The 57,072-nt window shown below is 71.6% G+C and carries 48 protein-coding genes, 1 pseudogene and 1 riboswitch (2 of these 50 only partly in view); of the genes and pseudogenes, 11 read left to right on the top strand and 38 right to left on the bottom strand.

The features are described 5' to 3' along the window. A protein-coding gene (locus OHA30_RS29860; protein ID WP_328916981.1) for a siderophore-interacting protein crosses the window boundary here: on the top strand, positions 1-210 show its 3' portion. 630 nt of this gene lie to the left of the window's left edge; the window shows 210 of its 840 coding nt (coding positions 631-840); its start codon lies off the left edge, out of view; it ends in the stop codon at positions 208-210. A gap of 175 nt (positions 211-385) precedes the next feature. Here the strand turns inward: OHA30_RS29860 and OHA30_RS29855 are convergent, their stop codons facing one another. From OHA30_RS29855 to OHA30_RS29840, 4 genes and pseudogenes are all read right to left on the bottom strand, one after another. After that, positions 386-1,132, bottom strand: a complete 747-nt coding sequence (locus tag OHA30_RS29855; protein WP_405786034.1) for an ABC transporter permease — start codon at positions 1,130-1,132, stop codon at positions 386-388. Between the two features lie 308 nt (positions 1,133-1,440). Next, positions 1,441-2,409: pseudogene (locus tag OHA30_RS29850) on the bottom strand (ATP-binding cassette domain-containing protein); the annotation flags it as partial. A gap of 267 nt (positions 2,410-2,676) precedes the next feature. Then, the gene (locus OHA30_RS29845; protein WP_328918048.1) at positions 2,677-3,348 is read right to left on the bottom strand and encodes a PadR family transcriptional regulator; all 672 of its coding nucleotides are present in this window, start codon (positions 3,346-3,348) and stop codon (positions 2,677-2,679) included. A gap of 155 nt (positions 3,349-3,503) precedes the next feature. Then, a complete protein-coding gene (locus OHA30_RS29840; RefSeq protein ID WP_328916980.1) occupies positions 3,504-4,400 on the bottom strand; it encodes a DMT family transporter in 897 nt (298 codons plus the stop codon). On the opposite strand from OHA30_RS29840, the gene OHA30_RS29835 reads away from it, so the two are divergent. Then, positions 4,399-5,850: an aminotransferase-like domain-containing protein gene (locus tag OHA30_RS29835; RefSeq protein WP_328916979.1), complete on the top strand. Its 1,452-nt coding sequence runs from the start codon at positions 4,399-4,401 to the stop codon at positions 5,848-5,850. The two genes, OHA30_RS29840 and OHA30_RS29835, sit on opposite strands and share 2 nt — an antisense overlap. Before the next feature lie 878 nt (positions 5,851-6,728). Here OHA30_RS29835 and OHA30_RS29830 read toward each other — a convergent pair. The 18 genes from OHA30_RS29830 to OHA30_RS29745 all read right to left on the bottom strand — a co-directional run bounded on the left by OHA30_RS29830 (position 6,729) and on the right by OHA30_RS29745 (position 28,536). Further along, entirely contained in the window at positions 6,729-7,997 is a 1,269-nt protein-coding gene (locus tag OHA30_RS29830; protein WP_328916978.1) for a dipeptidase, read from the bottom strand. After that, the gene (locus tag OHA30_RS29825; RefSeq protein WP_328916977.1) at positions 7,994-9,763 is read right to left on the bottom strand and encodes an ABC transporter ATP-binding protein; all 1,770 of its coding nucleotides are present in this window, start codon (positions 9,761-9,763) and stop codon (positions 7,994-7,996) included. The genes OHA30_RS29830 and OHA30_RS29825 overlap by 4 nt, the downstream gene beginning before the upstream one ends. Beyond that, positions 9,756-11,048 (bottom strand): ABC transporter permease, encoded by a 1,293-nt coding sequence (locus OHA30_RS29820; protein ID WP_328916976.1) that lies wholly within the window; start codon positions 11,046-11,048, stop codon positions 9,756-9,758. The genes OHA30_RS29825 and OHA30_RS29820 overlap by 8 nt, the downstream gene beginning before the upstream one ends. Next, complete coding sequence (locus OHA30_RS29815) at positions 11,048-12,151, bottom strand: ABC transporter permease (protein WP_328916975.1); 1,104 nt, start codon at positions 12,149-12,151, stop codon at positions 11,048-11,050. Before OHA30_RS29815 ends, OHA30_RS29820 begins: the two co-directional genes overlap by 1 nt. A gap of 85 nt (positions 12,152-12,236) precedes the next feature. Beyond that, positions 12,237-13,922 (bottom strand): ABC transporter substrate-binding protein, encoded by a 1,686-nt coding sequence (locus tag OHA30_RS29810; protein WP_328916974.1) that lies wholly within the window; start codon positions 13,920-13,922, stop codon positions 12,237-12,239. Between the two features lie 374 nt (positions 13,923-14,296). Further along, positions 14,297-14,407, bottom strand: a riboswitch (SAM riboswitch). Between the two features lie 237 nt (positions 14,408-14,644). Continuing rightward, complete coding sequence (locus OHA30_RS29805) at positions 14,645-15,868, bottom strand: acyltransferase family protein (protein WP_328916973.1); 1,224 nt, start codon at positions 15,866-15,868, stop codon at positions 14,645-14,647. Positions 15,869-16,121: 253 nt separating this feature from the next. Then, on the bottom strand, positions 16,122-18,944 hold the full coding sequence (locus OHA30_RS29800; RefSeq protein WP_328916972.1) for a DEAD/DEAH box helicase: 2,823 nt from the start codon (positions 18,942-18,944) through the stop codon (positions 16,122-16,124). Between the two features lie 107 nt (positions 18,945-19,051). Beyond that, entirely contained in the window at positions 19,052-19,948 is an 897-nt protein-coding gene (locus tag OHA30_RS29795) for a diacylglycerol kinase (protein ID WP_328916971.1), read from the bottom strand. 86 nt (positions 19,949-20,034) lie between these two features. Then, positions 20,035-20,967, bottom strand: a complete 933-nt coding sequence (tatC, locus tag OHA30_RS29790) for a twin-arginine translocase subunit TatC (protein WP_328916970.1) — start codon at positions 20,965-20,967, stop codon at positions 20,035-20,037. Between the two features lie 107 nt (positions 20,968-21,074). Beyond that, positions 21,075-21,356, bottom strand: coding sequence for a Sec-independent protein translocase subunit TatA (tatA, locus tag OHA30_RS29785; RefSeq protein ID WP_328916969.1), 282 nt, complete (start codon positions 21,354-21,356; stop codon positions 21,075-21,077). A 217-nt stretch (positions 21,357-21,573) separates the two neighbouring features. Continuing rightward, entirely contained in the window at positions 21,574-21,777 is a 204-nt protein-coding gene (locus OHA30_RS29780; RefSeq protein ID WP_328916968.1) for a hypothetical protein, read from the bottom strand. A gap of 129 nt (positions 21,778-21,906) precedes the next feature. After that, complete coding sequence (locus tag OHA30_RS29775; protein ID WP_328916967.1) at positions 21,907-22,164, bottom strand: hypothetical protein; 258 nt, start codon at positions 22,162-22,164, stop codon at positions 21,907-21,909. Positions 22,165-22,205: 41 nt separating this feature from the next. After that, positions 22,206-23,162, bottom strand: a complete 957-nt coding sequence (locus OHA30_RS29770) for a helix-turn-helix transcriptional regulator (RefSeq protein ID WP_328916966.1) — start codon at positions 23,160-23,162, stop codon at positions 22,206-22,208. Positions 23,163-23,238: 76 nt separating this feature from the next. Next, a complete protein-coding gene (locus OHA30_RS29765; protein WP_328916965.1) occupies positions 23,239-24,180 on the bottom strand; it encodes a helix-turn-helix transcriptional regulator in 942 nt (313 codons plus the stop codon). Between the two features lie 104 nt (positions 24,181-24,284). Beyond that, positions 24,285-24,656, bottom strand: a complete 372-nt coding sequence (locus OHA30_RS29760) for an FKBP-type peptidyl-prolyl cis-trans isomerase (protein WP_328916964.1) — start codon at positions 24,654-24,656, stop codon at positions 24,285-24,287. A gap of 40 nt (positions 24,657-24,696) precedes the next feature. Next, positions 24,697-25,689, bottom strand: a complete 993-nt coding sequence (locus tag OHA30_RS29755) for an FKBP-type peptidyl-prolyl cis-trans isomerase (protein ID WP_328916963.1) — start codon at positions 25,687-25,689, stop codon at positions 24,697-24,699. Between the two features lie 228 nt (positions 25,690-25,917). Next, positions 25,918-27,279 (bottom strand): Pup--protein ligase, encoded by a 1,362-nt coding sequence (gene pafA / locus OHA30_RS29750; RefSeq protein WP_328916962.1) that lies wholly within the window; start codon positions 27,277-27,279, stop codon positions 25,918-25,920. Positions 27,280-27,288: 9 nt separating this feature from the next. After that, positions 27,289-28,536 carry an MFS transporter gene (locus tag OHA30_RS29745; protein WP_328916961.1) on the bottom strand — a complete coding sequence of 416 codons (1,248 nt, stop codon included), beginning with the start codon at positions 28,534-28,536 and terminating at the stop codon, positions 27,289-27,291. A gap of 209 nt (positions 28,537-28,745) precedes the next feature. Here OHA30_RS29745 and OHA30_RS29740 point away from each other — a divergent pair, with 209 nt between their 5' ends. Next, positions 28,746-29,786: a LacI family DNA-binding transcriptional regulator gene (locus OHA30_RS29740; protein WP_328916960.1), complete on the top strand. Its 1,041-nt coding sequence runs from the start codon at positions 28,746-28,748 to the stop codon at positions 29,784-29,786. A 163-nt stretch (positions 29,787-29,949) separates the two neighbouring features. On the opposite strand, the gene prcA is transcribed toward OHA30_RS29740, so the two are convergent. The 6 genes from prcA to arc form a co-directional block, all read right to left on the bottom strand. Next, entirely contained in the window at positions 29,950-30,696 is a 747-nt protein-coding gene (prcA, locus tag OHA30_RS29735) for a proteasome subunit alpha (protein WP_328916959.1), read from the bottom strand. Between the two features lie 86 nt (positions 30,697-30,782). After that, the gene (prcB, locus tag OHA30_RS29730) at positions 30,783-31,628 is read right to left on the bottom strand and encodes a proteasome subunit beta (protein WP_328916958.1); all 846 of its coding nucleotides are present in this window, start codon (positions 31,626-31,628) and stop codon (positions 30,783-30,785) included. Beyond that, positions 31,580-31,888 carry an endonuclease domain-containing protein gene (locus OHA30_RS34110; protein WP_405785047.1) on the bottom strand — a complete coding sequence of 103 codons (309 nt, stop codon included), beginning with the start codon at positions 31,886-31,888 and terminating at the stop codon, positions 31,580-31,582. Before OHA30_RS34110 ends, prcB begins: the two co-directional genes overlap by 49 nt. Before the next feature lie 41 nt (positions 31,889-31,929). After that, positions 31,930-32,148: a ubiquitin-like protein Pup gene (locus OHA30_RS29725; protein ID WP_328916957.1), complete on the bottom strand. Its 219-nt coding sequence runs from the start codon at positions 32,146-32,148 to the stop codon at positions 31,930-31,932. A gap of 123 nt (positions 32,149-32,271) precedes the next feature. Then, positions 32,272-33,783 carry a depupylase/deamidase Dop gene (gene dop / locus OHA30_RS29720; RefSeq protein ID WP_328916956.1) on the bottom strand — a complete coding sequence of 504 codons (1,512 nt, stop codon included), beginning with the start codon at positions 33,781-33,783 and terminating at the stop codon, positions 32,272-32,274. A 94-nt stretch (positions 33,784-33,877) separates the two neighbouring features. After that, the gene (arc, locus tag OHA30_RS29715) at positions 33,878-35,644 is read right to left on the bottom strand and encodes a proteasome ATPase (RefSeq protein ID WP_328916955.1); all 1,767 of its coding nucleotides are present in this window, start codon (positions 35,642-35,644) and stop codon (positions 33,878-33,880) included. Between the two features lie 273 nt (positions 35,645-35,917). On the opposite strand from arc, the gene OHA30_RS29710 reads away from it, so the two are divergent. Further along, complete coding sequence (locus OHA30_RS29710; protein WP_328916954.1) at positions 35,918-36,232, top strand: ferredoxin; 315 nt, start codon at positions 35,918-35,920, stop codon at positions 36,230-36,232. Positions 36,233-36,305: 73 nt separating this feature from the next. Here OHA30_RS29710 and OHA30_RS29705 read toward each other — a convergent pair whose 3' ends face one another. From OHA30_RS29705 to OHA30_RS29695, 3 genes are all read right to left on the bottom strand, one after another. Then, positions 36,306-36,878: a hypothetical protein gene (locus tag OHA30_RS29705; protein WP_328916953.1), complete on the bottom strand. Its 573-nt coding sequence runs from the start codon at positions 36,876-36,878 to the stop codon at positions 36,306-36,308. 187 nt (positions 36,879-37,065) lie between these two features. Continuing rightward, the gene (locus OHA30_RS29700) at positions 37,066-37,977 is read right to left on the bottom strand and encodes a tRNA (adenine-N1)-methyltransferase (RefSeq protein ID WP_328916952.1); all 912 of its coding nucleotides are present in this window, start codon (positions 37,975-37,977) and stop codon (positions 37,066-37,068) included. Between the two features lie 204 nt (positions 37,978-38,181). Further along, positions 38,182-39,429 (bottom strand): site-2 protease family protein, encoded by a 1,248-nt coding sequence (locus OHA30_RS29695; RefSeq protein WP_328916951.1) that lies wholly within the window; start codon positions 39,427-39,429, stop codon positions 38,182-38,184. Positions 39,430-39,571: 142 nt separating this feature from the next. On the opposite strand from OHA30_RS29695, the gene OHA30_RS29690 reads away from it, so the two are divergent. Beyond that, a complete protein-coding gene (locus OHA30_RS29690) occupies positions 39,572-40,501 on the top strand; it encodes a RecB family exonuclease (protein ID WP_328916950.1) in 930 nt (309 codons plus the stop codon). A 31-nt stretch (positions 40,502-40,532) separates the two neighbouring features. After that, the gene (locus OHA30_RS29685; protein ID WP_328916949.1) at positions 40,533-41,204 is read left to right on the top strand and encodes a response regulator transcription factor; all 672 of its coding nucleotides are present in this window, start codon (positions 40,533-40,535) and stop codon (positions 41,202-41,204) included. An 18-nt stretch (positions 41,205-41,222) separates the two neighbouring features. Here OHA30_RS29685 and OHA30_RS29680 read toward each other — a convergent pair whose 3' ends face one another. The 4 genes from OHA30_RS29680 to metH form a co-directional block, all read right to left on the bottom strand. Further along, positions 41,223-42,812: an ABC transporter substrate-binding protein gene (locus OHA30_RS29680; RefSeq protein WP_328916948.1), complete on the bottom strand. Its 1,590-nt coding sequence runs from the start codon at positions 42,810-42,812 to the stop codon at positions 41,223-41,225. A gap of 33 nt (positions 42,813-42,845) precedes the next feature. Next, positions 42,846-44,444, bottom strand: coding sequence for an ABC transporter substrate-binding protein (locus OHA30_RS29675; protein ID WP_328916947.1), 1,599 nt, complete (start codon positions 44,442-44,444; stop codon positions 42,846-42,848). Between the two features lie 302 nt (positions 44,445-44,746). Continuing rightward, positions 44,747-45,448, bottom strand: coding sequence for an HAD family hydrolase (locus OHA30_RS29670; RefSeq protein ID WP_328916946.1), 702 nt, complete (start codon positions 45,446-45,448; stop codon positions 44,747-44,749). Between the two features lie 328 nt (positions 45,449-45,776). Beyond that, positions 45,777-49,298, bottom strand: coding sequence for a methionine synthase (gene metH / locus OHA30_RS29665; RefSeq protein WP_328916945.1), 3,522 nt, complete (start codon positions 49,296-49,298; stop codon positions 45,777-45,779). Positions 49,299-49,551: 253 nt separating this feature from the next. Here metH and OHA30_RS29660 point away from each other — a divergent pair, with 253 nt between their 5' ends. The 3 genes from OHA30_RS29660 to glpK all read left to right on the top strand — a co-directional run bounded on the left by OHA30_RS29660 (position 49,552) and on the right by glpK (position 52,994). After that, the gene (locus tag OHA30_RS29660) at positions 49,552-50,313 is read left to right on the top strand and encodes an IclR family transcriptional regulator (RefSeq protein WP_328916944.1); all 762 of its coding nucleotides are present in this window, start codon (positions 49,552-49,554) and stop codon (positions 50,311-50,313) included. A gap of 279 nt (positions 50,314-50,592) precedes the next feature. Further along, complete coding sequence (locus OHA30_RS29655) at positions 50,593-51,381, top strand: MIP/aquaporin family protein (RefSeq protein WP_328916943.1); 789 nt, start codon at positions 50,593-50,595, stop codon at positions 51,379-51,381. Positions 51,382-51,443: 62 nt separating this feature from the next. Then, positions 51,444-52,994 carry a glycerol kinase GlpK gene (gene glpK, locus OHA30_RS29650; protein WP_328916942.1) on the top strand — a complete coding sequence of 517 codons (1,551 nt, stop codon included), beginning with the start codon at positions 51,444-51,446 and terminating at the stop codon, positions 52,992-52,994. 74 nt (positions 52,995-53,068) lie between these two features. Here the strand turns inward: glpK and OHA30_RS29645 are convergent, their stop codons facing one another. Both OHA30_RS29645 and OHA30_RS29640 read right to left on the bottom strand, forming a co-directional pair. Beyond that, positions 53,069-53,833 (bottom strand): hypothetical protein, encoded by a 765-nt coding sequence (locus OHA30_RS29645; protein WP_328916941.1) that lies wholly within the window; start codon positions 53,831-53,833, stop codon positions 53,069-53,071. Further along, on the bottom strand, positions 53,830-54,405 hold the full coding sequence (locus OHA30_RS29640; RefSeq protein ID WP_328916940.1) for a TIGR03086 family metal-binding protein: 576 nt from the start codon (positions 54,403-54,405) through the stop codon (positions 53,830-53,832). Before OHA30_RS29640 ends, OHA30_RS29645 begins: the two co-directional genes overlap by 4 nt. Before the next feature lie 65 nt (positions 54,406-54,470). On the opposite strand from OHA30_RS29640, the gene OHA30_RS29635 reads away from it, so the two are divergent. Together OHA30_RS29635 and OHA30_RS29630 are read left to right on the top strand one after the other, a co-directional pair. Next, complete coding sequence (locus tag OHA30_RS29635; RefSeq protein WP_328916939.1) at positions 54,471-55,388, top strand: helix-turn-helix domain-containing protein; 918 nt, start codon at positions 54,471-54,473, stop codon at positions 55,386-55,388. 20 nt (positions 55,389-55,408) lie between these two features. After that, positions 55,409-56,080 carry a FadR/GntR family transcriptional regulator gene (locus OHA30_RS29630; protein WP_328916938.1) on the top strand — a complete coding sequence of 224 codons (672 nt, stop codon included), beginning with the start codon at positions 55,409-55,411 and terminating at the stop codon, positions 56,078-56,080. Positions 56,081-56,461: 381 nt separating this feature from the next. Here the strand turns inward: OHA30_RS29630 and OHA30_RS29625 are convergent, their stop codons facing one another. After that, positions 56,462-57,072 carry the 3' portion of an amidohydrolase family protein gene (locus tag OHA30_RS29625; RefSeq protein ID WP_328916937.1) on the bottom strand. The gene runs 238 nt beyond the window's last position, so only the last 611 of its 849 coding nucleotides appear in the window; its start codon lies beyond the right edge, outside the window; the stop codon is at positions 56,462-56,464.

Below are 57,072 nucleotides of genomic sequence, written 5' to 3'. Positions count from 1 at the left end.
GAGTTCCCGCCGGGCGACCCGCAGGCGTTCGTGCACGGCGAGGCGCACTTCGTGAAGGAGCTGCGCCGGCTGCTGAGGGTGGACCACCAGGTCCCGCGCGAGCGGCTGTCCGTCTCCGGCTACTGGCGGCGCGGCGCCGACGAGGACGGCTGGCAGTCCTCGAAGCGCGAGTGGAACGCCCAGGTGGAACGCGAGCAGGAGTCCGCCTGACCGACGGGCCCGTACGTCCGCGTGGAACGTACGGGCCCGGTCATCGGGTCACCGGCCCGGTCATCGGGTCGATCGCCCGCCCGACGACCGCCGTACGCGTACGGGTCCTGCCGCCGGATGGTGACGCTGAGTCAGCTCATGAACAGGGGTCGGACGTCAGGGACTTGACGCCGCGTCAGACCGACTTCTGATAAGAGCGGAACGTACGGGTGGACAGCCACACCGCCGCCAGCGCGAGGGCGAGCAGCGCGCCGCCCCGGCCGAGCACCTCGCCCCAGTGCGGGTCGGCGGACATCGCCGAACGGCCCGCGACCAGTGCCCAGTTGACGGGATTGAAGGCGGAGACGTGCCGCATCCAGCTCGGCATCAGGCCGGGGGCCATGAAAGCCGAGGAAAGAAAGGTCAGCGGCAGCAGCAGGAAGCTGTTGATGCCGATGATGCTTTCGCGCCGCCGGACCAGCATGCCGAGCGCGTTGGAGAAGGCACCGAAGACCGTACCGAGCAGAACCGATCCGACCAGCAGAATCAGCAGGCCGGCCGCGCCGCCGGGGTAGTCCGCGCCGCCGAGTTCGCCGAGCAGGATGATGACCACGGACTGCACGGCCGTGCTGATGCCCTGCTGGATGACATTGGCGTTCATCAGGGCCGCACGGCTGACCGGGGTGGTCAGAAAACGGTTAAGAGTTCCGCGTTCGATTTCTTCCAGCGTGCCCATGCCCGCCCACATGCTGGAGGACAGCGCGCTCATCACGACCACGCCGGGCACCAGGTAGTCCAGATAGGAGCCGGCGCCGAAGCCGGGCAGTTCGACCACCTTGCGGAAGAGCGAGCCGAAGAGGTAGAGCCAGATCACCGGCTGGACGAGGGTGATGGCCAGAAAGGCGGGCTGGCGCAGGATCGCCATCAGCTGACGCTGGGTCATGTACCAGGTCTGGCTGAGGGTTTCGGTCACCGGATGCGGGGTGCGGGCCGGAGCGGTAGTGGCGGCGGCGGAGGTGGCGGTCATCGGACGTCTCCAGCGGTGTGCGCGGGCTCGGCGGGCGAGGAGGTGCCCACGGCGGGCGCGGGGGTCTGCGCGGAAGCGGCGGACTCGGCGGACGTACCGGACACGCCGGCCCCGGTGGACGTACCGGACGCGGTGGACCTGCCCCCGCCCGCCGTACCGCTGTCGCCCGCTCCCCCGCCGCCCGGGCCTCCGCCGCCGGGTCCCGCGTCAACCGGTCCCACGACGTCCGCCTCCGAGAAACGGCGGCCCGCGTACCGCAGATACACGTCGTCGAGCGACGGCCGGGCCACGGTCACCGAGGCCACTACCGCGCCCTCCCGTTCCAGCGCGGCCAGCACCCTCGGTACGGCGGCGGGCCCGTCGTCGGCGCGGGCACTGAGCCTGCGGCCGTCGACCACCACCTCGCGCACGCCCGCGAACGCGTCCAGCGCCGCCCGCAGCAGTTGGGCGTCGACCTGCCCGGGCGTCTCGCGCAGCTCCACATGGACGGCGTCGCCGTGCAGTTCGCCCTTGAGTTCGTCCGGGGTGCCCTCGGCGACGACCCGGCCCCGGTCGACGATCGCGATCCGCTCGGCGAGGCGGTCGGCTTCTTCCAGATAGTGGGTCGTGAGCAGGATCGTCAGGCCCTCGTCCCCGGTCAGCCGGGAGATCTCCTCCCACATCGCGCTGCGCGCCTCCGGGTCGAGGCCGGTGGTCGGCTCGTCGAGGAAGAGCACCTGCGGGCGGTGGACCAGGCCGAGCGCCACGTCCAGCCGCCGCTGCATACCGCCGGAGTACGTCCTGACCATGCGGCCGCCGGCCTCGGACAGGTCGAAACGGGCCAGCAGTTCGTCGGCGCGCGCTCCGAGCGCGGCGCCGCGCATGCCGTACAACCTCCCCTGGAGCAGCAGGTTCTCGCGGCCGGTGGCGACCGGGTCGGCGCCGGACTTCTGGGCGACGACGCCGATCGCGCGGCGGACCCGGTCGGGGTGGCGCAGCGCGTCGTGCCCGGCGACCAGGGCGGTGCCGGAGTCCGGGCGGGCCAGGGTGGTGAGGATCTTGACGGTGGTCGACTTGCCGGCGCCGTTGGGTCCGAGCAGGCCGAAGACGGTGCCGGGGGCGACGGTGACGCCCAGACCGTCCAGGGCTTTCACCCCGCCGGGGTAGGTCTTGATCAGGTCGCGCGCCTCCACGGCGTGCGCGTGGGTGGTCATGGTGGGGAGTCCTCCGCGTCAGGGGTTGCCTGTTCGCCGGAGCGGCCCTCGGGAGGAGCCGGGATATCGTGGGTGTGCCGCACCTCGATCGCCTGGCGTCCGCTGTCCGCGGGTGTCCGGGTTCGGTGGTTCGTGTACCGGCGTCCGCTGTTGCCGCAGCGGGCGCCGGGGGTTTCGGTCTCTTCGTCTTCTTCGGTGCGCCGGGCCTTCAATGGCTCCGGTGCTCCGGAGTCCCTGCTACGGGTGCCCGGCCGCCGGGCCCAACGCTCAGTGGTTCTTTCCGCGCGCCTCCGGGGACGTCCCCGCCGGCCCCCCGGCGCCGGCCGCTTCCCCGGCCGGGTCGGGGCCGCGGAACTCCCCCTCCAGCTCCGCCCACCGCTCGGGTACGCCACCGGTCTCGTACCAACTGCGCCACTCGGCGGTGCCGGTCACCGTGCCGGCCGCGAACTCCTTGATCATCCCGCGCAGCCAGCCGATCTGCGCTTCGAGCATGTGCCGCTGATACTCGGTCTCCACCAGGAAGATCCGCGGCAACTCGCCCTCCAGCCGGGCCAGTACACCCTGCGTGCCGGCCAGTTGCAGCTCCAGCGCGGAGAGGCGTTCGGCGAGCAGTTCGGCCGCTTCGTCCGGGTGCAGGGCCATGATCAGCGAGAGCGCCGACTCGAACGCCGGGTACTCCCTGACCGGTACGGCCACGAGGTCGGCCAGCCAGTCGTGCGTCTCGGTGCGGCCGTCCTCGGTGAGCCCGTAGAGCGTCCGCTCGGGCCGGTTGCCCAGCCGCTGCACACCGGCGACCTCGACGAAGCCGTACTTCTCCAGGTTCTGGACGACGGTGTAGAGGGAGCCGTAGTTGATCTTGATGCTGTGTTCCTTGCCGCGCTGCCGCAGCATCCGGGCGATCTCGTACGGGTGCATCGGGCGTTCGCCGAGGAACACCATGACCGCGAGGGCCAGCGGGTTGGAGAGCTTGCGCCGCTTCGCCGCCGGACTCACCTCCAAGCTCCGCTCGTCTCCGTATATCCGTGGCCGAGCATATCGCGTGTACGACGCGACATCAACCGCGATGTATCGCGAATTTACCCCGGCCGCCGACCTCAGTCGCGGGCGCGCTGGGTGGCCGCGACGCAGGCGAGGACGACCACGGCGGTGACGGCGGCGAGGGGCGGGAGCCGTTCGCCCATGAGCAGCACCGACCACACCAGGGTGATCAGCGGCTGCGCGAGCTGGATCTGACTCGCCCTGGGCACCCCGATCGCGGCCATTCCCCGGTACCAGACGACGAAGCCGCCGAACTGGGACACCGCGGCGACGTAGACCATGCCGACGACCGCCTTCGCGGTCGGATGCACCGGCTCCCAGGGCAGGGACAGGGCCGTGACCAGGACGGACACCGGCAGCGCGGCGACGACTCCCCAGGCGATGACCTGCCAGCCGGGCAGGTGGGAGGCGAGGCGGCCGCCCTGGGCGTATCCGGCGGCGCACACCAGCAGGGCGCCGAGGAGGTACGCGTCGCCGAGCGTCGGCCGACCGTGGCTCTGCTGGAGGGTGAAGGCGGCGACGGCGAGGGCGCCGAGGACTGCGGCCGTCCAGAACATACGCGAGGGGCGCCGGCCGGTCAGGGCGGCCGAGACGGTGGCGGTGGCCAGCGGCAGTACGCCGATGACGACGGCCGAGTGCGCGGTGGTCGAGGTCCGCAGGGCGAGCGTGGTCAGCAGCGGGAAGCCGACGACGCAGCCGCCGGCGACCGTGAGCAGGCCGGGCCAGTGCCGGCGCCCGGGCACCGGCACCCGGGCCCCCAACAGGCAGGCAGCGGCGAGCAGTCCGGCCAGCAGACCGCGTACGCCGGTCGCCGTCCACGGGCCGAAGCCGTCCAGGGCCCACACGGTGGCCGGGAAGCTGAAGGAGAAGGCCACGACGCCGAGGGCGGCCAGGGCGGTGCCGCTGCCGACCGCTATCGCCGAAGTGGGAGTATTGCTATCGTGTGTCGTCATGAATGACGGTAGCAGTGTGGCTCAACTGGCCGCGAGCTTGCGGAATGAGCTGAGCCGCTACTCCAATGGTGAGAAGCTGCCCTCCAGCAGGGTGCTGGTGACGCGGTACCAGGTCAGTCCCGTGACGGTCTCCCGGGCGATCGCGACCCTCACCGCCGAAGGGCTCGTCACCTCCCGCCCCGGCGCCGGGGTCTTCAAGGCCGGCGCGCGTCGGGCGGCGGGCGCGGTCGGCGACGTCTCCTGGCAGGAGGTAGCCCTGAGCGCCGGGTCGCCGCGCGGCAGTGTCGGTGGGGGCGCCGCGGCGGTGCTGGCCGCGCTCACCACACCGCCGCCCGAGGTCATCGACCTCAACGGCGGCTATCCGCACGCGGGTCTCCGGCCGGAACGGGCGCTGGCCGCCGCGCTGGCCCGGGCCGGGCGCAGGCCCGGCACCTGGTCCCGTCCCCCGGTGGAGGGGCTGACCGAGCTGCGGGACTGGTTCGCCCGCGACATCGGCGGGCCGGGTGGCTCGCTCAGCGCCTCGGACGTCCTGGTCACCGCCGGGGGTCAGAGCGCCCTCACCACCGCGCTGCGGGCGCTGGCCGCCCCGGGCTCGCCGGTCCTGGTCGAGTCCCCCACCTACCCCGGCCTGCTCGCCGCCGCCCGCGCCGCCGGGTTGCGGCCCGTCCCGGTGCCGGTCGACGCCGACGGGGTGCGTACCGATCTGCTGGCCGAGGCGTTCGAGGCCACCCGGGCCCGGGTGTTCGTCTGCCAGCCGCTCTTCCACAACCCCACGGGGACGGTGCTGTCGCCGCAGCGGCGTACGGCCGTGCTCGGGATCGCCCGGGCGGCGGGCGCCTTCGTGGTCGAGGACGACTTCGCCCGCCGGCTCGCGCACGCCGACGCCCCGCCCCTGCCGCTCCCGCTGGCCGCCGACGATCCGGACGGCGTCGTCGTCCATGTCCGCTCGCTGACCAAGGCGGCCTCGCCGAGCCTGCGGGTCGGAGCGCTGTCCGCGCGCGGCCCGGTGCTGGAACGGTTGCGGGCGATCCAGGTCGTCGACAGCTTCTTCGTCCCCCGCCCGCTCCAGGAGACCACGCTCGAACTGGTCGGCTCGCCCGCCTGGGCGAGCCATCTGCGGGCGCTCGCGGGAGCGCTGCGGGACCGCAGGACCGCCCTGCTCGCCGCGCTGGGCGGCACGCTGCCGACGCTCCTCCCGCGTCGGCCGCCACTCGGCGGGTACCACGTGTGGCTACGGCTGCCCGACGGCACGGACGAGCCCGCCGTCGTCGCGAACGCCCTGAGCCGGGGCGTGGCGGTCACGGCCGGCGCCCCCTACTTCCCCGCCGAGCCCCCGGCCCCCCACCTCCGCCTGAGCTATGCCGCGACGCCGGGCACGACCCAGTTGGAGGAGGCCGTACACCGCCTCGCCGAAGCACTCCCGTCCCTACGGACCCCCGCGGGCTCCTAGCCACCCGCCGGCAGGCACCAGCGCGCCCCCACGACGCTCGGCGACATCCCCGGACAGCCCGGCCATCAAGCGGCGGCCGCCCGCACCGATCCCGCCCCCGAACTCCCCCGCCCGCACGCCTCGACCGAAAGCGGCGGACAACCAACCCGGACCGAAGACACGCGCGCGGCACGCGGGGCCTGACGTCAACGAACTTGGCCGTTCCGTACGCTGCCTGGCCATCCCGCCCGAACCGACCGTGTGCCCGACCCGGGCCGACGCGCAGCGAGCGGTGAACCAGACTCGGCCGACATCCCGGGCCGCAGGGCCGACGCACTCGGCCGACCCGGGCCGGGACGTCACCTGGGCTCAACAGTCATCCGCGCCGCCCGTCAGCCCCATGGGCCGCCATGCCTGCGCTCACCTCGAACCCGGCGGGGGCGCGCGGCGCACTCGGGCGGGAGATCAACGAGTTCGGCCTTCATGGGCAGCGCCCGTCCCCCGGCTCAGGCCGCAATACCCACGCACGCGGCCGACCCGGGCCGACACGGCCCCGAATCGCGCGCGGCGAAGCCGGCCGTCATGCGCACCGGTCACCGGCGCGGCGCGCCCGCAACCCGGCGCCGTGCGCGGCCAATCCGAGAAACCGTTCTGCGCCTCGGCTGCCGAGCCACCGGCCCGCTCAGGCGACCGAGCGGGCGGGCGCCTGGAATCAGGCGCGAACGGACGGCCGACCAAGCGGCCGTCATTGGCCCTGACCCCGGGCCGGCACGCCCAGCGAACCCGGCGGCGCGGCGCGCGACAAGGCCGGGGCCGGCCGTCAACTGGCAGCAGTCGTCGGGCCGTCCGGGCCCTCGAACACGGTCCGCCGCCAGGGGACTTGGGCGCCCCGACCGGGCTCAGCGCAGTGGCGTCGTGGGCCACAGGGGCGAGGGGGCCGTGTGGTCGGCGGTGCGGAGGACGCGGAGGACGTTGCGGCCGGTCAGCTTGGCGAGTTCCGCCGCGGACCAGCCGCGCGAGGCCAACTCACCGAGCAGGTAGGGGTATCCCGTTACGTCGGACAGGCCCGTGGGCTGGCGGTCGATGCCGTCGTAGTCGCCGCCGAGGCCGATGTGGTCGACGCCCGCGACCTCGCGGGCGTGCTCGATGTGGTCGGCGACCTGCGCGAGCGTGGCCTCCGGGCGCGGGTGCGCGTCGAGCCAGCGGCGCAGCCGGGCGTCCTGCGGCCCGGCCCGCAGCGCGGCGATCTTCGGCGCGAACTCCGCGGCCACGTCCTCCGCCCGCTCCCCCGCCCCCGGCGACCGCGGCCATGTCCAGGCGGTGGCCGGCAGTTCCAGCCGGGCCCGCTCCGCGGCGAGCGCCGCTCCCCACTCGGCGACCTCCGCGGAGACGAAGGCCGGGACGAAGGTGAGTTGGAGCACGCCCCCGTTGTCCCGGAGCAGTTCGAGCACGACGTCGGAGACATTGCGCGGATGGTCGGCCACCGCCCGCGTGGAGGAGTGACTGAAAATGACCGGCGCCGTGGACACCGCGAGCGCGTCGAGCTGAGTGGACTCGGCGACGTGCGAGAGGTCCACCAGGACGCCGAGCCGGTTGAGTTCGGCGACGAACGCCCGCCCGGTGTCGTTGAGGCCGCCGACCGCCGGAGCGTCCGTGGCGGAGTCCGCCCAGCCGGTGTTGTCGTTGTGGGTGAGCGTGACGTAACGGACGCCCAGCCGCGCGAAGGCCCGCAGTACGGCGGGCGAACCGGCCAGGCTGTGCCCTCCCTCGATCCCCAGCAGCGAGGCGATCCGGCCGTCGGCGAAGGCGCGTTCGACGTCGTCGGCGGTGTAGGCGATCCGCAGGTCGTCGGGGTAGCGGGCGACGAGCCGGTAGACCGCGTCGATCTGTTCCAGCGTGGCGACGGCCGCCGCGGGCTCCGGCAGGCTCGACGCCACGTACACCGACCAGAACTGCGCCCCGACCCCGCCGGCCCGCAGCCGCGGGATGTCGGTGTGCAGGTCGGGCCGGCCCTCGTCCAGTCCCTTGACGCTGGAGCCGTAGCGGGCCCGCAGCGCGACCGGCAGGTCGTTGTGCCCGTCGAACACCGGCGTGTCCCGCAGGACCTCCGCCACCAGCTCGGCGTGTGCGTGTCCGTGTGCGTGTGCGTGAACGGTCTCGGTCGTCATCGCGGTGTCTCCCCGGTCGGCTGAAGCGTGATGGTCCCGGGCGGCGTCGGTCCGCCGGAAGCCGCGGAGACCCCCGGCATCACGGTCGGCTCCGCCCGTCTGCGGGCCTGCCGTACGGGATCGGGTACGGGCAGCGAGGCGATCAGCCGCCGCGTGTACTCCTCCCTCGGCTCCCCCAGCACCTGCGCCGCCGTACCGGACTCGACCAGCCGCCCCCGGTGCAGTACGGCCACCCGGTCCGCGACCTGCTCGACGACCGCGAGGTCATGGCTGACGAAGAGCGCGGCGAACCCCAACTCCGCCTGGAGTTCGGCGAAAAGGTCCAGCACGGTGGCCTGTACGGAGACATCGAGCGCGGAGGTCGGCTCGTCGGCGATCAGCAGCCGGGGCCGCAGGGCGAGCGCGCGGGCCAGGCTCGCCCGCTGCCGCTGGCCGCCGCTGAGTTCGTGCGGGTAGCGGTCGGCGTACGCGCGCGGGAGATGGACGGACTCCAGCAGCGCGCCGACCCGCTCGCGGATCTCCTGGCGGCCCAGCTCCGCGCGGTGGACATGGAAGGGCTCGGCGACGCAATCGCCCACCGTCATCAGCGGGTTGAAGCTCGTCGCCGGGTCCTGGAAGACGAAGCCGATCTGCCCGGCCCGGCTGCCGAGCGTGGCCCGGCGCCCGCCCCGGCGTACCGGCAGCCGCTCGCCGAGCACGGTCAGCGTGCCGCCGCTGACCGCCGTGAGCCCGGCCACCGCCCGGCTGATCGTGGTCTTCCCCGAACCGCTCTCGCCGACCAGGCCCAGCACCTCGCCCGCCGCGATCGTGAAGCTCACCCCGTCCACGGCCCGGAACGGCCGGCTCCCCAGCCGCCCGGGAAAGTCCACGACCAGCCCCTCCGCGGCCACGACCGGCTCGCGCCCGGCAGCGGCCGGCTCCCCCGTCCGCTCCCCGGCCGGCCCCGCTCCCCTCGTCCGTCCGGACCCGAAGTCCGGTACGGCGGCGAGCAGTTCGCGGGTGTACGGGTGCTCGGGCGCGGCGAAGAGCGTACGGACCGGCGCCTCTTCCACGATCCGGCCGGACCGCATGACCGCCACCCGGTCGGCGAGGTCGGCGACGACCCCCATGTTGTGGGTGATCAGCAGGATCGCGGTGCCGAAGTCGGTACGGCAGCGGTGCAGCAGGTCGAGGATCTCGGCCTGCACGGTGACGTCCAGCGCGGTCGTCGGCTCGTCCGCGACGATCAGCCGGGTGCCGAGCGCCAGCGCCATCGCGATGACGGCCCGCTGCTTCTGCCCGCCGGAGAGCTGGTGCGGATAGTGGTCGACCCGGGTGGCCGGGTCGGGGATGCCGACCTTGCCGAGCAGGTCGACCGCCGCGGCCCGCCGGGAGGCCCGGGTGCCCTGGGCGTGCGCCCGCAGTCCCTCGGCGAGCTGCCAGCCGATGGTGAAGACGGGGTTCAGGGCGGTGGACGGCTCCTGGAAGACCATGGCGGCGTGCGAACCGCGCAGCGCGCGCAGCCGGGCCGGTGTCGCGGTCAGTACGTCCTCGGGCGGTACGCCGTCGGCGCCGCCGAGCAGGACCCGTCCGGTGGCGGTCGCGGTGGAGGGCAGCAGCCCGAGTACGGCCCTGGCCGTCACCGTCTTGCCGCTGCCGCTCTCGCCGACCAGCGCGAGCACTTCGCCCTCGGCCACCGTGAGGTCGACCCCGCTGACGGCGCTCGCCCGGCCCGCGTCGGTGGCGAACGAGACCCGCAGGTCCTCGATCCGCAGCAGCTCACTCATCGGACGTGCCTCCCTTGCTCGGCAGATCGGTCGACGGCAGGGCACCGGGCGTTGCCCCCGCGTCGGCACCAGACAGCACGTCCCCCGAAGGCCCGCCCGCCGCGCCGGTCGGCCCGGCCGCACCGGATTCCCCGCCCGCGGCGCCCGCGCCCGGCGGCCCTGCCACGACAGAAACCGTGGTGGAGAACCCGGCCGGTGCGTCCCCGCCGCGGACCCCGACCCCGACGGCGTCCGCGGTCCCGCCCGCCGGCCCCTCACCGGCCGCGGCCCGCTCCCCGGCGGACGCCTCGTCCCCACCGGCGTCCCCACCGGCGTCCCCTCCGGCGTCCGCCCCCGCGTCCCGCCGTCTGCGCAGCCTCGGGTCCGCCAGATCGTTCAGGCTCTCGCCCAGCAGCGTGATCCCCAGCACGGTCAGCACCATCGCGATGCCCGGTGCCAGCGCCGTCCACCAGATCCCCGACGTGACGTCGGCGACCGACCGGTTGAGGTCGTAGCCCCACTCCGCCGCCGAGTTGGGCTCGATGCCGAAGCCGAGGAAGCCGAGCCCGGCCAGGGTCAGGATCGACTCGGAGGCGTTGATGGTGAGGATCAGCGGCAGCGTCCGCACCGAGTTGCGCAGTACGTGCCGGACCATGATCCGCCACCGCCCGGCGCCGATGACCCGGGCGGCCTCCACGAACGGCTCGGCCTTCACCCGGATCACCTCGGAGCGCACCACCCGGAAGTACTGGGGTACGAACGCCACGGCCACCGAACAGGCCGCCGCGCCCAGCCCGCCGTACAGACTGGACTGGCCGCCGCTGATGACGATCGACATGATGATCGCCAGCAGCAGGGAGGGGAACGCGTACATGGCGTCGGCCAGCCCGACCAGCAGCCGGTCCGGCCAGCCGCCGAAGTAGCCGGAGACCAGGCCGAGCAGCACCCCGGCGAAGACCGACAGGACCAGCGCGGCCACGATGATGCCCAGCGCGGTCCTGGTCCCCCACAGCGTGCGCGACAGGACGTCGTAACCGGCGATGGTGGTGCCCAGCGGATGGCCGTGGCCGGGACCCTGCTGCGAGCCGAAGAGCACACCGCCTGACTGCAACTGGGCGTATCCGTAAGGCGCGAGCAGGGGGGCGAACAGCGCGGCGAGCAGAAAGAGCGCGGTCAGCGCGGCGCCGGTGAGCAGCATGCCCCGCTGGAGTCCGACGCTGCCGCGCAGCCGCCCGGGCAGCGCGATCCGGAACGGGTGGCGGCGGGTGTCACGGCGTGGGCCGCGGGTCGGGAGCGTGGCGGCCATCAGTACCTCACCCGGGGGTCGAGCAGCGCGGCGACGACGTCGACCAGGAAGTTGGTGACCGCGACGACGACCGCGAAGAGGGCGACGATGCCCTGCACGGCGGCGAAGTCCCGTACGGTCAGATAGTGGGCCAGCTCCCAGCCGAGTCCCTTCCACTCGAAGGTGGTCTCGGTGAGCACCGCCCCGCCGAGCAGCCCGGCGATCTGGAGGCCGAGCACGGTGACGATCGGGATCAGCGCCGGTTTGAGCGCGTGCCGGCTGATCAGCCGGAAGGGCCGTACTCCCCGGGAGCGGGCGGCGTCGACGTAGTCCGCGGAGAGCGTGCCGGTGAGGTTGGCGCGGACCAGGCGCAGCAGCACCCCGGCGACCAGCAGCCCGAGGGCCAGGCCGGGCAGCACGGCGTGCCGCAGCACGTCGGCGACCGCCGAGCCGTCACCGCTGCGCAGGGCGTCGACCAGGTAGATGCCGGTGGTGCTGATCTGGTTCTGGAGTTCGAGCTGCACCTCGGTCCCGGCCCGGCCGGAGACGGGCAGCCAGCCGAGCCAGATCGCGAAGACGAGTTTGAGCAGCAGTCCGACGAAGAACACCGGCATGGCGTAGCCGAGGATCGCCAGCAGCCGCAGTACGGCGTCGGGCGCCCGGTCCCGGTAGCGGGCGGCGACCATGCCCAGCGGCAGGCCGAGTGCGAAGGCCACCAGCAGCGCGTACCCGGCCAGTTCGAGGGTCGCGGCGCCGTAGGTGCGCAGCACCTGGGAGACGGCCTGGTTGTCGGTGGCGGTACGGCCGAAGTTCCCGGTGGCGACCGAGCGGAGGTATTCCAGGTACTGGGTGAGCAGCGGGCGGTCGTATCCGGCCTGGTGGAGTTTGGCGTGCAGCTGGTCCGGGGTGAGCCGGTCGCCGAACGCGGTGCTGATCGGGTCCCCGGTGGCCCGCATCAGAAAGAAGACGATGCTGACCAGGACGAACACGGTGGGGAAGATCAGCACGAAGCGTATGGCGAGGTAGCGGACGAGTCCGCTGCCCAGCAGCCGCCCGGCCCGGCCCGCGGCGGCCGGCGGCTGCGCGGTGTCCTCGGGCGGGTCGATGTCGACCAGTGCTGTCACGTTGTGCACCTGCTCCCGCGTGTGGTGGCCGCGGGGACGCCCGGCACCGGGCCGGGCGTCCGCGCGGACTCCGTCTGGTGGACGGTCACTTCTTGGTGAGCTCCGCCCAGCGGAACGAGTACGCGCTGGTCAGCTGGTCCGGTACGCCGCTGATGCCGGCGCGGGTCACGATCGCGGTGGAGCCCTGGAGCAGCGGCAGCAGCGGGATGGTCCGGGCGACCTTGTCCTGGATCTGCTGGATGATCGCGGTGCGCCTGGCCGGGTCGGTCTCGGTCTCCTCCTGCTTGACGAGCTTTTGGACCTCGGTGTCCTGGTAGCCGTTGGAGACCCAGCTGTTGGCGGCGTAGAAGGAGGCGAGGTAGTCGTCGGCGTCGAGGTAGTCGGCGTACCAGCCCAGCTGGTAGAGCGGGTACTGGTCGGCGACCCGGTCCTTGCCGTACTGCGCCCACTCGGTGGACTGGAGGTTGACCTTGAACAGGCCGGTGGTTTCGAGCTGGGTCTTGATCAGCGCGTACTCGTCGGAGGACGACGAGCCGTAGTGGTCGGTGTTGTACTGGAGGTTGAGCGTGACCGGGGTGGTGACGCCGGCGTCCTTGAGCTTCTTGGCGGCCGCGGCCTTGTCGGGGCCGCCGTTCTTGTCGCCGTAGAGGGGCTTGAAGGAGTCGGTGGCGCCGGTGATGCCCTCGGGCACGGAGGAGTAGAGCGCCTGGTAGGTGCTCTTGTAGACCTGCTGGGCGAGTTGGGCCCGGTCGACGGAGTCGGCGACGGCCTGCCGGACCGCGAGCGCCTTGGCCGGGTCGGCCTGCTTGGTGGCCGAACCGTAGGGCTGGGTCTTGAAGTTGAAGACGATGTAGCGGATGCCGTTGCCGGAGCCGGTGTGGACCGTGATGCCCTTCTTGGTGGACAGGTCCTGGAGGTCGGCGATGGTCAGTGTGCGGTAGACGACGTCGATGCTGCCCTGCTGGACGTCGAGCTTGAGGTTGCTGGCGTCGGTGTAGTACTTCAGCCGCACCTTCGGGGCCTTCGGGGTGCCGAGCAGGCCCTGGTAGGCGCTGTTGGCGCTGAAGGACACCAGCGAGTTCCGGTCGTAGCTGTCGATCCGGTAGGGGCCGTCCCAGGGCTTGGCGGCGATGATCGCGGTGTCGTCGAGGATCTTGTCGGCGGGGAAGACCTCTTCGTCGACGATGAGCCCGGCGCTGGTGGAGAGCACCTGCGGGAAGAGCGAGTCGTTGGCCGACTTGAGGGTGAACACCGCGGTGGCCGGGTCGGGGGCCTCGACCTTGGCGAGGTTGTGCAGCAGGGACGAGGGGCCGTTCTTGTCGGCGATCCCGAGCTGCCGGTCGAAGCTGAACTTGACGTCGGAGGAGGTCAGTTCGTGCCCGTTGGCGAACTTCAGACCGGGCTTGAGGGTCACCGTGTACTGCGTCGGGCTGCTCAGCTTGATCGACGCGGCCAGGTCGGGCGAGACATCGGAGGAACCGTTGGGGGTGCTGAGCAGGGTCGCGTAGACCTCGCTCTCGATGGTGCCGGAGCCGGCGTCCCAGGAACCGGCCGGGTCGAGGCTGGAGACCTGGTCGGTGGTGCCTATGGTGACCGCCTTGGCGCCCTGTTGCCCGGAGTCCTGGGCGCCGTCGTCAGATCTGGTGCTGGTGCACGCGGCCAGGGTGAGCAGTGCGGCCGTGCCGAGCGACACGGCGGCCAGGCCGTCGCGGACGAGCGGGCGGCGGGAGGAGCGGCCGGGAAGGGAACGCCGGGAGGAACGGAGTGTCATGGTGGGTCTCTGCTCTCGCGTCTGCGTGTGGAGGCGGGCCCGCGGCGCGTGGCGCGCCGGGCGTCGCAAGGGAGTCGGATCACGCGCCCGCCGACACGGACGCCGCCGCGCTGCCCGGCGGGGCAGCGGGTGTGGCGCCGGAAGGGGGCGGGGTCAGCGGCGTCCCGGCCGTCGTCGGGGACGGCCGGAAAGGCGGCCGCGGGGGCGGCCGGCCGAGGTCAACTCCGACAGAGCGAGCTGCACACGAGCAGCAGATCGATGTGGCGGCGGCTGAAGAGCGCCGCGGCCGGGGGCGTGGGGCGCACTGCGGCGTACGGCAACCCGATGGGCCCGGTCACGCCGTCCTCCCCCTGGTCGGTCCGGCGCTGGGCCGGTGTTCGCGCTTGCGGGACGCGGCGTCCCGCCGAGCCTTCACCTGGAGCACCTCACCGCGTCGGAGGGTTGCTGTCCGGCAAGCCAGGGCTTGAGCACCGGAACTCGTGGCGTGGGAGCAAGTTAGATCAGGCGTTCCCCGCCGGTCAAGAGCCTTCGGCAGCACCGGAGTTCGTGAGCCGTCACGCGCGTGGGCCTCAACTGCCCGACACACCGGTCGTCTTGTCGACAAAGAGAGGCGAACACGCCGTAAAAGTGCCCTTATGCGAGGAACGTTCACCTGATCGACCACCGGTCGGGGGCGACACGCCAGGCCGCTCGCGGTGCCGCCGCGTCCGCCGGCGCGACCCCTACCGCGCGCGTCCCGAAACCGCCTCGATTGCCGCCGGCGCCGGCGTGGCCGCCGAGGAGATTTTCCCGCCGCGGCGGTACCTGAACCGCCGGCAGGGCTCCTCGACGAGGTAGTACGAGGCCAGGGCCGCCGCGAAGGACGTGCCGAGCGTGGCGGGCAGCAGCATCCGGTCGACGCCGAGGTCGCTCAGCGCGTGCATCAGCGGATAGTGCCAGAGATACAGCCCGTAGCTGAGGTTGCGGCCGACCCACGCCAGCGGCAGCAGCGACAGCAGCCGGGCCAGCGGCGCGCGGGGCCGCAGTTCGAGCGAGGCGAGCAGGACCACCGTCAGCAGCGCGATCACCAGGAAGCCGACGGTGTAGACGGGCTTCGTCCAGGCGCCGGCCCCGGTGACCGGCACCCGCCAGGCGATCAGGCAGAGCAGCGCCAGCGCGGGCGGCCACAGCCGGGCCGCCCAGATGCCCAGCGTCCGCCGCCAGGGGTTGTCGGTCCCGAGCCGGGCGAGCAGGATCGCCAGTACGGCCCCGGCGAGCAGTTGGTCGGCCCGCGTGTCGGGGCCGTTGTAGATGCGGTGGGCCTGGGTGGGGTCCCACAGGTGGAAGCGCCACAGCACCGGCAGCAGCGCGAGCACGCTCACGGCGACCAGCACCGTACGGGCGGACAGCCGGCGCAGCAGGGCCAGCAGCAGCGGTGGCCACAGCAGATAGAACTGCTCCTCGACGCCGAGCGACCAGGTGTGGCCCAGGGGCGCGGTGACCCCGGAGTACGCGCCGGACTGGGCGGCCCTGACGATGTTGACCAGGGAGGCGGCGGCCAGCAGCGCGGCCGTCCAGCCGTTGGTGAAGCTCTGCAACGGCGAGAGCGTCAGCGCGGCGGTCAGCGCGCAGACCACCAGGAGCGCGGGCACCAGCCGCAGCCAGCGCCTGCGGTAGAACTGCCGCAGCCCGATGTCCCCGGTGCGGGCGTACTCGGCGATCAGCAGCCGGGTGATGACGAAGCCGCTGATCGTGTAGAAGACATCGACCCCGATCGATCCGCCGGGCAGCATCCCCTCGTTGAAGTGGTAGACGATGACGAGCATCACGGCCAGCGTCCGCAGCCCGTCGATCCCGTCCACCCGGCCGCCGGATCTCGCCGCCGAGGGGAAGACGCCGGGCTCTCCGCGCGGCGCTTCCGGTCGGGTGGCGGTCGGCTGGGCGGTCGTGGGATCTGAACTGGTCACGCTGTTACCGCTTCCCGGCTGTCGCTGGTTGATGGCAAGTACATCTGCCTCACACAACCAGCGGTGCACTAAGAAGGTGATAAAGCGGAACGGCAGATTCACACGACCTGCACAGCAGCGGGACAGTTGCTGCGCCGAACGGGTGAAGACCCCATGGGCCTCACCCGCCCCACACGCACCAGCCCACAAAGCCCGGGCGGAACCCGGGAACACCGCGCACACCCCGGGGAGCCCGAAGCCCCCGGGGAGAGCCTCACCCCACGGACGAGTACGCCACGACCCCCCGCAGCAGCCCGTCCACGGCCTTGCGCGCATTGCGCCGCACCGGGCTGTTCTCCGGCGCCGCGTTCCCGATCTGGCCGAGTACGTCGATGAGTTGCTTGCACCAGCGCACGAAGTCACCGGCCGGCATGTCGGCATCGGACAGCACGGAGTCCAGGGTGTGCCCCGACGCCCAGCGGTAGGCGGCCCAGGCGAAGCCCAGGTCGGGTTCGCGCTGGCCCACGCCCTCGGTCTGGTTGATGTGGTGGTCCTCCTCCAGGGCGTCGAGGCGCCCCCAGATACGGACCATCTCGCCCAGCGCCGCCTTCGCGTTGCCGGTCGGCAGCTTGGGCGCGACCGCGTCGTCGGCCTGCCGCGACTCGTAGACCAACGCCGAGGCGCACGCGGCCAGTTCGGCCGGGCCCAGGCCGTCCCACACCCCGTCGCGCAGGCATTCGCTGGCCAGCAGGTCGAGTTCGCCGTAGAGCCGGGCGAGCCTGCGGCCCTCGGGGGTGACCTGGTCGCCGTCCAGGTAGTCGAGTTCGGTCAGCACCCCGCACACCCGGTCGAAGGTCCGCGCGATGGTGTTCGTACGGCCCTCGATACGCCGCTCCAGCTGCTGGGTGTCCCGGCGCAGCCGGTGGTAGCGCTCGGCCCAGCGGGCGTGGTCCTCGCGGTCGTCGCAGCCGTGGCAGGGGTGCGCGCGGATCGCGGCGCGCAGCCGGGCGATCTCGGTGTCGTCGGCCGCGGCCGAGCGCTGCCTGCGGTGCCGCGCGGGCTCGGCCCACCCGGCGGTGCCCGCCTTGGACCGCATCGCGGAGGCCAGATCACGCCGGGACTGCGGGCTGCGCGGGTTGAAGGACTTGGGGATCCGCATCCGGTCCAGCGCCTCGACGGGCACCGGGAAGTCGAGCTCCGCGAGCCGCTTGACCTGCCGCTCGGCGGTGAGCACCAGCGGGCGCGGCCCGTCGTGGTACTCCTCGCCCCGGCGCGGTCCTGCCGCCCGGCCCGCGGGCACCCCGGGCTCCAGTACCAGCGCGAGCCCGGCGTACTTGCCCGCGGGGACATGGATGATGTCGCCCGGCTTGAGCTTCTCCAGGGCGTCCGAGGCGGCCGCGCGGCGCTGGGCGGCGCCCTGCCGGGACAGCTCGGCCTCGCGCTCCTTCAGCTCGCGGCGCAGCCGCATGTAGTCGTCGAAGTCGCCCAGGTGGCAGGTCATCGACTCCTTGTAGCCGTCGAGACCTTCCTCGTTGCGCTGCACCTGCTTGGAGATGCCGACCACCGAGCGGTCGGCCTGGAACTGCGCGAACGACGTCTCCAGCAGCTCGCGCGAGCGGTGCCGCCCGAACTGCCCGACCAGATTGACCGCCATGTTGTACGACGGCTTGAACGACGACCGCAGCGGATACGTACGGGTGCCGGCCAGGCCCGCGACGGCGCCCGGGTCGAAGCCGCGCTGCCACAGCACCACGGCGTGGCCCTCGACGTCGATGCCGCGGCGCCCGGCGCGCCCGGTGAGCTGGGTGTACTCGCCGGGGGTGATGTCGGCGTGGGTCTCGCCGTTCCACTTCACGAGCTTTTCCAGCACCACCGAGCGGGCCGGCATGTTGATGCCAAGCGCCAGGGTCTCGGTGGCGAAGACCGCCTTGACCAGGCCCTTGACGAACAGCTCCTCGACGACCTCCTTGAAGGTCGGCAGCATGCCCGCGTGGTGGGCCGCGATACCGCGCTCCAGGCCCTCCAGCCACTCGAAGTAGCCCAGGACGTGCAGGTCCTCGTCGGGGATGGCCCGGGTGCGCTCCTCGACGATCTCCCGGACCCGGGCCCGGCCCTCGTCGTTGTTGAGCCGCAGGCCCGCGTGCAGACACTGCTGTACCGCGGCCTGGCAGCCGGCCCGGCTGAAGATGAAGGTGATGGCGGGCAGCAGGCCCTCGGCGTCGAGGCGGTCGATCACCTCGGCCCGGCTGGGGGTCCAGATCCGGCTGCGGGAGCGCCGCTCGCGCTCGCGGTCGGCCTCCCGGCCGCGCTTGGCCCGCGGGTTGTACGTGCGCTGGTTCTCCATCCGGGCGAGCCGTTCGAGGTCCGTGTTGACCTCGCGGCGGCCGCGGGGGTCGTCGGGCCCGGACTTCTCCTCGAACAGGTCGTACATCCGGCGGCCGGCCAGGACGTGCTGCCACAGCGGCACGGGCCGGTGCTCGGAGACGATCACCTGGGTGTCGCCGCGCACGGTGTCGAGCCAGTCGCCGAACTCCTCGGCGTTGGAGACGGTCGCGGACAGTGACACCAGGGTCACGGACTGCGGGAGGTGGATGATCACCTCCTCCCAGACGGCGCCGCGGAAGCGGTCGGAGAGGTAGTGCACCTCGTCCATCACCACATAGCCGAGGCCGTCGAGGGCGGCGGAGCCCGCGTAGAGCATGTTCCGCAGGACTTCCGTGGTCATCACGATCACGGGGGCGTCGCCGTTGACACTGTTGTCACCGGTCAGCAGGCCGACCTTGTCGGCGCCGTAGCGCTTGGCGAGATCGCCGTACTTCTGGTTGGACAGGGCCTTGATGGGCGTGGTGTAGAAGCACTTGCGGCCCTCGGCGAGCGCGAGATGGACGGCGAACTCGCCGACGATCGTCTTGCCGGAGCCGGTGGGGGCGGCGACCAGGACGCCGCTGCCGGCCTCCAGTGCCTGGCAGGCCTCTATCTGGAACGGATCGAGGCCGAACTCGTACAGCTCGCGGAACTGGGCGAGTGCGGTGGCGTTTTCCTCGGCGCGGCGACGACTGGCGGCGTAGCGCTCGGCGGGGGACATCTCATCGGTCATCTCGTTCACGAGCCTACCCGGCAGCACCGACACAGCGCGTGATCTTTATGCCTCCGGATCGGCTTTCGGGAGCACGGTTGCCCTGGGGGTCGGCTCCCCCGCCCCCGTCACACCAGCAGCCGCAGCGCTCCCGGTACGGTTTCGGCGGTCAGCGGCAGCGGTCCGATCCGCTCCCCGTCGGCGTACCCGGTCAGCTCCCCGCCGCCGTCCACCGCCAGCCGGACCCGGGCCGCGCGGTGCACGGTGACCACCGGGTGCGTGGGGTGGGTGCCGCGGTAGACCCGGGGGAAGACCCTCAGCAGGGTGGTCCGGCTGCACGGGCCGACCACGCACACGTCGAACAGCCCGTCGTCCATCACCGCGTCCGCGCATATCCGCATCCCGCCGCCGTACGAGGAACCGTTGCCGACCGCGATCAGCGTGGCCTCGATCTCCCGCTCCGGCGCGTCGTCGAAGCGCACCCGGTACGGGATCGGGCGCAGGGCGGCCAGCTCGGCGAGCATGGCGACGTCGTAGCGGAGGCGGCCGCGCGGCCGGCGCATCCGGTTGCCGCGGTCGTTGACCCGGGAGTCGAAGCCCGACGCCAGGACCGTGCCGAACCAGCGCTCGCCGGTCCTGCCGAGGTCCAGCTCCCGGCCGCCGCCCTCGCGCAGGGCCCGGGCGACGGCGCCGGCCGCGGCGGCGGGGTCGCGGACCGGCAGGCCGGTGGCCCGGGCGAAGTCGTTGCCGGTGCCGACCGCGACGACGCCGAGCGGGGTGCCGGTCCCGGCCACGGCCTGAAGCGCGAGCGAGACCATGCCGTCGCCGCCGACCGCCACGACGGCCCCGGTGCCGTCCGCGACGGCCGTACGGAGCCGGGCCAGGGCGTCGGCCGCGTCCTCGCCGACGACCGTCCGCACGCCGTACCCGGCGTCCCGCAGCACACGGGCCGCGGGTCCGGCGGCGCGAACGCCCCGGCCGCGGCCCGCGGTGGGATTGACGAAGAGGGTGATCTCGCTGGTCACGGCCGGACCCTATCCCGGATCGGCGGACGGATCAGCCGGCCGGGAAAGTACGCGGGAGGACCGGCAGGACCGGGACCGGCCCCGGCTCAGGTCGCGTCGTCGTAGTCGTCGTCGGCCGCGCGGCGCTCGGCCTCGGCGTCGAAGGACTGGGCGCCGATCTGCTCGGGGATGTGGTCCAGGCTGGACGCCTCGTCCTCGTCGAGACCGAAGTCCGGGTCGGCGGCGCGGCGGCGGGCCCTGCGGCGGTCGTTGAAGAAGCAGATGCCCATCGCCAGGAAGTACAGCAGGACGATCGGCGCGGCCAGCAGGGACATGGTGAGCGGGTCGCCGGTCGGTGTGGCGACGGCGGCGAAGACGGTGATGCCGATCACCATGCCGCGCCACCAGCCGAGCATACGGCGGCCGCTGACCATGCCGGTGAAGTTGAGCAGCACCAGGATCAGCGGCAGTTCGAAGGCCAGGCCGAAGACGACCACCATGCGCACGACGAGGTCGATGAAGTCGTCGAGCGCCAGCAGGTTGGTGGTGTCCTTCGGCACGAAGCCGATCATGATCTTGGCGGTCTGCGGCAGGATCGCGTATGCCAGCGCCGCGCCGGCCAGGAAGAGCGGGACGCCGGTGCCGACGAAGCCGAGGGTGTAGCGCTTCTCGTTCTTGTGCAGGCCGGGCGCCAGGAAGGCCCACAACTGGTAGAGCCACACCGGCGAGGCGCCGATGATGCCGGCCATCAGCGAGACCTTGAGGGCGATCGAGAAGCCGCCCAGCAGACCGTTGACCGTCATCTCGGCGCAGGGGCGGCCGTTGGCCTGGTGCCCCAGGCCGTTGGCGCACTTGACCGATTGGAGGATCGGGTGCTGGAAGACGCTGATGATGTCCTTGTAGAAGAACGCCGCCACGATGGTGACGGCGACGATGGCAAGGACCGACTTCAGCAGCCGGTTGCGCAGCTCACGCAGGTGGTCCGCGAGGGGCATCCGCCCCTCGGGGTCCCTCTCCTGCTTGCGGGCAGTCTTGAGCACCCACGTCCTCGTCTCGTGCGGCAGCCGTCGGCGGCGCGTATCGGCTTTGTCCTACACCCGGGGTCCGGCCGCCGGGACGGCGGTCGGACCTGGTCGTCGATCCGGGATCAGCTCTGGGTGGTGGTCGTACGGTCCGGCTCGGCGACCGGGCGGGCACCGGTGGTGTCGCCGGGCGCGGCCTTGATCGTACGGGCCGCGGTGGTCTCCTGCGCCGTCGGCTCCGCGGGGGCCGTCGAGCCGTCGTTCTTCATGGCCTTGGCCTCGCTCTTGAGGATGCGGGCCGACTTGCCGAGCGACCTGGCCACATCGGGCAGCTTCTTGGCGCCGAAGAGCACGATGACGACAAGAAGGATGAGGCCGATCTCCAGGGGCTTGAGATTGCCGAGCATATTAGGTCTACCTTCTCACCGGGGGCGGCGTGGTCCGTGCGTCTGCGGGGTCCCGGCGTCCGGACCGGGGTCAGGACACCGCGCTCGCTTGCGATCGTAGCGTGCGCCGGCGAACGCGGGAGAGTGTCCCGGTGTCCGCCCGGCGTGCGACCCCCGCCGCTCTCCGTCGCGGGTCGCCCGAGTCAGCGTACCCTTCCCCGCCGGGGACGCGGCAGGCTCAGCGGCGCGCGATCTTCCCGGCCTGCTCGGCCACCGGCCGGGCCGAGCGTTGCAGCCGCTCGCTCGCGGCGGTCAGCGCCTCGGTGCTCGCGGCGACCTGTCCGGCCAGTTCCCGCACGGCCGCGAAGACCCGTACGGCGGGGACGGCGAGCACCAGGAGGCCGGCGGTCGACAGGCCGACGTACAGAAAGAGCCACCACATGGGCCGCGAGCCTACCGTCTCCGGCCGGGCCCGGCGGTCGGCGCGGGCGCGGGCGCGGGCGCGGGCGCGCGATGAGCATGTCGGCGCGGGCGGGCGGTGCATGTCGGCACGGGCGTACGGCGGTCGCGGTCAGTGCAGCCGCATCGTGCGCACGCCGCCGCCGGTGAGCAGTTCCACGATCCGCTCGCCCGCGGGTTTGCGGACCGGCTCCTGGCACTCGGGGCAGGTGAAAGAGTAGAAGGTGGTGCGGGCCGAGGCTCCGATGGCCAGCCGCAGCGCGACCGCGGCCAGTTCGAAGTTCGCCCGGCAGTGCGGGCAGCCCGCCCGGAACAGCACGGGACCCGCCGGGACCGGCGGGCAGGCGGTGGTGGTCGTCCCCTCCGTCATGTCCCTCGACCCCCCCGATTCCACCGCTTCTCCCGATGCCCTCATTCCCCGTACGCGGCCAGCGCCGTGACGGCCGCCTCCCGCGCGTCGGCGGCCAGCACCGCCGGTGACACGATCCGCCCGTCGCGGCCCAGACGCAAGGCCAGCCGGCGCAGCGACCCCGGGTCGGGGGTGCGCAGGGTGATCCGCAGCCCGCCGTCGGGCAGTTCCTCGGCGCTGTCGTGCGGGTAGTACTCGGCGACCCAGCGTCCGCCGGGCCCGACCTCGATGACCACCTCGGGGTCGTCGCCCGCGGGCTGGACCAGGCCCTGCGACAGGTCGCGCGGCTCGATCCGCGGCGGGTCGGAGGGCTCGTCGAGCAGCCGGATCTCGGCGACCCGGTCGAGCCGGAAGGTACGGCGGTCCTCCGACAGCCGGCACCAGCCCTCGAAGTAGGTGTGGCCGACGGCGAACAGCCGGATCGGGTCCACCTCGCGCTCGGTGAGGGCGTCGCGGGCGGGCGAGTAGTAGCGGATCCACAGCAGTCGCTGCTCGGTGATCGCCCGGTCCACGGTGGCGAAGACGCTGCCCTCGGCCTCGAAGGTCACCGACAGCTGGGCGCTGGCCCCGGCCACCTCGCCCGCCGCGGCCTCCAGCTTGGCGCCCGCGCGCAGCAGCGCCTGCCGGTCGCGGTCGCGCAGCCCCGGCAGATTGGCCACCGCGCGGGCGGCCACCAGCAGCGCGGTGGCCTCGTCGGAGGCCAGCCGCAGCGGCTGGGCCACGTCGTCGGCGGTGCCGGGGTTGTGCCACCAGATGCGTTCGCCGTCGGTGTCGATGTCCAGCAGATCGCCGCCGCGGAAGCTCGTACCGCACAGCGGCAGCACATTGAGGTCGCCGATCAGCTCGGCCTCGGTCACCCCGAAGGCCCGCGCCACCTCGCTGACCCGCGCGCCGGGCCGCTCGCGCAGATACGTCACGAGGGACAGCATCCGCCGGGTCTGATCGATCGCGTTGCTCATACGCCCGTTCCCTGGTCCGCCCGGTCCGTGCCCGCCCACACCGGCGCCGTCACCCTCGCCGCCCCGCCCACGGCCCTCAGCCCTTCGCCACGGCGCGCAGCCGGTCCAGGACGCCGGCCCGCAGCTCGTCCGGGGCCAGGACCACCACATCGGGGCCGAACTCGGCCAGCCAGGCGTCCAGTCCGTGCCCGTACGGGATCTCCAGTTCGTCCCAGTCGGCGTCGACCGGGGTGGTGGTCACCGCCCGGGAGCGCAGCGGATAGCCGCTGTCGCGGCGCAGCCTGATCCGGGCGGTGGCGATCGTGACGCCCTCCCCGGCCCAGCGGGCGACGATCTCGCGGACGTCCACATGATCGGGCACCTCGGCGGTGAAGGAGCCGCGGGCGCGGACCTTGCCGGAGATCCGGGAGAGCCGGAAGACGCGTACGGCCCCGCGGTCGCGGTCGTGCCCGGCCAGGTACCAGTGGCCGCGCCAGCACTCCAGCGCCCAGGGCTCGACCAGCCGCGGCTCGGGGCGTACCGCGCTGGTCTTGCGGTAGTCGAAGGCGACCGCCCGCCGCTCACGGGTGGCGAGCATCAGCGCCTCGAAGGCCGGCTCGGGCGCGGGGATACGGGGTTCGAGCACGCTGCTGGTGGCCTCGTACGGCACCCCGGCCGCGCGCAGCTTCTGCAAGGCGCCGCTGGCGGCCTCGGCGAGGCGGGCCTGCTGCCAGACCTTCGCGGCCAGGCCGAGCGCGGCGGCCTCCTCGGGGTCGAGGGCGATGTCGGGCAGCCGGTTGCGGTCGCTGCGGGCGAGATAGCCGTACTCGCCCTCGAAGTTCTCCACGGTGTCGATGACCAGGCCGAGTTCGCGCAGGTCGTCCTTGTCCCGCTCGAACATCCGGTTGAAGGAGTCGTCGGAGGTGACCTCGTGGTACGCCTCGATGGACTCGCGCAGCTCACGTTTGCTGACCGGCCGCCGGGCGTTCATCAGGCACAGCGCCAGATTCATCAGCCGCTCCGCCTTGGCGATCGCCATCCCGCACCCTTCGTTTCCACTCTCGATCGCTGACCGTACCGCGACCGGCTCCAGGTGCCAAAAGGCCCCCGCGCGGGGCGGGGGCCTGGGGAGAGCGGCAGCCCTCAGACGGAGACCAGGTCGCAGACGAAGATCAGCGTCTCACCGGGCTTGATGGCGCCGCCGGCGCCACTGTCGCCGTAGGCGAGGTGCGCGGGGATGATCAGCTGGCGGCGTCCGCCGACCTTCATACCCTGCACGCCCTGGTCCCAGCCCGCGATGACCCGGCCGGCGCCCAGCGGGAAGCGCAGCGGGGCGCCGCGGTTCCAGCTCGCGTCGAACTCCTCGCCCGTGGAGAAGGCCACGCCGACGTAGTGGACGGAGACGGTGTCCCCGGCCTTGGCGACCGGTCCGTCGCCCTCCCAGATGTCCTTGATCTCCAGTTCGGCCGGCGGTTCGCCGCCCGGGAAGTCGATCTCGGGCTTCTCGATGCTCACGTGGATGCTCCTTGTGCTGTTGCGGGCAACCCGGACAGTCTTACAGAATCGCCAGGATGTCCAACGTGAAGACCAGCGTGGAGTTGGCCGGAATGCCGTCCTGGGCCTTGTCCTGGTAGGCCAGTTCGGGCGGTGTCACCAGCATCACCCGGCTGCCGGACTTCTTGCCCACCAGGCCCTGCTGCCAGCCCTGGATCAGGTTGGCCAGCGGGAAGGCGGCCAGCTCGCCGTGGCTGTAGCTGGAGTCGAACTCCTTGCCACCGTCCCACAGCACGCCCTTGTACTGGAGCAGCAGGGTGTCGGTGGCCTTCACCTCGGGGCCGTCGCCTTCGAGGATGTACTCCGAGACCAGCTTGGTGGGCGCCTTGACCTTGGGCACGGTGATGGACGGCGGGGCGCCGTTGGTGTTGGCGCCGACCTTCGGCAGGTTCGCGTCGTTCTGGGCGACGGCCTTGCCGGTGACCGAGCTCTTGCCGTTGTACCGGTTCAGGATGTCGACGACGAACACCAGCGTGTCGGTGCCCGTGATGCCCGCGTCGGCGTTGCCGGAGTCGCCGTAGCCCAGCGACGGCGGAATGGCCAGCTCGATACGGCTCTTGACCTTCTCGCCCAGCAGACCCTGGTCCCAGCCGGGGATGACCTTCCCCTGGCCGATGACGGTCGTGTACGGGCCGCGGCCGAAGGAGGTGTCGAAGACCTTGGCGGTGTCCCAGATCTGGCCGAGATAGTTCACCTCGACATAGTCGCCGCCGGCGATCGCGGGGCCGTCGCCCGCGATCACGGTCTTGACGGCGAGCTGCTTCGAGGGGGTGCCCGTCCCCTTGGCGATGGTCGGCTTCTGACCGAAAGCGGTGCCCGCGGTGATGTCCGGGACCGGGCCGGTGACGGTGTCGGACTTGGGCGAGGTGGTCGGCGAGGCCGTCGACGGTGAGCTGGACGACGCCGAATCGCCCTTCTTGTCATTACTACTGCCGCAGCCGGCGGCGGTGAGCATGAGCGCGGGCACGGCGAGCAGGACGGAGCGTCGGCGCACGGGTTTCCTCGTTCGGGTCGTGGGGGCTGGGAGCTGGCTAGGGTTGCCGTCCCACACCCTACGGCGTGCCACAGGCCCCGTACGAGATCCGCACGGGGCCTGTGCGCGCGCTGTGACGCCTCCGCCCCGGCCACGGAGTCCGAGGTCGGGGCGGTTCGGGTCCTGAATCGGGGGCGCCGCTCCCCGGCACCGGAAGCCGGGGCCCGGGAGAGCGGGGCCGGGTCCCGGCTACATGCCCGCGATGAGCTTCTCCACCCGGTCGTCGACCGACCGGAAGGGGTCCTTGCACAGCACGGTCCGCTGCGCCTGGTCGTTGAGCTTGAGATGCACCCAGTCGACGGTGAAGTCGCGGCGCTGCTCCTGGGCACGGCGGATGAAGTCGCCGCGCAGCCGGGCCCTGGTGGTCTGCGGGGGCACCGACTTGGCCTCGAAGATCTTGAGGTCGTCGCAGATCCGCTTGGCCTGGCCCTTGCGCTCCAGCAGGTAGTACAGCCCGCGCCTGCGGTGGATGTCGTGGTAGGCGAGGTCTATCTGGGCGACCCGGGGGTGGGACATGGTGATGTTGTCCCGGTTGCGGTACCGCTCGATGAGCTGGTACTTCATCACCCAGTCGATCTCGGTGCCGATCCTGGACAGATCGCCGCTGCCGATGGACTCCAGGGCGCGGCCCCACAGTTCGAGCACCTGCTCGATGACGCCGCTGCGGATACCGCGGCGCTCGCAGAACTCGACGGCCTTGGAGTAGTACTCCTGCTGGATGTCGAGCGCGGACGCCTCCCGGCCCGAGGCGAGCCGGACCTTGCGGCGGCCGGTGATGTCGTGGCTGACCTCGCGGATGGCCCGGATCGGGTTCTCCAGGGTGAGGTCGCGCATGACGGTGCCGGCCTCGATCATCCGCAGCACCAGGTCGGTGGCGCCGACCTTGAGCAGCATCGTGGTCTCGGACATGTTGGAGTCGCCGACGATGACATGCAGCCTGCGGTACCGCTCGGCGTCGGCGTGGGGTTCGTCGCGGGTGTTGATGATGGGGCGGGACCGGGTGGTGGCGGAGCTGACACCCTCCCAGATGTGCTCGGCGCGCTGGCTCACGCAGAAGACGGCTCCGCGCGGGGTCTGCAGCACCTTGCCCGCGCCGCACAGCAACTGCCGGGTGACGAGGAAGGGAATGAGGATGTCCGCCAGCCGGGAGAATTCCCCGTGCCGTGCCACCAGATAATTCTCGTGGCATCCGTAGGAGTTCCCGGCCGAGTCGGTGTTGTTCTTGAACAGGTACACATCTCCCGCGATGCCCTCTTCGTGAAGGCGCCGTTCGGCGTCCACCAGAAGACCTTCGAGGATGCGTTCACCGGCCTTGTCGTGCGTGACGAGTTCGGCGACGTTGTCGCACTCGGGAGTGGCGTACTCCGGGTGCGAACCCACGTCGAGATAGAGGCGGGCACCGTTGCGGAGGAAAACATTGCTGCTACGGCCCCATGACACGACACGGCGGAAGAGGTAGCGCGCCACCTCGTCAGGGGACAGACGCCGCTGTCCCCTGAACGTGCATGTGACGCCGTACTCGTTCTCCAGCCCGAAAATGCGGCGGTCCATGTCTGAACATTACGCCTGATGCGAGGAGCTGAAACGGGGTTCGGCCGGTCCGTTTCGATCTTTTTCCGGTCGGGTTTCGAGGTTTGGAACCGTCAGGATTCGGCCGGTCGACAGCAGTACGAGCATCGCGACCGCCCCACCGGCCGCGGCCACCGCGTATCCGGTCCCCGCCCCGCCGTGTTGGGCGGCCAGCCCGGCGGCGGCCGTGCCGAGCGCCGAGCCGACGCCGGCCGCGGTCACCACCCAGGAGAACGCCTCGGTCACCGTGCCCGCCGGGGCGTGCCGGTCCACCACCAGGAAACCGCAGGCCAGAGTGGGTGCGAGAAACACCCCGGCGAGCGCGGCGAGCGGCAGCATCCACGGCAGGCCGGGCACGAACAGCAGCGGCGGATAGCACAGCGCCAGACCCACCGACAGCGCGCGCAGCCGCCGCTCGGGGACCCCGGACCAGGTCCGGGCGCCGTAGACGAGCCCGCCGATCAGCGCCCCGGCGCCGTTCGCGGCCAGGACGTACGCGGCGACCGGACCGCCGCCGTGCGCGTCCCCGTAGGCGACGGCGGCGAGCGCCACGGCGCCCAGCGCGATGCCGACGAAGAAGCAGGCGCCGAGCAGTACGACCAGGCCCGGCGAGCGCAGCGCGCCCAGCCAGTGCGGCGCGCGGTCCTCGGCGCGCCACTCCCGCGACGGCCGGGCGGTGACCACGACCAGCGTGCCCGCCACGCCGAGCGCCCCGGTCAGCACCACGGCGACGGCGTGCGAGGAGGCCGAGACGAACAGCGTCACCAGCAGGGGGCCGAGCGCGAACAGCACCTCCTGGGCGGCGGCGTCCAGCGCGTACGCCTTGTGCACGCGTGCCTCGTCGCGCAGCACGTTCGACCACAGCGCCCGCAGCCCGCCCTCCAGCGGCGGGGTGGCCACGCCGGCCAGCAGCACGGCCACGACGGCCAGCGGCAGCGGCGAGGGGCCGGTGACGGCCAGCAGTACGAAGCCGGCGGCCGACAGCAGCGCGGCCGCGGTCATCACCCGCGGCTGTCCGCGCCGGTCGACGGCCCGCCCGAGCAGCGGCTGCCCGACGGCCACGGCCCCGCCGTACAGCGCGGACAGGGTGCCGGCCAGCCCGTATCCGGCCCCCTGCGAGCGCAGGAAGAGCACGATGGCGAGCGCCGCCATGGCGTTGGGCAGCCGCCCGAGCAGCGTCCCGCCCAGCAGCCTGGCGGCGTGCGGAGTCCGCAGCAGATCCCGGTACCCGCTCGCCATGCCCGCTCCTCCGCAGTGTTACGTATAACGTGGTGCGCCATACGTACCATGTCGCAAGCCCGCGGGTCCACCGCGAGGCGCTGGTTTCCGACAGCGGAGAGCGAGGACCACGTGGGGCACGGTCACGGCGGCATTCCCCCGGCCGGGCCCGGCCGGTCGTACGCCGGGCGCGGCGGCTCAGGGGCGGGGGCGCGGTGAACGGGGGCGCGGTGAACGGGGAAGGACCCGGAAGCGCGGCGGGCGGCGCCGGGCGGCCGACGTCACGGGATGTCGCGCGGGTGGTCGGCGTGTCGCAGGCGACCGTCTCGCTGGTGCTGGGCGGGAAGTGGCGCGGTCGGGTGTCGGAGAAGACCGCCCGGGCCGTACGGGCGGCGGCCGATGAGCTGGGGTACCGGCCGAACCTGGCCGCGCGCAGCCTGCGGCTGGGGCGGACCAGGACCGCGCTGCTCGTGGTGCCCGCGCTGACCAACGAGTACTTCGCCCGGGTGTACACCGGCGCCGCCCGGGTCGCGGCCGAGCACGGCTTCGGCGTCGTGCTCTACCCCTCCCCCGAGGGCATCGGTCCGGCCCGCGACCCCTTCGGGTCCGCGCGGGCCGCGATCGACGGGGTGATCGCCTCCTCGATGGCCGCCGACGCGCTCGCCGGCATCGGCGACGGCGGGCTGCCGCTGGTGATGCTCGACAGCGGTCCGGCGGCCCCCGGCGGCCCGCCGACGGTGAACCTGGCGGTCGCCGACGGCATCCGCCAGATGACCCGCCATCTGCTGGCGCTCGGCCACCGCCGCATCGCGCACCTGGCGAGCGATGTGGACACCTGGACGTTCCGGGTGCGCGCCGAGACGGTCGCGGCGGAGCTGGCGGACGTGCCGGGGGCGCGGCTGCGGACCGAGCGCTGCGCGCTGGACGTCGGGGCCGGGCGCGAGGCGGCCGCGCGGGTGCTCGCCGACGCGGCGCCCGACCGCCGGCCCACCGCGCTGCTGTGCGACGGCGACATCCTGGCCGCGGGCGCGTGCAAGGCGGCCCGGGGGCTCGGCCTGCGGGTGCCCTACGACGTGTCCGTCTCCGGCTTCGACGACCTGTCGCTGGCGACCGCGCTCGACCCGGAGCTGACGACGGTACGGCTGCCCGCCGAGGACGTGGGCGCGCGCGGTATGTCCGCGCTCCTGGCCGCGCTCGACGGGCGTACGCCTCCCCCGGTCGAACTCCCGGTGGATCTCGTCGTCCGCAGCTCCACAGCGCCCCCGCCTTAGCGGTCCACCGCCGCAGGGGTTCGCCGCCGTTGCGCAGTTCCTCCCCCAGGGGGCGCTGGGGGCACCCCCGGGCGGAGCCTGGGGGAGGAACTGCGCGAGAAACCCACCACCGGCGGGTGGTCCCGCAACCGGCGGAACCCACCACCCCGGGGGGCCGGGGCCCCTACTCCTCGTCGTCCGACGGCTCGTCCGTCTTCGCGGTCGCCGCGCTCTCCGTGTCCAGCAGCCGGGAGAGCTGCCGGCCCAGGATGCGCTTGAACTTCCGCTGCTGCGGCCGTGTGCGGTCAAGCACCGCGACCTCCAGCTGCTCGGCGGTGAGCTGGCGCTCCCCGCCGTTGTTGTCCCGGCCGAGGGATTCCACGGCCAGCGCGAGCGCCTCGGCGAGCGTCATGCCGTCGCGGTGCCGCTGGTCGAGATAGCTGCCGATCTGGTCGGAGTTGCCGCCGACGGCGACCGCCCCGTGCTCGTCGACGATCGAGCCGTCGTGCGGCAGCCGGTAGATCTGGTCGTCCTCGGGTCCGGCCCCGACCTCCGCGACGATCAGCTCCACCTCGTAGGGCTTCTCGCCGACGCTGGAGAAGATGGTGCCGAGCGTCTGGGCGTAGACATTGGCCAGACCGCGGGCGGTCACGTCGTCACGGTCGTAGGTGTAGCCGCGCAGATCGGCGTAGCGCACGCCGCCGATCCTCAGGTTCTCGAACTCGTTGTACTTGCCGACCGCCGCGAAGGCGATCCGGTCGTAGATCTCGCTGACCTTGTGCAGTGCGCGGGACGGGTTCTCGGCGACGAAGACGATGCCGTCGGTGTACTGGAGGACGACGACGCTTCGGCCGCGCGCGATGCCCTTGCGGGCGTACTCGGCGCGGTCCGCCATGGCCTGTTGGGGTGAAACGTAAAAGGGCGTGGACACCGGCTAACCGTGCCTTTCTGCTGTCGGCGCTGTCAGCGCTGTCGAGAACGAATGCGTCACTTGGCGGTCCGGGGCGTGACCGGCCGTCACAGCACCTGCGCCTGAGGTCCGTCCGGCCGCTCCAGCCGCCCGTCGAGCACCGCGCGGGCGATCTCGGAGACCTCGGCGTCGGGGAGCCTGCGGAAGCCCTCCTCGGTGATCACCGTGATGATCGGGAAGATCTGCCGGGTGAGGTCGGGGCCGCCGGTGGCCGAGTCGTCGTCCGCCGCGTCGTAGAGCGCCTGGATCACCGCGGTGACGGTCTGACGCTCGGTGAGGTCCCTGCGGTACAGCTTCTTCAGCGCGCCGCGGGCGAAGACCGAGCCGGAGCCGGTTGCGGCGAAGCCCACTTCCTCGCTGCGGCCGCCGGTGACGTCGTACGAGAAGATCCGGCCCTTCTCGCGGACGGTGTCGTACCCGGCGAAGAGCGGCACCACGGCCAGGCCCTGAAGGGCCATCCCGAGGTTGCTCCTGATCATGGTGGACAGGCGGTTGGCCTTGCCCTCCAGGGACAGCGTGGCCCCTTCGATCTTCTCGTAGTGCTCCAGCTCCAGTTGGAAGAGCTTGACCATCTCGACGGCCAGGCCCGCGGTGCCGGCGATGCCGACGGCCGAGTACTCGTCCGCGGGGAAGACCTTCTCGATGTCGCGCTGGGCGATGACATTGCCCATCGTGGCCCGCCGGTCGCCGGCCAGGATCACTCCGCCGTCGAAGGTCGCGGCCACGATCGTGGTGCCGTGCGGGAGTTCGACGGCGCCCTTGACGGGCGGCAGGGTCCGGTGGCCCGGCAGCAGCTCGGGCGAGTGGTCGCCCAGGAAGTCCAGGAAAGAGGACGAGCCAGGCGTCAGGAAGGCAGCTGGTAGACGCCCGGTGCTACGAGTGTTGGCTTCCACGCGTTTCCCTCCAGGTAAGCGGTCGCCCGGCGCTGTGTGCTGGGATTTTCTCCCAACGTGCCGATGGCCGAATTGCAGTTGAAGCACGGTACGTCCCGGACCCTACCCGCCCGGTGGCGGTGATCCACATGAATGGCGGAGCCGGACGGACGGATTGTGCGGAATCCCGTCCTCGGCTCCGCCACCGTGCCGCGCCCGGCCGCGGCACCGCCGTGCCGCCGTCTCGCGCGCCCCGCCCGGCCCTCGACCGCCCGGCCCATCCCGCCGCGCGTCGAGAGCCCGCCCCCGTCCGCGTATGTGACTACTGTCCGCCCTTTTGCACGAACGAGCGCACGAAGTCCTCCGCGTTCTCCTCGAGTACGTCGTCGATCTCGTCGAGAACCGAGTCGACGTCGTCCGAGAGCTTCTCGTGGCGTTCCTTGAGGTCGTCGGCTGCCTTGGCGTCCTGCTGGACTTCCTCGACCTCGTCCGTGGAACGGGTCGCCTTCTGCTGTCCGCCGTCGGTGTCCTTGGTTGCCATGTCCCTCACCCCGCTCGGTTGCGTGACCTAACAAGATCAGACCCTACAAGCAGGGTCCGACATCGGCTCTCGAATACCTCAACGTCCGAGTGCTACTGAGTTGATTCCCTGATCCGTGCCGTTTCAGCCGCCGGACAGGATGCGCACCAGGTCCTCCGCGGTGCGGCAGCGGTCCAGCAGTTCCTTGACGTGCTTGCGGGTGCCACGCAGGGGCTCCAGCGTGGGAACCCGCTGGAGGGAGTCCCGGCCGGGCAGGTCGAAGATCACCGAGTCCCAGGACGCCGCGGCCACGTCGTCCGCGTACTGCTCGAGACAGCGGCCCCTGAAGTACGCCCTGGTGTCCTCCGGGGGCTTGGCCACGGCCCTGAGCACCTCGTCCTCGTCCAGCAGCCGCTTGATCCGGCCCCGGGCCACCAGCCGGTTGTAGAGCCCCTTGTCGGGTCGTACGTCGGCGTACTGCAGATCCACCAGGTGCAGCCGGGCCGCGTCCCAGCCCAGGTCGTCACGGCGCCGGTAGCCCTCAAGGACCTCCAGCTTGGCCACCCAGTCCAGCTCGCCCGCCAGGCTCATCGGGTCGGTCTCCAGCCGGTTGAGCACGTCCTCCCAGCGGCCGAGGACATCCCTGGTCTGCTCGTCCGCGTCCGTGCCGTACCGCTCCTCGACGTATTTGCGGGCCAGCTCGAAGTACTCCATCTGGAGCTGGACCGCCGTCAGGGTGCGGCCGTTGCGCAGCGTGATCAGCTGTCGCAGAGAGGGGTCGTGGGAGACGTCGTGGAGGGTGCGGACCGGCTGGTCCACGGCCAGGTCCACCTTGATGAAGTTGTCCTCGATCATGGACAGCACCAGCGCGGTGGTGCCCAGCTTGAGATAGGTGGAGATCTCCGAGAGGTTGGCGTCGCCGATGATCACATGGAGCCGGCGGTACTTCTCGGCGTCGGAGTGCGGTTCGTCGCGGGTGTTGATGATGGGCCGTTTGAGGGTCGTCTCCAGCCCCACCTCGACCTCGAAGTAGTCGGCGCGCTGGCTGAGCTGGAAGCCGTCGTCGTGGCCGTCCTGCCCGATGCCGACCCGGCCCGCGCCCGTGACGACCTGCCGGGAGACGAAGAACGGGGTCAGATGCCGCACGATGTCCGAGAAGGGGGTCTCCCGCTTCATCAGATAGTTCTCGTGCGTGCCGTAGGACGCGCCCTTGTTGTCGGTGTTGTTCTTGTACAGGTGGATCGGCTGGGCGCCGGGGATCTGCCCCGCCCGCAGCGCCGCCTCCGCCATGATCCGCTCCCCCGCCTTGTCCCAGAGCACCGCGTCGCGCGGATTGGTGATCTCGGGCGAGGAGTACTCCGGATGGGCGTGGTCGACGTACAGCCGGGCGCCATTGGTGAGGATCACATTGGCCAGGCCGATGTCCTCGTCGGTGAGCTGACTGGAGTCCGCCGTCTCGCGGGCGAGATCGAAGCCGCGGGCGTCCCGCAGCGGGTTCTCCTCCTCGAAGTCCCAGCGGGCCCGCCGCGCCCGGTGCATCGCCGCCGCGTAGGCGTTGACGATCTGGGACGAGGTGAGCATGGCATTGGCGTTCGGGTGGCCGGGGACGGAGATCCCGTACTCCGTCTCGATGCCCATTACTCGCCGTACGGTCATGCGGCCCTCCTTGCCCGGCTCCGGCCCGTGCGAGCCGGAAAACACACCGGCTGCGGGTACCCGCTGTCGGGGCCCCGCAGCCGGAGGGTAGTGCTTACAGATACTGTCCGGTGTTCGCCACGGTGTCGATGGAGCGTCCGGTGTCCGCCCCCTGCTTTCCGGTCACCAGGGTGCGGATGAACACGATCCGCTCGCCCTTCTTGCCGGAGATCCGTGCCCAGTCGTCGGGGTTGGTGGTGTTGGGCAGGTCCTCGTTCTCCTTGAACTCGTCGACGCAGGCCGCGAGCAGGTGGGAGACGCGCAGACCGCGCTGGTCGTGGTCGAGGAAGTCCTTGATCGCCATCTTCTTGGCCCGGTCCACGATGTTCTGGATCATGGCGCCGGAGTTGAAGTCCTTGAAGTACAGGACCTCCTTGTCACCGTTGGCGTAGGTGACCTCCAGGAAGCGGTTCTCCTCCGTCTCCGAGTACATCCGCTCGACCACGGACTGGATCATGGCGTCCACGGTGCCGGCCGTCGACCCGCCGTGCTCGGACAGGTCCTCGCTGTGCAGCGGGAGGGTGTCGACCAGGTACTTGGAGAAGATGTCCTTGGCCGCCTCGGCGTCCGGCCGCTCGATCTTGATCTTCACGTCCAGGCGGCCGGGCCGCAGGATCGCGGGGTCGATCATGTCCTCGCGGTTGGAGGCGCCGATCACGATGACGTTCTCCAGGCCCTCCACACCGTCGATCTCGGCGAGCAGCTGCGGGACGATGGTGTTCTCCACGTCCGAGCTGACACCGGAACCGCGGGTGCGGAAGAGGGACTCCATCTCGTCGAAGAAGACGATGACCGGAGTGCCCTCGCTGGCCTTCTCCCGGGCCCGCTGGAAGACCAGGCGGATCTGCCGCTCGGTCTCGCCGACGTACTTGTTGAGCAGCTCGGGGCCCTTGATGTTGAGGAAGTAGCTCTTGCCCTGGGGCCGGCCGGTGACCTCGGCGACCTTCTTGGCCAGCGAGTTGGCGACCGCCTTGGCGATGAGCGTCTTGCCGCAGCCGGGCGGGCCGTACAGCAGCACACCCTTGGGCGGCCGCAGTTCGTACTCCTTGAACAGATCGGCGTGCAGGTAGGGCAGCTCCACCGCGTCGCGGATCTGCTCGATCTGGTTGCCGAGGCCGCCGATCTGGCGGTAGTCGATGTCGGGGACTTCTTCGAGAACGAGTTCCTCGACCTCGCTCTTGGGGATGCGCTCGTACACGTATCCGGAGCGCGGTTCGAGCAGCAGGGCGTCACCGGTGCGCAGCGAGCCGTCGAGCAGCGGTTCGGCCAGTCGGACCACCCGCTCCTCGTCGGTGTGGCCGATGACCAGGGCGCGCTCGCCGTCCTCAAGGATCTCCTTGAGGGTGACGATGTCGCCGACGAGCTCGAACTCCATGGCCTCGACCACGTTGAGCGCCTCGTTGAGCATCAGCTCCTGGCCGCGCCGGATCACGTCCAGCTCGACGGCCGGGCTGACGTTCACCCTGAGCTTGCGCCCACCGGTGAAGATGTCCGCCGTGCCGTCGTCGTTCGCCTGCAGGAACACGCCGAAACCGGCGGGCGGCTGCGCGAGCCGGTCGACCTCCTCCTTGAGGGCCACGATCTGGTCGCGGGCCTCGCGAAGGGTGTTCGCCAGCCTTTCGTTCTGTGCGGACACGCCCGCCAGATTGGTCTGCAGCTCGACGATCCGCTCCTCGAGAATCCTCGTGTGCCGCGGAGAGTCGGCGAGCTTGCGTCGCAGGACGGCGATCTCCTGCTCAAGAAAGGCGACCTGGCTCATGGGATCTTCCGATCCACGAGCGGGTCGGCCGCCACGGTTGATGTCGTCGTCGTGGGCCGCCACGGTCCTCACCTCCTCCAAGGGGAGCTGGACGTTTCCAGACCCTACCTGGGTCAGTGGGGGTTGAAACCCCTAGATCACAAAGACGATCGCGGTGTGTCCGATCTTCACCCTTGCGTACGTCCCTCCGCCACTGAGATACCCGCCGATCTCCATCGTGAAGCCGCCGGTTGTATCGTCGATTCGGTCAACAGCCCCGAGGGGCTGTTGCTTCCCGGTGCTTTCCCCGATGCATCCTGATGCTTCCCGAACGATGAACGGCAGGCGAGAGTTTCCGTGAGCGACGACAGCGCGGTCACCGTCGAGGCGCTTGAGGTGTGGATCGACCAGGATCTGTGCACGGGCGACGGGATCTGCGTGCAGTACGCGCCCGAGGTGTTCGAGCTGGACATCGACGGGCTGGCGTATGTGAAGGAGCCGGCGCCCGAGGGCGAGGAGGCCGAGCTGCTGCAGACACCCGGGGCCACCGTACCCGTACCGCTGGAGCTGCTGCGGGACGTGGTGGATTCGGCCAAGGAGTGTCCCGGCGACTGCATCCACGTCCGGCGGGCCTCGGACCGGGTCGAGGTCTACGGGCCCGACGCGGACTGATCCGCCGGTCCGGCCGGGCCCCGCCGGGCAACCGCCCGGTCCGGCCGGGCCCGCCGGGCCTCCGCGCGAGCTGTCAGATGCTGTTGGCGAGCGGGCCGGGCAGCGCCACGTACCGGCCGTCGCGCCACTCCCAGCCGTAGGCGCGCTTGAGGTCGGGGCAGCAGCGCGGCACGTTCGCGTCCGAGTAGCCCAGGACGGTGGCCCGTACGGTCCGGCCGTCGAGCCGGAAGTCGGTGATCTCGCGCTCGTCCTCGGGCCTGACCAGGGTCTCCACGATCCGCGGCGCGCCCCCGGCGGTGGCGGGCGCGGCCAGTACGTAGACACCGCTGGGCTCGGTGCCCGCGTCGGAGTGGCAGCGCACCACGGCGGCGGTCTCGGGGCGCCCGTCGCCGTCCAGGTCGGCCGAGACCTTGGCGACCACGTCGGTCACGACGCCCGGCGGGCAGTCCAGCGAGTAGTCGGCGGCCGCCGGGTCGGGCGCCGCGACCGGCCCGCCGGTGGGCCGGGGGGCGGCGGCGGACGAGGCGTCCGCGGGCTGGACGAGGGCTCCGGCGGCCACCACGGCGCCGAGCACGGCGGCGGTGGTGATCCAGTGCACGGCACGGGCGGTGGTGTGCGGAAGGGCCGGGCCTGCGGACGGCTGCACTCGCCTGTCTCCTGGGGTCGAACGGCGGGGGTGGCCAGCATGGTGCCATACGTCACAACCAGCGGGAACGCCGGGGCCGCCCTGCCGCCGCCGGGGCCCGTGGGGCCGGTGGTACGGGGGTGTGCGAACGCCGCCGCCGGTGTCCGTAACGGACAAACCGGCGGCGGCGTGGTGAAGTTGGCCGGAACTACCCCTCGGCGGGGGCGCCCCCGCTGCCGCTGCCGGGTCCGGTGTAGTCCTCGCCGTAGGCGCCCTTGGCGGGACGGCGGCGGCGCAGCGGCGGCTCGACGCCGTCGGCCAGCCGGCGGGCGGTGAGCAGGAAGCCGGTGTGGCCGATCATCCGGTGGTCGGGCCGTACGGCCAGGCCCTCGACGTGCCAGGTGCGGACCATGGTCTCCCAGGCGGCCGGCTCGTTGAAGGTGCCGTGCTCCCTGATGGCCTCGACGGTACGGGCCAGCTGCGTCGTGGTGGCCACGTACGCGCACAGGATGCCGCCGGGGACCAGCGCCTTGGTGACGGCCTCCAGGCACTCCCAGGGCGCGAGCATGTCCAGGATCACCCGGTCGACGTCGGTGTCCGCGAGGTTGTCCTGGAGGTCGCCGACGGTGAGCTGCCAGGCGGGGTGCGGTCCGCCGAAGTAGCGCTCGACGTTCTGGGTGGCGATCTCGGCGAAGTCGGCCCGGCGCTCGTAGCTGTGCAGCATGCCCTGGTCGCCGATGGCCCGCAGCAGGAAGCTGCTCAGGGACCCCGATCCGACCCCGGCCTCGACGACGCGGGCGCCGGGGAAGATGTCGGCCATGGCCAGGATCTGCCCCGCGTCCTTGGGGTAGACCACGGCGGCGCCGCGGGGCATGGACAGGACGTAGTCGGGGAGCAGGGGGCGCAGCGCGAGGTAGGCGACGTTTCCCGTGGTACGGACAACACTGCCCTCGGGAGCACCGATCAGCTCGTCGTGCGGGAAGGCACCCTTGTGGGTGTGGAACTGCTTCCCGGCTTCGAGCGTGAAGGTGTAGTGGCGTCCCTTGGGATCGGTGAGCTGGACCTGGTCCCCGACTTTGAAGGGCCCGCGACGGCGGGCGGCACCAGTCGGTTCGGACATGGGATCAGCCTACCGGCTGAATCAGGCCGCCCTGACGGCGCCCACCGGCGAGTGAGCCAAAGGGCGCGCCGCTGTCGAAAAGGAGAACACGCGGAGGTCCCCGAGGAACGAGGGGATCGAGCATGATCGACCTCCCCCAGACTCCGTCCGGGGGTGCCCCCACAGCGGATCCAAGCGCCCGGCGGCGAACCGAGCCATAAGGAATCAGTCCTGCCGGGACATCGCCGCCATGAAGGCGCGCTCCACGTCGGCGGTGGCCAGCACGCCGTAGATCTCGCCGGTGGGCTCGACGACCAGGTACTCGGTCGCGGGGGTGGCCCGCAGGGTGTCGAGCAGTTCCTCGCCTGCCAGCTCCGCCGATACCCGCATACCGGGAGTGAGGTCCTGGGCCAGACCGCTCACCGCGACCCAGGGGCGGCGGTGTTCGGGGATGTTCACGATCGCCGACTCACGGACCAGCGCGGTGGGCGCGCCCTGCCCGTTGACCACGACCAGGGCGCGGGCCCCGGCGTCGTGCGCCCGGCGCAGCGCCTCCGACAGCGGCGTGTCGGAGGCCACCGGGACCGCGCGGCGGGTCAGCGTACGGGCCCGCAGCCCCGGCAGGTGTTCGCGCAGCCGGGCCATCCGCAGACTGTTCCCGGCGCCGGTCCAGATGATGGCGGCCAGGATCGCGGCGAGCAGCGCGTCAGTGAGCGAGTCGGCGCCGCTGGTGCCGCGCCGGCTGAGCCCGCCGTAGTACGACAGCAGCGGCAGCCCGATCAGGACGGCGAGGGCCAGCGCGCGGCCGACCCAGGCGGCGGCGACGGTGCCGGTCATGGGCTTGCCGCTGATCTTCCAGACCACGGCCCGCAGCATCCGGCCGCCGTCCAGCGGCAGACCGGGCAGGAAGTTGAAGATCGCCACGATCAGATTGCTGACCATGAGCCCGGCCAGCAGCACACCGGGCACCGTGCCCGCCCTGACCAGCTGCATCCCGCCGAAGAAGACGCCCGCCAGCACCAGGGAGAGCAGCGGCCCGACGAAGGCCAGCACGAACTCCCGGCCCGGGGTGTCGGAGTCCTTCTCGATCTCCGAGACACCGCCGAAGAACTGGAGCTGGATGCGGCGCACCGGCAGTTTGAAGCGCAGCGCGGCGACGGTGTGGGCCAGTTCGTGGATGAGCACGGAGGCGTAGAAGGCCACCGCGAAGAACAGCGAGACCAGATAGCGGAGCCGGCCCAGCTCCGGCAGCACGGTGTCGAGCTGGCTGCCGAAGACCCAGGTGATCAGCGCGGCGACCAGGAACCAGCTGGGGGCGACATAGATGGGCACCCCGTAGAAGCGGCCCATGAGGATGCCGCCGCCCGGCCCGTGGCCCTTTCCCCGCTTGTCGGAACCCTTGTCGGAACCGCCGTCGCCGTCGTGGCCTGGGGTGCGGTTGTTCTGGGACGGCGGCCGACCGCTCTCGCTCACTGGTTCCCCTCGTTCTGAAACAAACCCTCGTACCGATCATGCGGCACGAAGGGCTTCCCGGCCATGCTATTGCCCTGTCGGACCGGGCACACAGGGACACTGACGAAGGCGATGTCGGTGTCAGGCCATAGGGTCGGGTGCCATGGGGACCCCCACCGAGAGCATTCCGCCCGGCCGCGCCTCGTCCGAGGGCGGACCGTCCGAGCGCGTTCCGCCGCGTCCGCCGTCGTCGCTGTCGCCGTCGCGCGCCGCCGACTTCATGCGCTGCCCGCTGCTGTACCGGCTGCGGGTGATCGACCGGCTGCCGGAGAAGCCGAGCGAGGCGGCCACCCGGGGGACGGTGGTGCACGCCGTGCTTGAGCGGCTGTTCGACGCGCCCGCGGCGGACCGGACCGCGGAGCGGGCCCGGTCGATGGTCGCCGGGGAGTGGGAGCGGCTGCGCGCGGCCCGGCCGGAGCTGGCCGGGCTCTTCGCGGCGGCGGAGGGCGCGGCCGACGCGGCGGCGCTGACCGCCTGGCTGGAGAGCGCCGAGCAGTTGGTGGAGCGCTGGTTCACCCTGGAGGACCCGACCCGTCTGGAGCCGGCCGAGCGCGAGCTGTACGTGGAGACGGTGCTGGAGTCGGGGCTGACGCTGCGCGGGTACGTGGACCGGCTGGATGTCGCGCCGGCCACCGGCGATCTGCGGGTGGTGGACTACAAGACCGGCAAGGCGCCGCGCCCGCAGTACGCGGAGGAGCCGCTGTTCCAGATGAAGTTCTACGCCCTGGTGCTGTGGCGGCTGCGCGGTGTGGTGCCGCGCCGCCTCCAGCTGGTGTACCTCGGCAGCGGCGATGTGCTGACCTACGATCCGTCGGAGTCCGATCTGCGGGCCACCGAGCGCAAGCTGCTCGCGCTCTGGGAGGCCATCAGGGCGGCGACGGACAGCGGCGACTGGCGGCCGCGCCGCAGCCCGCTGTGCGGATGGTGTGATCATCAGGCCGTCTGTCCCGAATTCGGCGGGACTCCCCCGCCGTACCCGCTGACGCTCACCGGGGGCCCCGGGCCGGCCGTGGGCGAGAATGGACCGGTCTAGCGAAGTGGACCGGTCTGGCGAAGGAGTGTCCGTGGCGATCCGCGTTCTGCTGGTGGACGACCAGCCCCTGTTGCGTACCGGCTTCCGGATGATCCTGGAGGCCGAGCCCGATCTCGCCGTGGTCGGTGAGGCCGGGGACGGTCAGCAGGCGCTGGACCAGGTGCGGGCGCTTCAGCCCGATGTGGTCCTGATGGACATCCGGATGCCCCGGATGGACGGGGTGGAGGCCACCCGGCAGATCACCGGTCCTGACCGCTCGGGCCCGGCCAAGGTGCTGGTGCTGACCACCTTCGACCTCGACGAGTACGTGGTGGAGGCGCTGCGGGCCGGGGCCAGCGGCTTTCTGCTCAAGGACGCGCCGGCCGCCGAGCTGGTGCAGGCGATCCGGGTGGTCGCGGCCGGCGAGGCGATGCTCGCGCCGAGCATCACCCGGCGGCTGCTCGACAAGTACGCGGGCCGGCTGCCGTCGGGCGACGAGTCGGTGCCGCAGCCGCTGCACACCCTGACCGAGCGCGAGGTCGAGGTGCTGCGCCTGGTGGCCCGCGGCCTGTCGAACGCGGAGATCGCCGCCGAGCTGTTCGTCAGCGAGACCACCGTCAAGACGCACGTCGGCCATGTGCTGACCAAGCTGGCGCTGCGGGACCGGGTGCAGGCGGCGGTGTACGCGTACGAGAGCGGTCTGGTGCGGCCCGGCGCGGGCTGAGCGCGCCGGGCGGCGGGGTCAGGAGCCGCTGCGGCCCAGCTCCCAGAACTGCGTGGTGGACGAGGAGTTGAGCGCCCACTCGGTGCCGGTGATGTCGGATCGCGCCGCCAGATACTGCTTGCCCTGCCACAGCGGCAGGATCGGCACGTCCTGGGCGACGGCCTTCTGCGCGAGCGCGAAGTCGCCGACGGTCCCGCTGCGTTCGGTCTTCTGCCGGGTGTTCCTGATGACCTGGTCGCGGATCAGCGGGCTGGTCCAGGCGAGGTCGAGGAAGTTGTCCTTGCCGAAGAAGGGCGCGATGTAGTTGTCCGGGTCGGGGAAGTCCGGGAACCACCCCATGCCGAACGCCTGGTAGGACCGGGCCCGGTAGGCGGCCTTGTACGCGTCCCAGTCGTCGACGCCCTGGAGGGTCACCTTGAACAGCCCGCCGTCCTCCAACTGCCGCTTGAGCGCGGCGAACTCGTCGGCGGTCGCCTCGCCGTAGTGGTGGGTGGTGTACGACAGGGTCAGCGGCACCGGGGTGGGGATGTGCGCGGCGGCCAGATACGCCCGCGCCTTGGCCCGGTCCGGCTGGTCGCCGTAGAGGTCGAAGAACGGGTTGGTGTGACCGGTGATGCCCTGCGGCACGATCGAGTACAGCGGTGTCGCGGTCCGCTGGTAGACGTCCCGGGTGACCGCCGCCCGGTCGACCAGGGACGCGGCGGCCTGCCGTACCGCCTTCTGGCCGGCGGTCGGGTCGGCGGTGTTGAAGACCAGATAGCGGATCTCGGTGCCGGGCGCCTGGGTCAGCTTGATGTCCGGGGCGGTGCCGTCGTTCAGATCGGTGACCTGCGCGGGAGTCAGCGTCCGGTTCATCACGTCGATGGTGCCGGCCTTGAGCGCCTTCTCCATCTGCGCGGAGCCGGTGAAGAACTTCAGCGTGATCCTGCTGTTGTGAAGCGTGATCGAGCCCTTGTACCGGGGGTTCTTCTCGAAGGTCGCGCTCTGTCCCTCCGTGAAGGAGGTGAGCTTGTACGGGCCCGAGCCGACGATGCTGTAGCCGGGGTGGACCTTCCTCGCGGCGTACTCCTGGCTGTCCACGATGGACGCCGCGGGGGTGGCCAGCTTGAACGGGAAGGTCGCGTCGGGGTCGGCGAGGTGGAAGACGACCGTGGCCGGATCGGGCGTCTCCACCGTGACGTTGGCGAGCAGACTCGCCGGACCGTTCGGGTCGTTGATCGCCAGCTGGCGGTCGATGGAGAACTTCACGTCCCGCGAGGTGATCCGGTGGCCGTTGGAGAACGTCAGGCCGTCGCGCAGCGTGCAGCGGTACTGCTCACCGAGCTTGTCCGTGAAGTGGCACTCCTCGGCGGCCTCCGGCACGGGCTCGGTGCCGGAGCGCGGCAGCCGCAGCAGCGTCTGGTAGGTGTTGCCGAGGATGTTCCAGCCGCCGATGTCGTACGACGTCGCCGGGTCGAGCGGCGCCGGGTTCTCCTTCGACAGCCGGAACGAGTCGGTCGTGCCCACCACCAGGGCCTTACCGTCGCCCCCACCGCCGGTCCCGCATCCGGCCAGCAGCGGTATCGCCAGGCCGATGACGGCGGGGCCGACGAGCAGCTTGCGGTTCATCCTCGACGTTCTCCTCGTGCGTGATGTCCGTGATCAGCCCGAGACGCCGCGGCCCAGCTCCCAGAACTGCGTGGTGGTCGAGGAGTTGAGCGCCCACTCGACACCGGTGATGCCGCTGCGGGCGGCGATGTACTGCTTGCCCTGCCACAGCGGGAGCATCGGCACGTCATCGGCGATGATCTTCTGCGCGTCCCCGAACGCGTCGCTGGCCGTGCTGCGCTGGGCCTGCTTGCGGGTGTCCGGCAGGATCGTGTCCTGGATCTCCTTGCTCCGGTACGGCAGGTTCAGGAAGTTGTCCTTGTCGAAGAACGGCCCGATGTAGTTGTCCGGGTCGGGGAAGTCCGGCAGCCAGCTGATCGCGAAGATCTGGTACTTGCGCTCCGAGGCGGCCTTGAGGAAGGCGTTCCACTGCTCGGCCTGGATGGTGACGTCGAACAGCCCGCTCGCGTCGAGCTGCCGCTTGATCTCCTCGGCCTCGGGCTCGTTCATCGTGCCGCCGTTGTCCCGGCGGAAGTTGATGGTCAGCGGCACCTTCTCGGTGATCCCGGCGTTCGTCAGGGTCTTCTTCGCGTTGGTCAGGCTCGGGTTGCCGTAGACGTTGAAGAACGAGTTGACGTGCGAGGTGATGCCCTGCGGGACGATGGAGTACAGCGGCTCGGTGGTACGCAGATAGACGTCGCGGGTGATCGCCTGACGGTCGATGATCTGCGCCATGGCCTGCCGTACGGCCTTCTCCTTCAGCGCGGGCGCCGAGGTGTTGAGGAACAGATAGCGGGTCTCGCCGCCGGGCGCCTCGGTGAGCTTGATGTCCGGGTCGTTGGAGTCGAGCAGCTTGCTGATCTGCGTCGGCGCCATGGTCCGGGTCATCACGTCGATGGTGCCGGCCTTGAGCGCGGCCTCCATCTTGTTGGAGTCGTCGAACAGCTTGAGGTCGATCTTGCTGTTGTGGAGCTTGAGGACGCCCTCGTAGTGCGAGTTCTTCGAGAGAACGGCTTCCTTGCCCTGGGTGAAGGAGTCCAGCGTGTACGGGCCGGAGCCGACGAGCTTGAAACCGTTGTACGGCTTCTTCGGGTCGTAGACCTGGCTGTCGACGATCGCGGCGGCCGGGGTGGCGAGCTTGGCCGGGAAAGTGGCGTCCGGCGTCTTGAGGTGGAATACCACCGTCGTGTCGTCGGGGGCGTCAATGGTCTTGATGTCGGATATGAGCGAGGCCGGGCCGGTCGGCCAGTTCATGTCCCGCATCCGGTCGAGCGAGAACTTCACGTCCTCCGAGGTGAGCGCGTGGCCGTTGGAGAACTTCAGGCCGTCGTGCATCGTGCACTGATAGGTCAGCCCGGTGGTGTCCGTGTAGTGGCACTCCTTGGCCGCGTCCGGGGTCGGCGTGGTGCTGCCGCGCGGGTAGGTGAGCAGCATCTGGAAGGTGTTGTAGAAGATGTTCCAGGTGGCGCTGTCGTACGAGGTGGCAGGGTCGAGCGGCGCCGGACTGTCCTTGGTGAGCTCGATGCTGTCGGTTGTGCCGACGACGATGGGCTTGCCACTGTCGCCGCTCCCTCCGCCGGCGCTGCCGCACCCGGTGATCACGGGCGTCAGTACGCCCAGCAGGGCGGGCAGCACCAGAAGCTTGCGGTTCATCGTCGTCGTTCTCCTCTTGCTACTGCTCATGTACCTGTGCCGGCCCGCGTTCCCGTGATGCTGGTGGCGCACCCGCGCAGCCGAACAAGCTGCCCTCGCCCCCGTTTCGATGGAGGGCGTGGCGATGGCCGGGAAGGACTGACGCGTTCGGCTGCCGATGCCTCATCGCGTGGTTCACCGCAGGTATTCCAGCACATCCCGCGGGCACGCTTCGGCGACGATACCGAGATTGGGTGTGATCAGCACCAACGGGATACCAAAGTTGCGTGCTGTGGCGGACGGGATTCGCCGGGCGGGCACGCTCAGTGAATACGTGTGTTCAAAGAGCGCAGAAAGGGAATGCTCAGCTCTTCGAGCGAGCGGACGACCGTACGCCCGGGTGCGGGGTCGATCGGGACCACCGAGGGCACCGCGACGACATGGCAGCCGGCCGCCTCGGCGGAGGCCACCCCGGTGAGGGTGTCCTCGACGACCACACAGGCCGCGGGGTGGGCGCCGAGCCGGGCCGCGGCGGTCAGATACGGGTCCGGGTGCGGCTTGGTGCGGGCGATCTCGTCCCCGGCCAGCGTGAAGGCGAAGTGCCGGCTGCCGAGCGAACGCAGCATCACGTCGATGGTGCGCCGGTGGGAGGCGGAGACCAGCGCGGTGGGGATGCCGTGCGCGGACAGCTCGGTCAGCAGCCGGCGGGCGCCCGGCATCAGCGGCGCACCGCGCACGATCAGCTCCTCGAAGCGGGCGTTGATCAGCGTCGTCAGCTCGGCGAGGGTGGCGGTGGTGCCGGTCGCGGTGATCAGATGCCCGACGCTGCGGGTCATCGGCCCGCCGACCACCACCGCCCGGTGCGACTCGTCCAGCACATGCCCGAGGTCCGCGAAAACCTCGGACTCCGCCGCCCACCACAGCCCTTCGGTGTCCACCAGGGTGCCGTCCAGGTCCAGCAGCACCGCGTGCGGCGCGGGGCGCCGGTCCGTACGGGCGTCGGCGACGGGGATGCTGCTGGTCATACGCGCCACTCCTCGGTTCGGTCCGTCTCCCGGCAGCTCGCGGTGCGGGCGCGCCCGTTTCCGGGGGGCACGAAGGCCGGCCGCCGGGCCCCGCTCGGGGGTCGGCGACCGGCCTTCGCCGGACCGTCCATTGTACGGCGGCCCGGTGCGCGGCGCCCTACGCACGCCGGGCGGGCACCCGAACGGCCGCTGAACGCCCCCTTACGGCCCCGCGCGCGGCCGGGCGGAGTCCTGGCGGCGGAGGGGCGCCCGGCGGCGTTCAGTGACCGCCCAGCGGCCGTTCAGTACGTGTTCAGTGCCGGGGCCCGGTGCCGGGCCCCGGACCCGCTCAGCGGGCGTTGAAGTACTTCGCCTCCGGGTGGTGGATGACGATCGCGTCCGTGGACTGCTCCGGGTGCAGCTGGAACTCCTCGGAGAGGTGGACACCGATCCGCTCGGGCTCCAGCAGGTCGGCGATCTTGGCCCGGTCCTCCAGGTCGGGGCAGGCACCGTAGCCGAGCGAGAAGCGGGCGCCGCGGTACTTCAGCGCGAACATGTCCTCGACCTGCTCGGGGTCCTCACCGTGGAAGCCCAGCTCGGAGCGGACCCGGGCGTGCCAGTACTCGGCGAGCGCCTCGGCGAGCTGGACCGACAGCCCGTGCAGCTCCATGTACTCGCGGTAGGCGTTGGCGGCGAAGAGCTCCGCGGTCTGCTCACCGATCCGCGAGCCGACGGTGACGATCTGGAAGCCGACCACATCGGTCTCGCCGGACTCCTCGGGCCGGAAGAAGTCGGCCAGGCACAGCCGCCGTCCGCGCCGCTGCCGGGGGAAGGTGAAGCGGGTGCGCTCGGTGCCGTCCTCGCTCAGCACGATCAGGTCGTCGCCCTTGGAGACGCAGGGGAAGTAGCCGTAGGTGACGGCGGCCTCCAGCAGGCCCTCGGACTGGAGCTTGGTGAGCAGCCCGCGCAGCCGCGGCCGGCCCTCGGACTCGACCAGTTCCTCGTACGTGGGCCCGCCGGCCTTCGCCTGCTTCAGACCCCACTGGCCCTTGAACAGCGCGCCCTCGTCCAGCCAGGAGGAGTAGTCGGCGAGCTGGATGCCCTTGACGATCCGGCTGCCCCAGAACGGCGGGGTCGGCACCGGGTTGTCCACGGCGACGTCGGAGCGGATCTGGCCGAGGTTGACCTCGGGCTCCTCCTCCGGGAGGTCGCGCTTGGCCACCCGGCGGGCCTTGAGCTCGGGCAGTGCGGCGCCGGGCACTCCGCGCTTGACGCCGATGAGGGCGTCCATCAGCCGCAGGCCCTCGAAGGCGTCCCGGGCATAGCGCACCTCGCCCTGGTAGATCTCGTGCAGATCCTGCTCGACGTAGGCGCGGGTCAGCGCGGCGCCGCCGAGGATCACCGGGTAGTCGGTGGACAGGCCGCGCTGGTTGAGCTCCTCCAGGTTCTCCTTCATGATCACCGTGGACTTCACCAGCAGTCCCGACATGCCGATGACATCGGCCGCGTGCTCCTGCGCGGCGTCCAGGATCGCCGAAACCGGCTGCTTGATACCGAGGTTGACGACGTTGTAGCCGTTGTTGGACAGGATGATGTCGACCAGGTTCTTGCCGATGTCGTGCACGTCGCCGCGGACGGTGGCGAGCACGATCGTGCCCTTTCCTTCGGCGTCGCTCTTCTCCATGTGCGGCTCCAAGTAGGCCACCGCGGTCTTCATCACCTCGGCGGACTGGAGCACGAACGGCAGTTGCATCTGGCCCGAGCCGAACAGCTCGCCGACGACCTTCATCCCGGCCAGCAGCGTGTCGTTGACGATGGCCAGCGCCGGGCGCTCGGCCAGTGCCTCGTCGAGGTCGGCGGTCAGGCCGTTCTTCTCGCCGTCGATGATGCGGCGCTGGAGGCGTTCGTCCAGCGGGAGGGCCATCAGCTCCTCGGCCTTGCCCGCCTTGACCGACTTGCTGTCGACGCCCTCGAAGACCTCCATCAGCCGCTGGAGCGGGTCGTAGCCCTCCCGGCGGTTGTCGTAGACCAGGTCGTAGGCGATCTGCCGCTGCTCCTCGGGGATGCGGGCGATCGGCAGGATCTTGGAGGCGTGCACGATGGCGGAGTCGAGTCCGGCCTTCACGCACTCGTCCAGGAAGACCGAGTTGAGCACGACCCGGGCGGCGGGGTTGAGGCCGAAGGAGATGTTGGACAGGCCGAGGGTGGTCTGCACATCGGGGTGGCGGCGCTTGAGTTCGCGGATCGCCTCGATGGTGGAGACGCCGTCGCCCCTGGACTCCTCCTGGCCGGTGCAGATGGTGAAGGTCAGGCAGTCGATGAGGATGTCGGACTCCTGGATGCCCCAGTTGCCCGTGAGGTCGGCGATCAGCCGCTGGGCGATCTCGACCTTCTTCTCGCTGGTACGGGCCTGCCCCTCCTCGTCGATGGTCAGCGCGATCAGGGCCGCGCCGTGTTCGACGGCGAGCTGGGTGACCAGGGCGAAGCGGGACTCGGGGCCGTCGCCGTCCTCGTAGTTGACGGAGTTGAGCACCGCGCGGCCGCCGAGCTTCTCCAGTCCGGCGCGCAGCACCGGCACCTCGGTGGAGTCCAGCACGATGGGCAGGGTGGAGGCGGTCGCGAAGCGGCCCGCGAGTTCGGCCATGTCGGCGACGCCGTCCCGGCCGACGTAGTCCACGCACAGGTCGAGCAGGTGGGCGCCCTCGCGGATCTGGTCGCGGGCCATCTCCACGCAGTCCTCCCAGCGGGCGTCGAGCATCGCCTCGCGGAACTTGCGGGAGCCGTTGGCGTTGGTGCGCTCGCCGATCGCCAGATAGGAGGAGTCCTGCCGGAAGGGCACGGTCTGGTAGAGCGAGGCGGCGCCGGGCTCGGGGCGCCAGGTGCGGGGGGTGAGGTCCTGGCCGCCGACCCGCTCGACCAGTTGCCGCAGGTGCTCGGGCGTGGTGCCGCAGCAGCCGCCGATCAGCGACAGGCCGTAGTCGCGGGCGAACACCTCATGGGCGTCGGCGAGCTGCTCGGGGGTCAGCGGGTAGTGGGCGCCGTCCTTGCCGAGCACCGGCAGTCCCGCGTTGGGCATGCAGGACAGCGGGATGCGCGAGTGCCGGGCCAGGTAGCGCAGGTGCTCGCTCATCTCGGCGGGGCCGGTCGCGCAGTTCAGGCCGATCATGTCGATGCCGAGCGGTTCGAGCGCGGTGAGCGCGGCGCCGATCTCGGAGCCGAGCAGCATGGTGCCGGTGGTCTCGACGGTCACGCTGCAGATCAGCGGCAGGTCGGCGCCGGCCGCGGTCATCGCGCGCCGGGCGCCGATCAGGGCGGCCTTGGTCTGGAGCAGGTCCTGGGTGGTCTCCACCAGCAGCGCGTCGGCGCCACCGGCGATCAGCCCGGCCGCGTTGGCCTGGTAACCGTCGCGGAGCAGGGCGTACGGGGCGTGGCCCAGGGTGGGCAGCTTGGTGCCGGGGCCGATCGAGCCGAGCACCCAGCGCGGGCGGCCGTCGGTGGCGAAGTCGTCGGCGACCTCGCGGGCCAGCCGGGCGCCGGCCTCGGACAGCTCGTGGATCTGCTCGGGGATGTCGTACTCGCCGAGCGCGGCGTGGTTGGCGCCGAAGGTGTTGGTCTCCACGCAGTCCACGCCCACCGCGAAGTACGCCTCGTGGACCGAGCGCACGATGTCGGGGCGGGTGAGGTTGAGGATCTCGTTGCAGCCTTCGAGCTGCTGGAAGTCGTCCAGGGTCGGGTCCTGCGCCTGGAGCATGGTGCCCATGGCGCCGTCGGCGACCACGACGCGGGAGGCAAGAGCCTCGCGGAGGGCGGCGGCGCGGGCGTTGCTCGCGGCGGCCACGGAGGCGGGGGACGACGGGGACGGCAAGGCCATGAGACTGCTCCCTGGGATGCGACGGCTGTCGGCTATGCGCCCTTCCTCCCGCAAAGAGACTGTTTCCTCACCACGGAAGGACAGCGCACCAGGCCAGAGTAGCCGTTCGACCCCGTCGCCATCCCGAGGGCCGGATGCCCGTTCCAAGGGCCGGACGGGTGATGACACACTCGACTCTGCGATGATGGAGGTCGACATTGTCGACCGGGGTGGGGCGAACGCCGTCCTGCCGTCCTTCCTTGGAGAGCGTGCGATGCCAGGTTCCATCCAGTCGCTGGAACGCGCGGCGGCGATCCTGCGGCTGCTGGCGGGCGACGACCGGCGTCTGGGCCTGTCGGACGTCGCCACCTCGCTGGGCCTGGCCAAGGGCACCGCGCACGGCCTCCTGCGCACCCTCCAGCAGGAGGGCCTGGTCGAGCAGGAGCCCGGCGGCAAGTACCAGCTGGGCGCCGAGCTGCTGCGCCTGGGCAACAGCTATCTGGACGTGCACGAGCTGCGGGCCCGCGCCCTGGTGTGGACCGACGACCTGGCCAGGTCCAGCGGCGAGGCGGCGTATCTGGGCGTACTCCATCATCGCGGCGTGCTGATCGTGCACCACGTCTTCCGCCCCGACGACAGCCGCCAGGTGCTGGAGGTGGGGGCCATGCAGCCGCTGCACAGCACCGCGCTGGGCAAGGTGCTTTCGGCCTTCGACAGGGCGGCGCACGACGAGGCCGTCGAGGGCGAGCGGGCCGCGCTGACCGCGCGGACGGTCACCGGGCCGGCGGACTTCGAGACCGCGCTGGCGCTGACCCGGGCCCGGGGCTGGGCCGCCGACCTGGAGGAGACCTGGGAGGGCGTGGCCTCGATCGCCGCGCCCGTCTACGACCGGCGCCGGATACCCGTGGGCGCGGTGGGCATCACCGGCGCGGTGGAGCGGATGTGCGACCCCGAGGGCGTCAAGGCGTGGCTGGTCGCGGCCGTACGGGACTGCGCGCGTGCGGTCTCGCGCGACCTGGGCGCCGGGCGCTTCTGAGGACGCCTTCCGGCTCTCGCGGCCCGTCCGGGCCGTGACCGTACGTGTCCGGCCGCCGGTCCCGTGTCTCACCCTTTCGGCGCAGAGTCGCCCGATCCCCTCGGGTCCGGCCGCGTACCGGTGGATTTCCGCCACGCCGGGGCCTTCGACCGCACCTCTCTTGACCTCATCCGCCCCAGGAGAGAACACTCTCGTCCAGCGGTCGACAATGTCGAACACCGGACGGAATTGCTGTCGGCCGTTCATGGACCTAGGACAGACCTAGACAAGGGAGTCTCCATGTCCCACGGCCATATCGTCGTCGGCGAGATCTTCGGCACGGCGGTCCTCATACTGCTCGGTGCCGGCGTGTGCGCAGCCGTGACCCTCAAGAAGTCGAAGGCCAAGGGCGCCGGCTGGGTCGCGATCTCCTTCGGCTGGGGTCTCGGCGTCATGGCCGGCGCCTACATCGCCAACGGCTACTCCGGTGGCGAGCTGAACCCCGCCGTCACCCTCGGCGTGGCGATAAAGACCGGTCAGTGGAGCACGATGCCCTACTACCTGATCGGCGAGTTCGTCGGCGCGGTCCTCGGTGCCTTACTGGTCTGGCTGGTCTACCTGGGCCAGTTCCACGCGCATCTGACCGACCCCGAGGTGCTGGCCGGCCACGGCGGCGACCCGGCGGGCCCGAGCACGGAGAACGGGTCACTGCCCGGCGGCCCGGTACTCGGCGTCTTCTCCACCGGCCCGGAGATCCGCAACCCCGTGCAGAACCTGCTCACCGAGGCCATCGCCACCGCCGTACTGGTGCTGTTCATCCTCACCCAGGGCATGACCGACGGCCTGGCGCTCAACGGTCTGGGCATACTGCTCACCTCCCTCCTGGTCGTCGGCATCGGTCTGTCCCTCGGCGGGCCCACCGGGTACGCGATCAACCCGTTCCGTGATCTCGGCCCCCGTATCGTGCACAGCCTCCTGCCGCTGCCGAACAAGGGCGGCTCCGACTGGAGCTACTCGTGGATTCCCGTGGTCGGCCCGCTGGCCGGGGCCGCCATAGCCGGCGGACTGTACAAGCTGGCCTTCGCCTGAGCCGCGCCGGCTCCCACCCCCCGACCCACCCGGCGCCGACCCCTTCGAGGAGCACATCCACCGTGATCGACCACCAGAGCCACCAGGGCACCGGCCCGTACATCGCCGCCATCGACCAGGGCACCACGTCGAGCCGCTGCATCGTCTTCGACCGCGAGGGCCGGATCGTCGCGGTGGACCAGAAGGAGCACGAGCAGTTCTTCCCCAAGCCCGGCTGGGTGGAGCACGACGCCACCGAGATCTGGACCAATGTCCAGGAGGTGGTGGCGGGCGCCCTGCGCAAGGCCGCACAGGACGTCGAGGGCTTCGCGCCCTCCGACGTCAAGGCGATCGGCATCACCAACCAGCGCGAGACCACCATGATGTGGGACCGGCACACCGGTGAGCCGGTGCACCACGCGCTGGTATGGCAGGACACCCGTACCGACGCGCTCTGCCGGGAGCTGGGCCGCAACGTCGGCAAGGACCGCTTCCGGCGCGAGACGGGTCTGCCGCTCGCGTCGTACTTCGCCGGGCCCAAGATCCGCTGGCTGCTGGACAACGTCGAGGGTCTGCGGGAGCGGGCCGAACGCGGCGACATCCTCTTCGGCACCATGGACTCCTGGGTGATCTGGAACCTCACCGGCGGGGTGGACGGCGGGGTGCACGTCACCGACGTCACCAACGCCTCGCGCACCCTGCTGATGAATCTGCGCACCCTCGCCTGGGAGCAGAAGATCCTCGACTCGATCGGCGTCCCGGCCTCCGTGCTGCCCGAGATCCGCTCGTCCTCCGAGGTGTACGGCACGACCAGCATCGGCGGTCTGCACGACGTCCCGGTGGCCTCCGCGCTCGGCGACCAGCAGGCCGCGCTCTTCGGGCAGACCTGTTTCGCCGAGGGCGAGGGCAAGTCCACCTACGGCACCGGCACCTTCCTGCTGATGAACACCGGCCACAAGCCCGTCAACTCCTACAACGGCCTGATCACCACCGTCGGCTACCGGATCGGCGACGACGCACCGGTCTACGCCCTTGAGGGCTCGATCGCGGTGACCGGTTCGCTGGTGCAGTGGATGCGCGACCGGATGGGCCTGATCAGCACGGCCGCCGAGATCGAGGACCTGGCCTCGACGGTGGAGGACAACGGCGGCGCGTACTTCGTACCGGCCTTCTCCGGTCTGTTCGCGCCCTACTGGCGCGACGACGCGCGCGGGGTGATCGCCGGGCTGACCAGTTACGTCACCAAGGGGCACATCGCGCGCGCCGTGCTGGAGGCCACCGCCTGGCAGACCCGGGAGATCGCCGACGCGATGGCCAAGGACGCCGGGGTGGAGCTGACCACGCTCAAGGTCGACGGCGGCATGACGGCGAACAATCTGCTGATGCAGATCCTCGCCGACGCGATGGACGTGCCCGTGGTGCGGCCGATGGTCGCCGAGACCACCTGTCTGGGCGCGGCCTACGCGGCCGGTCTCGCGGTCGGCTTCTGGCCGGACACGGACGCGCTGCGCGCCAACTGGAAGAAGGACGCCGAGTGGACCCCCCGGATGGACGCGGCCGTCCGGGACCGGGAGTACAGGTACTGGCTCAAGGCCGTGCAGCGGACCATGGACTGGGTCGAGGACGAGCGCTGAGGGGATGACGCCGTACGGGCTCGGCGGTGCGGGGGCCGCCGGGCCCGAGCGGTTTTGTACGGCGTCCCGACCGCTCAGCTCTTCGCGGTCAGCGCGTCCAGCTCCGCGAAGAGCGTGGCGGGCTCCGGGCGGCCGGTCCTGGCCAGCAGGGTCCGCCAGCGGTCGCGGCCCTCGCGCCAGAGCGCGGCGGGCGTGCCCTCGGCGACCGCCTCGACCGTACGGGCGGGCAGCTCGGCCTCCGCGGCCCGGGACGGGGTCAGCCAGTGGCCGGTGCTGTTCTCGGCGAGGCGGGCCATCCACAGCACATGGCGGGCGGCGTGCCACAGCGCGTCCTGGGCCCGCAGCCGCTCGCCGCGCGCGGTGACGTGCAGGGCGAGCACCAGCCAGTTGGCGAACCGGCCGCACAGGTCCGCGATCTCGTCGGGGTCCACGGGGATCGCGGGCCGCTCGGGCACCTTTTCGAGCACCGGGGTGAGCAGGCCGTCGCAGTCGACCACGACCATCGCGCCGACCGCGGCGCCGCGCGCGGGCCACTCGGCGACCGAGGCGATGTCCGCGGTGGTGGCGAAGTGGAACTCGCCGCGTACCGGGCCGGGGAAGAGCGCCACGTGGGTGCCGAACTCGTTGAGCAGCACCAGCTCGGTCGGCGCGACCTCGGCGCACCAGGCCGCCGGGTCGAGGGCGGCCCGCCGGGCGGGGTCGAAGAAGAGCCAGAACTCGATGTCGCTGTGCGCGTCGCCCTCCCCCGCCGCGAACGAGCCGTACATCAGGGCCGCGCGCAGCTGTACGTCGGCGTGGCACATCTCCCGGACCCGGGCGATGAGTTCGTGCTGGATCATGCGCCCCAGTATGGGTCGCGGCCGGACAGCGCGACAGCGAGTTCCAGGTCGCGGGCCCCTTCGGGCGGGGTGACGGGCGCGCCGAAGCCCTGGTACCGGCGGTACATCTCGGCCTGTTCCCGGACGACGGTCAGCAGCAGCGCGGCCGTCTCCTCGTCGGCGCGGTAGTCCTGGCCGGTGGCCCTGGCCAGGTCCCAGGCGTGCAGGGTCAGTTCGAGGAAGAGCATGCCGGCCGTCGCGTCGGCCGGCATCGCGCCCTCGCCCGTGCCGATCTCCCCCTCCCAGGCGGCCGGGTCCGCCCACGCGGCGACCGAGCGGTCGAGCTGGGCGGCGTACTCGGCGGCCCAGTCGGGGTCGGCGGTGAAATCGCGGCCGGCCAGGTCGTCGGGGTGCGGTTCGCGCCGGGCGCGCAGCTCCATGCCGATGCCGGTGTACGCGACGAGATGGTTGGCCAGGGCGCGGGTGTCGTAGTCGGGACAGGGGGTCGGGCCGGAAAGCTGCCCGGGGGTGACGGCGGCGGTGATCCGGGCGGCTTCGCGGGCGGCCGAGGCGATCTGCGGCTGGAAGTTCATGGCTCCGACGCTAGGCGGCCCGGCGCGGCCGGTCTTGAAGAAACGCGACAGCTAGGGTGAGGCGTATGACCGGGCACGGAATGGGCCGGGGGGTGCTGCGTCCGGCGGTCGCCGCAAGCCTCTTCGAGGTGCGGACGCACCCGCCCGCGGCCGCGCTGGCGCCCTTCGTCGAGTTCTACTGGAATCCGCGGTGGGATCTGCGGGGGCGGCCGGACCACGAGCAGAAGGTGCTCGCGCACCCGAATGTGCATCTCGTCTTCGAGCCGCCGGAGCCGCTGGTGTACGGGGTGCAGCGTGGGGTGTTCACCCGGGTGCTGCACGGCAGAGGCCAGGCGTTCGGGGTGAAGTTCCGGCCGGGCGCCTTCCGGCCGCCGGCCGGGGGGCCGGTGGCCGAGCTGGCGGACCGCGCGGTGCCGGCGGCCGGGCTGTTCAGCCCGGAGGTCGCCGAGGTGGGCCAACGGGTGCTGGCGCTGGACGACCTCACGGAGATGGCCGCGCTCACCGACGGCTTCCTGCTCGGTGTGCTGCCGCCCGCCGGTACGGACCCGCGGGTGGCGGAGGTCGCGGCGCTGGTGGAACGGATCACGGCGAGCCCGCAGCTCTTCCGGGTGGACGAGCTGGCCCGCGAGCTGGATCTGCCGGTACGGCGGTTGCAGCGGCTCTTCGCGCAGTACGTGGGGGCGTCGCCGAAGTGGGTGCTGCGCAGGGCGCGGCTGCACGAGGCCGCCGCACGGGCGGACGAGGGGGCGGACGTGGACTGGGCGGCGCTGTCCGCGGACCTCGGCTACGCGGACCAGGCGCACCTGACCCGTGACTTCGCGGCGGCGGTCGGCTCGCCGCCCTCCCGCTACACCCGCGCACAGCCCCTGGCGGGCAGCACTTCCCTGCGCGGCGCCGCGGAAAGCGAGCGCTTGGGGGATGGGGGGAAGGTGGACCATAATGGACGGGATACATCGGAGGTCTGGCGGCGTCGCAAGACCTGACCAAAGGGGAGGGCCCGCTCATGGCGGTCACCGACGAGGCCATTGAGAAGATCAAGGAGATGATCGTCTCCGGAGCGCTGCGGCCCGGCGACCGTCTCCCCAAGGAGAGCGAGCTCGCGGCCGAGCTCGGTCTGTCCCGCAACTCCCTGCGGGAGGCCGTCCGCGCGCTCTCCCTGATCCGTATCCTCGACGTCCGCCAGGGCGACGGCACGTACGTCACCAGCCTCGACCCCCAACTCCTGCTGGAAGCGCTCAGCTTCGTCGTGGACTTCCACCGGGACGACACGGTCCTGGAATTCCTCGCGGTGCGCCGCATCCTGGAGCCGGCCGCGACGGCGATGGCCGCGCTCCGGATACCGTTCGAAGAGCTCGACGTGCTCTTCGGCAAGCTGGACGCGCTCGGGCCGCAGCCGTCCGTGGAGGAACTGGTTGCCTCCGACCTGGAGTTCCACCGCGGCATCGTGCAGGCTTCCGGCAACTCCGTGCTGTGCTCGCTGCTCGACGGCCTCTCCGGGCCGACCACCCGGGCCCGGGTCTGGCGCGGCCTCACCCAGGAGGACGCGATCAGCCGCACCCTCCAGGAGCATCGCGCGATCCTGGCCGCCCTGCGGGACCGCGACGCGGAGGCGGCCCGCTCCTGGTCCACGGTCCACATCGCCAGCGTCGAACAATGGCTCCGCTCCACGCTCTAGCCTCCGGCAGGGCAGGGCAGGGCAGGGCAGGGCAGGGCAGGGCAGGGCAGGGCAGGGCAGGGCAGGGCAGGGCAGGGCGGTCGGCCCAGAGGCACGAGCAACCGGCCACCGGCCGGTGGCCCGGAAACCGACCGCCGAGGGCAGGGCGGTCGGCCAGGGGCGCTGGGGCCACCCTGACCACGGCGACGAGCCCAAACAAGGGGCGCGAGGAACTGCGCGAGCAACCCACCACCAGCGGGTGGTCCGGAAACCGACCGATGGGGGCAGTGCAGGCGGACAGGGGGCGCTGGGGGCACGCCCGGGCAAGTTTAGGGGCGCGAGCAACCCACCACCGGCCGGTGGTCCGGGCACCGACCGGTGGGGGCAGGACCGGCGGCCCCCTCAGCTCAAAGCACCGCGGAGTCGATAGACCCGCACCGCGTTCCCCCCCAGCACCCCATCCCGCTCGGCCCGCGCCAGCGAACCCGTCGCCTGCTCGGCCAGCGCGAACACATCCGCGTACCGCCCGGCGAGCGTGCACACCGGCCAGTCCGAACCGAACAGCACCCGCTCGGGCCCGAAAACGTCCAGCAGATGCCGGGCGTACGGAAGTACGTCCCGCGGACGCCACTCCTCCCAGTCCGCTTCCGTGATCAGTCCGGAGAGCTTGCAGCTGACGTGCGGCAGCGCCGCCAGCGCGGCGATCTGCCCGGCCCACGGCTCCCACTCCCCCGCCGCGACCGGCGGCTTCCCGCCGTGGTCGAGCACGAACCGCAGCTCGGGCAGCGCCTGTACGGTCGCCACCGCCGCGGTCAGCTCGCGCGGGGTGACGAGAAGGTCGTAGACCAGCCCCGCGTCGGCCAACGCCCGCAGCCCCGCCCGGACTTCGGGGCGGCCCAGCCACCACGGGTCGGCCTCGTCCTGCACTTGGTGCCGTATCCCCACCAGCGGGCCGGTGGCCGCCAACGAGGCGAGGACGGCGGGCAGTTCGGGGTCGGTGAGGTCGGCCCAGC

Source organism: Streptomyces sp. NBC_00223 (assembly GCF_036199905.1).
GTDB lineage: Bacteria > Actinomycetota > Actinomycetes > Streptomycetales > Streptomycetaceae > Actinacidiphila.
Note: the sequence above shows the minus strand (reverse complement) of the source record. Positions and strands in the feature narration are given on the sequence as shown.

What these genes read in the sequence shown, in the direction of transcription:
- pafA (WP_328916962.1), bottom strand. Translation starts at nt 27,279, where the DNA reads ATGGACCGCCGCATTTTCGGGCTGGAGAACGAGTACGGCGTCACATGC.
- OHA30_RS29680 (WP_328916948.1), bottom strand. Translation starts at nt 42,812, where the DNA reads ATGAACCGCAAGCTGCTCGTCGGCCCCGCCGTCATCGGCCTGGCGATA.
- OHA30_RS29830 (WP_328916978.1), bottom strand. Translation starts at nt 7,997, where the DNA reads ATGACGACCGAGACCGTTCACGCACACGCACACGGACACGCACACGCC.
- OHA30_RS34110 (WP_405785047.1), bottom strand. Translation starts at nt 31,888, where the DNA reads ATGGGCCGGGCGGTCGAGGGCCGGGCGGGGCGCGCGAGACGGCGGCAC.
- OHA30_RS29660 (WP_328916944.1), top strand. Translation starts at nt 49,552, where the DNA reads ATGCCAGGTTCCATCCAGTCGCTGGAACGCGCGGCGGCGATCCTGCGG.
- OHA30_RS29640 (WP_328916940.1), bottom strand. Translation starts at nt 54,405, where the DNA reads ATGAACTTCCAGCCGCAGATCGCCTCGGCCGCCCGCGAAGCCGCCCGG.
- OHA30_RS29700 (WP_328916952.1), bottom strand. Translation starts at nt 37,977, where the DNA reads ATGTCCGAACCGACTGGTGCCGCCCGCCGTCGCGGGCCCTTCAAAGTC.
- OHA30_RS29765 (WP_328916965.1), bottom strand. Translation starts at nt 24,180, where the DNA reads ATGGCGATCGCCAAGGCGGAGCGGCTGATGAATCTGGCGCTGTGCCTG.
- metH (WP_328916945.1), bottom strand. Translation starts at nt 49,298, where the DNA reads ATGGCCTTGCCGTCCCCGTCGTCCCCCGCCTCCGTGGCCGCCGCGAGC.
- OHA30_RS29780 (WP_328916968.1), bottom strand. Translation starts at nt 21,777, where the DNA reads ATGTGGTGGCTCTTTCTGTACGTCGGCCTGTCGACCGCCGGCCTCCTG.
- OHA30_RS29655 (WP_328916943.1), top strand. Translation starts at nt 50,593, where the DNA reads ATGTCCCACGGCCATATCGTCGTCGGCGAGATCTTCGGCACGGCGGTC.
- OHA30_RS29670 (WP_328916946.1), bottom strand. Translation starts at nt 45,448, where the DNA reads ATGACCAGCAGCATCCCCGTCGCCGACGCCCGTACGGACCGGCGCCCC.
- OHA30_RS29775 (WP_328916967.1), bottom strand. Translation starts at nt 22,164, where the DNA reads ATGACGGAGGGGACGACCACCACCGCCTGCCCGCCGGTCCCGGCGGGT.
- OHA30_RS29835 (WP_328916979.1), top strand. Translation starts at nt 4,399, where the DNA reads ATGAATGACGGTAGCAGTGTGGCTCAACTGGCCGCGAGCTTGCGGAAT.
- OHA30_RS29725 (WP_328916957.1), bottom strand. Translation starts at nt 32,148, where the DNA reads ATGGCAACCAAGGACACCGACGGCGGACAGCAGAAGGCGACCCGTTCC.
- OHA30_RS29770 (WP_328916966.1), bottom strand. Translation starts at nt 23,162, where the DNA reads ATGAGCAACGCGATCGATCAGACCCGGCGGATGCTGTCCCTCGTGACG.
- OHA30_RS29810 (WP_328916974.1), bottom strand. Translation starts at nt 13,922, where the DNA reads ATGACACTCCGTTCCTCCCGGCGTTCCCTTCCCGGCCGCTCCTCCCGC.
- OHA30_RS29855 (WP_405786034.1), bottom strand. Translation starts at nt 1,132, where the DNA reads ATGACCCAGCGTCAGCTGATGGCGATCCTGCGCCAGCCCGCCTTTCTG.
- OHA30_RS29820 (WP_328916976.1), bottom strand. Translation starts at nt 11,048, where the DNA reads ATGGCCGCCACGCTCCCGACCCGCGGCCCACGCCGTGACACCCGCCGC.
- OHA30_RS29800 (WP_328916972.1), bottom strand. Translation starts at nt 18,944, where the DNA reads ATGACCGATGAGATGTCCCCCGCCGAGCGCTACGCCGCCAGTCGTCGC.
- OHA30_RS29690 (WP_328916950.1), top strand. Translation starts at nt 39,572, where the DNA reads ATGGGGACCCCCACCGAGAGCATTCCGCCCGGCCGCGCCTCGTCCGAG.
- OHA30_RS29845 (WP_328918048.1), bottom strand. Translation starts at nt 3,348, where the DNA reads ATGGTGTTCCTCGGCGAACGCCCGATGCACCCGTACGAGATCGCCCGG.
- OHA30_RS29635 (WP_328916939.1), top strand. Translation starts at nt 54,471, where the DNA reads ATGACCGGGCACGGAATGGGCCGGGGGGTGCTGCGTCCGGCGGTCGCC.
- OHA30_RS29745 (WP_328916961.1), bottom strand. Translation starts at nt 28,536, where the DNA reads ATGGCGAGCGGGTACCGGGATCTGCTGCGGACTCCGCACGCCGCCAGG.
- dop (WP_328916956.1), bottom strand. Translation starts at nt 33,783, where the DNA reads ATGACCGTACGGCGAGTAATGGGCATCGAGACGGAGTACGGGATCTCC.
- tatA (WP_328916969.1), bottom strand. Translation starts at nt 21,356, where the DNA reads ATGCTCGGCAATCTCAAGCCCCTGGAGATCGGCCTCATCCTTCTTGTC.
- OHA30_RS29840 (WP_328916980.1), bottom strand. Translation starts at nt 4,400, where the DNA reads ATGACGACACACGATAGCAATACTCCCACTTCGGCGATAGCGGTCGGC.
- OHA30_RS29825 (WP_328916977.1), bottom strand. Translation starts at nt 9,763, where the DNA reads ATGAGTGAGCTGCTGCGGATCGAGGACCTGCGGGTCTCGTTCGCCACC.
- OHA30_RS29675 (WP_328916947.1), bottom strand. Translation starts at nt 44,444, where the DNA reads ATGAACCGCAAGCTTCTGGTGCTGCCCGCCCTGCTGGGCGTACTGACG.
- OHA30_RS29630 (WP_328916938.1), top strand. Translation starts at nt 55,409, where the DNA reads ATGGCGGTCACCGACGAGGCCATTGAGAAGATCAAGGAGATGATCGTC.
- OHA30_RS29645 (WP_328916941.1), bottom strand. Translation starts at nt 53,833, where the DNA reads ATGATCCAGCACGAACTCATCGCCCGGGTCCGGGAGATGTGCCACGCC.